This window comes from Paenibacillus xylanexedens, from assembly GCF_007680605.1.
Taxonomy (GTDB): Bacteria; Bacillota; Bacilli; order Paenibacillales; family Paenibacillaceae; genus Paenibacillus; species Paenibacillus xylanexedens_B.
Window position 1 is genome coordinate 1 of the sequence record NZ_VEIO01000015.1, and the last position, 49,985, is coordinate 49,985.

General features: G+C 46.2%; 47 protein-coding genes, 1 tRNA gene, 1 other RNA gene and 1 riboswitch. Of the genes, 13 read left to right on the plus strand and 36 right to left on the minus strand.

Annotated elements, in window-relative coordinates; genetic code table 11:
• Window positions 1-384: 384 nt before the first annotated feature.
• The 14 genes from FS818_RS27565 to rpoE all read right to left on the minus strand — a co-directional run bounded on the left by FS818_RS27565 (window position 385) and on the right by rpoE (window position 13,898).
• The gene (locus tag FS818_RS27565; RefSeq protein WP_145336512.1) at window positions 385-654 is read right to left on the minus strand and encodes a pro-sigmaK processing inhibitor BofA family protein; all 270 of its coding nucleotides are present in this window, start codon (window positions 652-654) and stop codon (window positions 385-387) included.
• A 57-nt stretch (window positions 655-711) separates the two neighbouring features.
• Window positions 712-987, minus strand: a complete 276-nt coding sequence (locus FS818_RS27570; protein WP_145336514.1) for a DUF2508 family protein — start codon at window positions 985-987, stop codon at window positions 712-714.
• A gap of 194 nt (window positions 988-1,181) precedes the next feature.
• Complete coding sequence (gene recR, locus FS818_RS27575) at window positions 1,182-1,781, minus strand: recombination mediator RecR (RefSeq protein ID WP_062329683.1); 600 nt, start codon at window positions 1,779-1,781, stop codon at window positions 1,182-1,184.
• 35 nt (window positions 1,782-1,816) lie between these two features.
• Window positions 1,817-2,128, minus strand: coding sequence for a YbaB/EbfC family nucleoid-associated protein (locus FS818_RS27580; RefSeq protein ID WP_090924857.1), 312 nt, complete (start codon window positions 2,126-2,128; stop codon window positions 1,817-1,819).
• 58 nt (window positions 2,129-2,186) lie between these two features.
• Window positions 2,187-3,932, minus strand: a complete 1,746-nt coding sequence (gene dnaX / locus FS818_RS27585) for a DNA polymerase III subunit gamma/tau (RefSeq protein WP_145336516.1) — start codon at window positions 3,930-3,932, stop codon at window positions 2,187-2,189.
• Window positions 3,933-4,109: 177 nt separating this feature from the next.
• Window positions 4,110-4,377: signal recognition particle sRNA large type (gene ffs, locus FS818_RS27590), an RNA gene on the minus strand.
• A gap of 150 nt (window positions 4,378-4,527) precedes the next feature.
• Window positions 4,528-4,725, minus strand: a complete 198-nt coding sequence (rpmE, locus tag FS818_RS27595) for a 50S ribosomal protein L31 (protein ID WP_145336518.1) — start codon at window positions 4,723-4,725, stop codon at window positions 4,528-4,530.
• A gap of 103 nt (window positions 4,726-4,828) precedes the next feature.
• A complete protein-coding gene (locus tag FS818_RS27600; protein WP_145336524.1) occupies window positions 4,829-6,103 on the minus strand; it encodes a radical SAM family protein in 1,275 nt (424 codons plus the stop codon).
• A 136-nt stretch (window positions 6,104-6,239) separates the two neighbouring features.
• A complete protein-coding gene (gene rho, locus FS818_RS27605) occupies window positions 6,240-7,565 on the minus strand; it encodes a transcription termination factor Rho (RefSeq protein WP_145336526.1) in 1,326 nt (441 codons plus the stop codon).
• A 499-nt stretch (window positions 7,566-8,064) separates the two neighbouring features.
• Window positions 8,065-9,318, minus strand: coding sequence for a UDP-N-acetylglucosamine 1-carboxyvinyltransferase (locus FS818_RS27610; RefSeq protein ID WP_145336528.1), 1,254 nt, complete (start codon window positions 9,316-9,318; stop codon window positions 8,065-8,067).
• A 147-nt stretch (window positions 9,319-9,465) separates the two neighbouring features.
• The gene (gene fba / locus FS818_RS27615; protein WP_145336530.1) at window positions 9,466-10,320 is read right to left on the minus strand and encodes a class II fructose-1,6-bisphosphate aldolase; all 855 of its coding nucleotides are present in this window, start codon (window positions 10,318-10,320) and stop codon (window positions 9,466-9,468) included.
• Between the two features lie 259 nt (window positions 10,321-10,579).
• Window positions 10,580-10,966, minus strand: a complete 387-nt coding sequence (locus FS818_RS27620) for a response regulator (RefSeq protein WP_090924863.1) — start codon at window positions 10,964-10,966, stop codon at window positions 10,580-10,582.
• Between the two features lie 260 nt (window positions 10,967-11,226).
• A complete protein-coding gene (locus tag FS818_RS27625) occupies window positions 11,227-12,831 on the minus strand; it encodes a CTP synthase (protein ID WP_145336531.1) in 1,605 nt (534 codons plus the stop codon).
• Between the two features lie 494 nt (window positions 12,832-13,325).
• On the minus strand, window positions 13,326-13,898 hold the full coding sequence (gene rpoE / locus FS818_RS27630) for a DNA-directed RNA polymerase subunit delta (protein WP_145336534.1): 573 nt from the start codon (window positions 13,896-13,898) through the stop codon (window positions 13,326-13,328).
• 480 nt (window positions 13,899-14,378) lie between these two features.
• On the opposite strand from rpoE, the gene FS818_RS27635 reads away from it, so the two are divergent.
• The gene (locus FS818_RS27635; RefSeq protein WP_145336536.1) at window positions 14,379-15,533 is read left to right on the plus strand and encodes a S8 family peptidase; all 1,155 of its coding nucleotides are present in this window, start codon (window positions 14,379-14,381) and stop codon (window positions 15,531-15,533) included.
• Window positions 15,534-15,901: 368 nt separating this feature from the next.
• Here FS818_RS27635 and argS read toward each other — a convergent pair whose 3' ends face one another.
• The 5 genes from argS to FS818_RS27660 form a co-directional block, all read right to left on the minus strand.
• Entirely contained in the window at window positions 15,902-17,581 is a 1,680-nt protein-coding gene (argS, locus tag FS818_RS27640) for an arginine--tRNA ligase (protein ID WP_145336539.1), read from the minus strand.
• Window positions 17,578-18,003 (minus strand): YwiB family protein, encoded by a 426-nt coding sequence (locus FS818_RS27645; RefSeq protein WP_090924869.1) that lies wholly within the window; start codon window positions 18,001-18,003, stop codon window positions 17,578-17,580. Before FS818_RS27645 ends, argS begins: the two co-directional genes overlap by 4 nt.
• Window positions 18,004-18,331: 328 nt before the next feature.
• The gene (locus FS818_RS27650; RefSeq protein WP_222128683.1) at window positions 18,332-18,637 is read right to left on the minus strand and encodes a DUF6171 family protein; all 306 of its coding nucleotides are present in this window, start codon (window positions 18,635-18,637) and stop codon (window positions 18,332-18,334) included.
• 3 nt (window positions 18,638-18,640) lie between these two features.
• Window positions 18,641-20,122, minus strand: a complete 1,482-nt coding sequence (locus FS818_RS27655) for an alpha-N-arabinofuranosidase (protein WP_145336541.1) — start codon at window positions 20,120-20,122, stop codon at window positions 18,641-18,643.
• A gap of 213 nt (window positions 20,123-20,335) precedes the next feature.
• Window positions 20,336-21,538, minus strand: coding sequence for a WD40/YVTN/BNR-like repeat-containing protein (locus tag FS818_RS27660; protein WP_145336542.1), 1,203 nt, complete (start codon window positions 21,536-21,538; stop codon window positions 20,336-20,338).
• 332 nt (window positions 21,539-21,870) lie between these two features.
• Here FS818_RS27660 and FS818_RS29450 point away from each other — a divergent pair, with 332 nt between their 5' ends.
• Window positions 21,871-22,002, plus strand: coding sequence for a hypothetical protein (locus FS818_RS29450; RefSeq protein ID WP_260989985.1), 132 nt, complete (start codon window positions 21,871-21,873; stop codon window positions 22,000-22,002).
• A 401-nt stretch (window positions 22,003-22,403) separates the two neighbouring features.
• Here the strand turns inward: FS818_RS29450 and speB are convergent, their stop codons facing one another.
• Both speB and speE read right to left on the minus strand, forming a co-directional pair.
• Entirely contained in the window at window positions 22,404-23,273 is an 870-nt protein-coding gene (gene speB / locus FS818_RS27665) for an agmatinase (RefSeq protein WP_145336544.1), read from the minus strand.
• A gap of 14 nt (window positions 23,274-23,287) precedes the next feature.
• Window positions 23,288-24,115 carry a polyamine aminopropyltransferase gene (gene speE / locus FS818_RS27670; RefSeq protein WP_145336546.1) on the minus strand — a complete coding sequence of 276 codons (828 nt, stop codon included), beginning with the start codon at window positions 24,113-24,115 and terminating at the stop codon, window positions 23,288-23,290.
• A 260-nt stretch (window positions 24,116-24,375) separates the two neighbouring features.
• Here speE and FS818_RS27675 point away from each other — a divergent pair, with 260 nt between their 5' ends.
• Complete coding sequence (locus FS818_RS27675; protein ID WP_145336548.1) at window positions 24,376-26,454, plus strand: transglycosylase domain-containing protein; 2,079 nt, start codon at window positions 24,376-24,378, stop codon at window positions 26,452-26,454.
• Between the two features lie 191 nt (window positions 26,455-26,645).
• Here FS818_RS27675 and FS818_RS27680 read toward each other — a convergent pair whose 3' ends face one another.
• Window positions 26,646-27,149 carry a YwhD family protein gene (locus FS818_RS27680; protein ID WP_145336550.1) on the minus strand — a complete coding sequence of 168 codons (504 nt, stop codon included), beginning with the start codon at window positions 27,147-27,149 and terminating at the stop codon, window positions 26,646-26,648.
• 101 nt (window positions 27,150-27,250) lie between these two features.
• Between FS818_RS27680 and FS818_RS27685 the strand changes: the two genes are divergently transcribed.
• The 5 genes from FS818_RS27685 (at window position 27,251) to FS818_RS27705 (ending at window position 32,378) form a co-directional block, all read left to right on the plus strand.
• Window positions 27,251-29,242 (plus strand): M1 family metallopeptidase, encoded by a 1,992-nt coding sequence (locus tag FS818_RS27685; protein WP_145336552.1) that lies wholly within the window; start codon window positions 27,251-27,253, stop codon window positions 29,240-29,242.
• 10 nt (window positions 29,243-29,252) lie between these two features.
• Window positions 29,253-30,107: a hypothetical protein gene (locus FS818_RS27690; protein WP_145336554.1), complete on the plus strand. Its 855-nt coding sequence runs from the start codon at window positions 29,253-29,255 to the stop codon at window positions 30,105-30,107.
• A gap of 291 nt (window positions 30,108-30,398) precedes the next feature.
• Window positions 30,399-30,536, plus strand: a riboswitch (cyclic di-AMP (ydaO/yuaA leader).
• Between the two features lie 3 nt (window positions 30,537-30,539).
• A complete protein-coding gene (locus FS818_RS27695) occupies window positions 30,540-31,010 on the plus strand; it encodes a C40 family peptidase (RefSeq protein ID WP_090924879.1) in 471 nt (156 codons plus the stop codon).
• Between the two features lie 400 nt (window positions 31,011-31,410).
• On the plus strand, window positions 31,411-31,869 hold the full coding sequence (locus FS818_RS27700; protein WP_260989986.1) for a GNAT family N-acetyltransferase: 459 nt from the start codon (window positions 31,411-31,413) through the stop codon (window positions 31,867-31,869).
• Between the two features lie 149 nt (window positions 31,870-32,018).
• Complete coding sequence (locus tag FS818_RS27705; RefSeq protein ID WP_145336558.1) at window positions 32,019-32,378, plus strand: c-type cytochrome; 360 nt, start codon at window positions 32,019-32,021, stop codon at window positions 32,376-32,378.
• A 113-nt stretch (window positions 32,379-32,491) separates the two neighbouring features.
• Here the strand turns inward: FS818_RS27705 and FS818_RS27710 are convergent, their stop codons facing one another.
• Window positions 32,492-32,785: a 4a-hydroxytetrahydrobiopterin dehydratase gene (locus tag FS818_RS27710; protein ID WP_090924882.1), complete on the minus strand. Its 294-nt coding sequence runs from the start codon at window positions 32,783-32,785 to the stop codon at window positions 32,492-32,494.
• Window positions 32,786-32,997: 212 nt separating this feature from the next.
• Window positions 32,998-33,291 (minus strand): hypothetical protein, encoded by a 294-nt coding sequence (locus FS818_RS27715; protein ID WP_090924883.1) that lies wholly within the window; start codon window positions 33,289-33,291, stop codon window positions 32,998-33,000.
• Between the two features lie 235 nt (window positions 33,292-33,526).
• Here FS818_RS27715 and motA point away from each other — a divergent pair, with 235 nt between their 5' ends.
• Together motA and motB are read left to right on the plus strand one after the other, a co-directional pair.
• Window positions 33,527-34,327, plus strand: coding sequence for a flagellar motor stator protein MotA (motA, locus tag FS818_RS27720; RefSeq protein ID WP_110899509.1), 801 nt, complete (start codon window positions 33,527-33,529; stop codon window positions 34,325-34,327).
• The gene (motB, locus tag FS818_RS27725) at window positions 34,314-35,132 is read left to right on the plus strand and encodes a flagellar motor protein MotB (RefSeq protein ID WP_145336560.1); all 819 of its coding nucleotides are present in this window, start codon (window positions 34,314-34,316) and stop codon (window positions 35,130-35,132) included. Before motA ends, motB begins: the two co-directional genes overlap by 14 nt.
• A 197-nt stretch (window positions 35,133-35,329) precedes the next feature.
• On the opposite strand, the gene FS818_RS27730 is transcribed toward motB, so the two are convergent.
• A complete protein-coding gene (locus FS818_RS27730; protein ID WP_145336562.1) occupies window positions 35,330-36,031 on the minus strand; it encodes a pseudouridine synthase in 702 nt (233 codons plus the stop codon).
• 18 nt (window positions 36,032-36,049) lie between these two features.
• Entirely contained in the window at window positions 36,050-38,389 is a 2,340-nt protein-coding gene (locus FS818_RS27735) for an ATP-binding protein (protein WP_145336564.1), read from the minus strand.
• 331 nt (window positions 38,390-38,720) lie between these two features.
• Between FS818_RS27735 and tadA the strand changes: the two genes are divergently transcribed.
• Complete coding sequence (tadA, locus tag FS818_RS27740; protein ID WP_145336566.1) at window positions 38,721-39,221, plus strand: tRNA adenosine(34) deaminase TadA; 501 nt, start codon at window positions 38,721-38,723, stop codon at window positions 39,219-39,221.
• Between the two features lie 52 nt (window positions 39,222-39,273).
• Window positions 39,274-39,846 carry a GNAT family N-acetyltransferase gene (locus FS818_RS27745; RefSeq protein ID WP_145336568.1) on the plus strand — a complete coding sequence of 191 codons (573 nt, stop codon included), beginning with the start codon at window positions 39,274-39,276 and terminating at the stop codon, window positions 39,844-39,846.
• 172 nt (window positions 39,847-40,018) lie between these two features.
• On the opposite strand, the gene FS818_RS27750 is transcribed toward FS818_RS27745, so the two are convergent.
• From FS818_RS27750 to FS818_RS27760, 4 genes are all read right to left on the minus strand, one after another.
• The gene (locus FS818_RS27750; protein ID WP_145336570.1) at window positions 40,019-41,113 is read right to left on the minus strand and encodes a hypothetical protein; all 1,095 of its coding nucleotides are present in this window, start codon (window positions 41,111-41,113) and stop codon (window positions 40,019-40,021) included.
• Window positions 41,114-41,382: 269 nt separating this feature from the next.
• On the minus strand, window positions 41,383-41,535 hold the full coding sequence (locus tag FS818_RS27755) for a small acid-soluble spore protein P (RefSeq protein ID WP_145336572.1): 153 nt from the start codon (window positions 41,533-41,535) through the stop codon (window positions 41,383-41,385).
• Window positions 41,536-41,557: 22 nt separating this feature from the next.
• A complete protein-coding gene (locus FS818_RS29015; RefSeq protein ID WP_186331907.1) occupies window positions 41,558-41,734 on the minus strand; it encodes a hypothetical protein in 177 nt (58 codons plus the stop codon).
• 25 nt (window positions 41,735-41,759) lie between these two features.
• Window positions 41,760-42,101, minus strand: coding sequence for a hypothetical protein (locus FS818_RS27760; protein WP_145336574.1), 342 nt, complete (start codon window positions 42,099-42,101; stop codon window positions 41,760-41,762).
• Between the two features lie 151 nt (window positions 42,102-42,252).
• On the opposite strand from FS818_RS27760, the gene FS818_RS27765 reads away from it, so the two are divergent.
• Window positions 42,253-42,600, plus strand: coding sequence for a hypothetical protein (locus FS818_RS27765; protein WP_145336576.1), 348 nt, complete (start codon window positions 42,253-42,255; stop codon window positions 42,598-42,600).
• Window positions 42,601-42,790: 190 nt separating this feature from the next.
• Here FS818_RS27765 and FS818_RS27770 read toward each other — a convergent pair.
• The 6 genes from FS818_RS27770 to guaB form a co-directional block, all read right to left on the minus strand.
• Window positions 42,791-42,879, minus strand: a tRNA-Ser gene (locus FS818_RS27770).
• Window positions 42,880-43,081: 202 nt separating this feature from the next.
• Complete coding sequence (gene serS, locus FS818_RS27775; RefSeq protein WP_145336578.1) at window positions 43,082-44,365, minus strand: serine--tRNA ligase; 1,284 nt, start codon at window positions 44,363-44,365, stop codon at window positions 43,082-43,084.
• 277 nt (window positions 44,366-44,642) lie between these two features.
• Window positions 44,643-45,233 (minus strand): pyridoxal 5'-phosphate synthase glutaminase subunit PdxT, encoded by a 591-nt coding sequence (pdxT, locus tag FS818_RS27780; protein WP_145336580.1) that lies wholly within the window; start codon window positions 45,231-45,233, stop codon window positions 44,643-44,645.
• Window positions 45,234-45,251: 18 nt separating this feature from the next.
• A complete protein-coding gene (gene pdxS / locus FS818_RS27785) occupies window positions 45,252-46,133 on the minus strand; it encodes a pyridoxal 5'-phosphate synthase lyase subunit PdxS (protein ID WP_062329598.1) in 882 nt (293 codons plus the stop codon).
• Window positions 46,134-46,315: 182 nt separating this feature from the next.
• Window positions 46,316-47,707: a D-alanyl-D-alanine carboxypeptidase family protein gene (locus FS818_RS27790; protein ID WP_145336582.1), complete on the minus strand. Its 1,392-nt coding sequence runs from the start codon at window positions 47,705-47,707 to the stop codon at window positions 46,316-46,318.
• 420 nt (window positions 47,708-48,127) lie between these two features.
• Window positions 48,128-49,585 carry an IMP dehydrogenase gene (gene guaB, locus FS818_RS27795; protein ID WP_145336584.1) on the minus strand — a complete coding sequence of 486 codons (1,458 nt, stop codon included), beginning with the start codon at window positions 49,583-49,585 and terminating at the stop codon, window positions 48,128-48,130.
• Window positions 49,586-49,985: the final 400 nt, after the last annotated feature.

Here is a 49,985-nt window from a genome sequence, read left to right on the forward strand (position 1 = left end):
GTTCGTCCTGAGCCAGGATCAAACTCTCCAATAAAGTATTGAAAAGAGCGATAAGCTCATTTTGAATCTGACGAGATCAAAAATCTCATTTGTGTTCCAGTTTTCATACAGCCATACGGCACGTATCAAAACCTTCACGTCATTCTGCAAGCAGAATGTTTACTCACTCGTTGTTCAGTTTTCAAAGATCAAACTTCTTTTTTCGTCACCATTTTGTCTCAGCGGCGACTTTTATAATATATCATACTTCGTTTGTTTTGGTCAAGCCTTTTTTGAAATTATTTTTGAAGTTCGTAATGAACTTCATTTGTTTCAAGCAAAGCGTGTAACCAAGCAAGCAAAGCAACGAGATATAATGTACCATATATAACGCTCGCTAGTCAACTACCCGAATAAAGAAATTTTCAACCCCAATAACAGACCAACCCCCGGGAGTCCCAGAACCGTAACTGTGCCTATTGTTGCAGGGTTCAACGGGATATAAATCCCTGTTATCCAACCTGAGTAATTTACGATATATATCCCAGCGGCCGCAAGCACCACATGAATTCCGATTGATGTAAAGATTGATAATCCCAAGCGTTTTCTAAACAAAATAATAACCAATGCCAACAGAGAGGCAACCAATATGCTTCCCAGAATAACACTCTTCATACGTTCCACCTCCAGCTATATATAAAATCACCTGTGTACTTAGCTACCTCACAGTAATTACACACTGAGTTCTCGATCGGTAGTAGCCACACCCATCCCAATCAACCGTTTGGCCCGCTTCAAATGAATTTGGTATTTTCTCTCGGCCGCTTCAAGCACATAGATGGCATAATCGATCTCATCCTCTCCCAGAGCATCATCAAACTGTCGCATCGCACGTTCCCACTCTTGCTTGGCCTTCTGCACATCCGCATAAACCAACTCCGCCTCCAGTTTCGCCAGCTCTCTCTTCTTTCCGTCCCTTAAGCTTCGCTTTTTTCGCCATATCAACATAAACACCCTCCCTTATCCATCCGTATAGCACACTCTCATACATATCAAGGAAGGGACAAACTTAGAACTTGGACATCTACTTTTAAAATAAAAAAAGAGAGAGCTCATAGCTCTCTCTTGCAATGTAAATCAATTTATTGGATTGTCTTCTATACGAACGACACCCTTATCAAGCTCACACGCAACTAGATACATTAGCGCATCTCTCTGCGCCCTTCCAGCGCCTTCGAAAGTGTAACTTCATCTGCATACTCCAGATCGCCGCCCACGGGTAATCCGTGAGCAATACGGGTCACACTAATTTCAAAAGGACGCACTAGACGGGAAATGTACATTGCCGTAGCTTCTCCCTCAATATTGGGATTAGTCGCCAAAATCAATTCTTTTACCCGCTCATCACTCAAACGAGTTAACAGCTCTTTCAAGCGTATATCATCCGGGCCAATTCCCTCCATTGGAGAAATTGCCCCCTGCAACACATGGTAGTACCCATCGAATTCCTTAGTCCGCTCCATAGCTACCAGATCTTTCGAATCTTGGACTACACAGATGACGGATACATCTCTCGACTTATCCTGACATATCCGGCAAGGGTCCGTATCTGTAATATTACAGCACACAGAACAGTAATGGAGATTACGCTTCACGCTCACGAGCGCTTTGGCAAAATCAATAACGTCATCTTCCTTCATGTTAAGCACATGAAAAGCTAAACGAGCCGCTGTCTTCGGACCCACCCCAGGAAGACGGGTGAAGGCATCGATCAGCTTGGCTATCGGTTCAGGATAATACAATCGGTTGTGTCTCCTTTTGACAGGATCAGTTTATATTAAAATAACCCCGGAATTTTCATGCCGCCCGTGAATTTACCCATATCCTGATTGGCAATTTCATCCGCTTTGGTCAAAGCATCATTCACAGCAGTCATGACAAGGTCTTGAAGCATTTCAACATCATCCGGATCTACGGCTTCAGGCTTGATCGTGATAGCGAGCAGTTTTTTATGTCCATTAACTTCAGCTGTTACCACTCCGCCGCCAGAAGTACCTTGAACCGTTTTGTCCGCGAGTTCTTCCTGCGCCTTCAACATTTGCTCCTGCATTTTCTTCACTTGTTTCATCATTTGGTTCATGTTATTCATATCCGTCATCTCCTTATAATATAGTTATCTCAAATTATACACACTACATCTCAATGTACTACTCTTTAATGACTACGAGATCTTCGCCAAATAACTGAATAGCTTCATCAATCCAAGGCTGTTTATCACCTGAACCACCGTCTTCATGCTCTGGTTCAAGCTTAAAATCCTCCTTTGGCGTTTCAGAAGCTCCTTCCATCGCACCCGTCCAGTCTCTAAGCATCATCGTCACAAGTCGAGCCGGACGCCCAAGCTGTTCCGAAAGCACCCGCTCAATGACATCACGATTCGCCTGTTTTTCCGTTGTTTCCCGGTGAATGTTGTTCTTAAAAGCAACCAGCACATTGTCTTCGAGTAGTGAAACCGGCTCTCCATCCATAAACCAGGCATGAACCGTAACTTTCTCCTCTTTGACACGTTGCAGAATCTGGCTCCACTTTTTGCTGATCTCCGTGAATTCAGGAGACCCTTTTCGCGCAATATATTGATCCAAATTCGCCGGAAGCTTCACCGGAGCGTTCGCTCTGGACATTGGCGCACGTGTTGCCGGTCGTGCAGGAGCATTTGAAGCCGCATCCCCACCTGACAGACCACTCTTGAGCGCCCGATCTAGCTTTTTCTCCAGCTCAGCAAGCTTCTGTTTAAGTCGGTTAATCTCACCAGCATCAGCTGGCGCAGAAGGAGAAGGCACTCCAACCGACGAAGCGGCTCCGCCCATAGCCGGGATACTACACAGTTTAAGCAAAGCCACTTCAAATAATGTCTGTGGCTGAACTGCATATTTCATCTCACTCTGGTACCGATTCAGCGTATCGATCATCTGAAACAACTGTTCCTTCGTAAACGATTCCGCCATATCTCGAAACGATTCCGGGTTCAACACCCGATCCGTAAGTTTGTCTGCATCCGGCACCATCTTGATCATCAGCAAATCCCGGAAATAGTAGAGCAGATTCTCCATACATTTGTCCGCACTCTTGCCTTCGTGCATAAAGCCTTCGATCATCTGCAAAATATGACCGACATCCCCTTTGAGTAAAGAGGCTGCGAGCTTGGCAAATTGTTCGGAAGGAATACCGCCTGTCATATCCATAACCTGCTGATACGTTACTTTTCCATCGGTAAATGAAGAGATTTGATCCAGCACACTGAGCGCATCCCTCATCCCACCATCAGATAGACGGGCGATGTACTGCAACGCATCATGATCCGCTTCCATCCCTTCCTGCTCACAGATCAAAGCCAATCTGGCTGTCTGTTCTTCCAGAGATACACGGCGAAAATCAAATCGCTGACAACGCGATATAATGGTAGCAGGCAGACGATGCGGTTCTGTCGTTGCCAAAATAAACATTACATGTGGCGGCGGCTCCTCCAATGTTTTAAGCAAAGCATTGAACGCTTCTGTCGTCAACATGTGCACTTCATCAATAATATAAACCTTCTGCCGGACTTCGGTAGGTGCATACTTTACCTTTTCCCGAAGGTCACGGATCTCCTCGACGCCCCGATTAGAGGCAGCATCAATCTCCTGCACATCCATAACAGCGCCGTTCGTAATTCGACGGCAAGCCTCACATTCGTTACAAGGCTCAGTTACAGGTCCGCGTTCACAGTTTACAGCTTTGGCCAATATTTTGGCCGCACTTGTCTTCCCCGTCCCTCGGGGACCGCTAAACAAATAAGCGTGGGAAGTCCGCTGTTCACGAATCGCGTTCTGCAAGGTCTGAATAATATGTTGTTGTCCAACCATATCCTGGAATGACTGAGGACGCCACGCCCGGTATAACGCGATATGCTCCATGATGCGTTACCTTCCTTCCACTTCGCATTCGAGTCCGTTGTCGTCACCCCATTATACTATATTCCAGAGTGAATCCAAACTTTATCTGACTCATTTCATACACAGTTTTTTCAACAATCAAAAGAGACCCTTGCGTTTATACTACTGCAAAGGTCTCTACAAATTTAAAAGGTTAAGCCGTGCACCTGCTATCGATATTTGCGATCCAAGCGGCACCCCTGAACAATAGCTCAGGCTAGGCAACCCTCCGGCACAAGAGTGATCTCACTTATGGCTGCTTCCTTCCGGACCTGACCAGGTTCATGAGTACTCATTGCGGAGGACCCAACCGTCAACACCACGTTCAGGGACCAAACCTCACATCGACAAAACCTCTAACAGGAATTCAACCTCGCTATAGCGGATTGCGAGTTACAGGGCACCGCTACCTCCCCATCTAGCACGGTAAGAAATAGTATAACGTAAGGTAGTCCAAAATGCAACCAGCTGGAAAATGGAAACCCCACTACACTCTGATAAGCAACTAAAAACCCCTGCCAAAACAGCAGGGGTGATTGGGATACAATAATTAGACAATTCACAAGGAATTGTACGATTAGATTCCGTATTTCTTTTTGAAACGATCCACACGGCCGCCAGCATCGATAAACTTCTGTTTACCTGTGAAGAACGGGTGGCACGCGGAGCAAATCTCTACACGAAGTCCGTCTTTAACCGAACCAGCCTCAAAAGTATTACCGCATGCGCAGGATACTTGACCAATCGTGTATTTAGGATGAATTGCTTCTTTCATTACCTTTCACCTCTTTCCGCCCTGAGCCTCAAGCGGACCCAGAGTAAATGGCACAACACAGCAGATTATAACACGGCCTAAACCCGGTTGCAATCTAATTCATTCAAGAGGTAATCAGCTTTTTAGGGCGAGCCATCCCTGCTGGTGGAACATGCGTATAAGACCCGATGACAACATCCGGCAACTCTTCCGCAAAAATCTCCAGCATCTGCTTCATTCCCAAAATATCGCCCTGTGCTGGTGGAATTAACTCCAGATAGCTCTCCGGGTCAATATTCAGGTTACGCATCTGAATCAAACGCAGGTTGGTGCGGCGTGCAAATTCAACCATTGCCTCGATCTCTTCCTCACGATCCGTTACACCCGGGAAGATTAGATAGTTAATGGACGTATATACTCCCTGCTCCGCAGCGTACTTCATGGACTTCTCCACATTAGCCAGTGTATATCCACGAGGTTTGTAATATGCGTTGTAATGATCATCCAGCGCACTGATCGTACTCACACGCATCAGATCCAGTCCTGCGTCCACAATGCCGCGAATATGATCATTCAGGCCAGCATTGGTGTTGATGTTGATATACCCCATATCCGTAATGGAGCGCACTTCGCGAATAGCTTCAATAATCAGCTTGGCCTGTGTGGAAGGTTCACCTTCACATCCCTGTCCAAAGCTAATAATAGATTCAGGTGTTTTCAGATGTTCCAGCATCACTTCAACGATCTCATCCACACGAGGACGGAAATTCATCCGTGTCTGAGGTGATACAAAGCCACTGTCATCCGGCTGTTCAGAGATACAACCGAAACAACCAGCATTACATGAGTACGATACAGGAACGCCGCCTTCCCAGCGATTCAAAAATGTGTTGGAAGACGTGAGACACTCATAACCCAGTGCACAATTGGACAGATGGGTGTACAAACGGTTCTCTGGATACTTCTCCGTAAATCGTTTAACACCGGAGCGCACATCGTCACGATCACAGTTCATCGGATTCCATTTCTCCGGAATATCGGACTGGGAAGCCGTAACGTAGAAACCGCCATCTTTCCAAACGACAGCCGAGTATCCAAACAACGGCAGCTTGTAATCCTTATCCGTTTTCACATACCCCGGCAGGCACAGACGCGTAAAACCTTGCGGCAACAGAGCCCCTACAGCTTGTGTATCACTCGGCAACGGCAACATCTCGCCGGTATCCGGGTCCATGCCAATAGGACGGGTGCTTGGAAGACCAACCAATGTTGCACCGTCCGGCAGAGGAATTAACTCATCCTCCATGATCTCCACAATCATATCTCCGCTACGGGCGAGTCCGTACAGGGAGGGATGATCAAAAACATTACCTTTTTCATCTGCGTATACTAAATACATGATGTTCTCCTCACATCTATTGGGTTAAACCTGACGACGAGTATATTATATTGCAGTCAGTTCATAATAAGTCAGCCACATCTTTATCTTACAACGATCATGGCCACGTTATACGAGTTCAACTGCGGTTCAAATGTTAATTCGATGTTCCTGATGTAGCCGTTTGTCTTGGCGAACGGCGAGTTGTCGTCGTTCCAGCATTGCTGGAGGGCGCATTGCCAGCTGCATCGAATGCAGCCAGGAACTCGGCATTCGTTTTACTGTTGCGAAGTTTCTTCAGGAAACCTTCAACGAAGTCATGGGAATCATTCATATTTTTACGAATAGCCCAGATCGTATCCAGCTCTTCCTTGCTAAGCAATACCTCTTCACGGCGTGTACCCGAACGGCGAATATCGATGGCAGGGAAAATGCGGCGTTCAGCCAATTTGCGATCCAGATGGAGCTCCATATTCCCCGTGCCTTTAAATTCTTCATAAATGATGTCATCCATACGTGATCCCGTATCAATTAACGCTGTTGCCAGAATGGTCAAACTGCCGCCTTCTTCCACATTACGAGCAGAACCAAAGAAACGTTTTGGACGATGGAATGCTGCTGGATCGATACCACCACTTAATGTACGTCCAGATGGCGGAATCACCAGGTTATATGCACGGGCCAGACGTGTAATACTATCCAGCAAAATCACGACATCCTTTTTGGCTTCAACCAAACGCAATGCGCGCTCCAGCACCAGTTCCGCTACTTTAATATGATTCTCGGGCAGCTCATCAAACGTGGAAGCAACAACTTCCCCTTTTACCGAACGAGACATATCCGTTACTTCTTCTGGACGTTCATCAATCAACAGGACAAAAAGTTCAATTTCTGGATTGTTAGTTGAGATGCTGTTGGCAATTTCTTTAAGGAGAAGCGTTTTACCGGCTTTGGGAGGTGCTACGATCAATCCACGTTGTCCCAATCCTACAGGGGCAAGCACATCCATAATACGTGTGGATAAATGGTTCGGGGATGTTTCAAGAACCAGTTTCTTCTGCGGATACAATGGGGTTAATGCCGGGAAGTGAAGTCTCTCCGCAGCCGCCGATGGATTCTCACCATTCACAGCGTTAACTTGCAACAGACCGAAATATCTCTCATTTTCTTTTGGCGTTCGACACTTACCTGATACAAGGTCACCCGTCCGTAGATCAAACTTGCGAATCTGTGAGGCTGAGATATAAATATCTTCCGTGCTTGGCAAATAGTTAATTGGCCTCAAGAAGCCGTAACCTTCAGGTAAAATCTCGAGCACGCCCTGCATAAACATCAAACCACTTTGTTCCGCTTGTGCACGGAGTATAGCAAAGATTAACTCTTTCTTTTTAAGGGTCCCGTAATAAGGAATCTGGTATTTTTTCGCCAGCTTATAGAGGTCCGTTAATTTCATTTCTTCCAAATCGGAAATTTGCAGATCCATATAATAACCACCTATTCAATTAATGAGTCCGTGAAATGGATAGTTTCGTTAGCTAATTCAAGCCATAGAAAGCAGTTCTACCACAATCTCTTCTATCCATTGTACGGAATGTAACCGTTATAATGCAAATACATGTCTTGGTGTGTAAGTTTTCCGGGTGGAATGGCCATTACATGGCATAATCCTTAATGAGTGAACTCCAAACATGGGGCGATCGATCCGGGAAGACCGGCTATGAAGCGCAGGTTCAAACAAATCCGGGGATTGGAGAAAGGGAATGATTTTCAAAAACAATATAAGGAAAGATGTGTTCATAAAGCCTTATGATGATTATTTCAAAAAAAGACCCTCCGGAACAAGAACCTGTTACAGTTCATCATATCCGGAAGAGAATGCAAAATCTATTAGAATAGTATACCCCATTCTACTATAGGTTATGCAGCACCGCTACAAAACACGCATCAAGCGGAAATGTTTGCGATGCCGCCTTAATCAATATCTATTCGGTTTCCCGCCACACGTCTGCACCAAGCAAACGTAGGTTGGTCACCAAATGATCGTAACCACGATCAATAAACTCAACCCCCGTCACCTCAGTAACTCCTTCACTGACGGTAAGCCCTGCTATGACAAGTGCCGCACCAGCACGAAGATCCGACGCTTTGACTTTAGCCGCATTCAGTGCACTGCCTTCAATAATGGCTGATCGGCCTTCTACACGAATTTTGGCACCCATACGAACCAGCTCAGGCACATGTTTGAAGCGATTGCTGTATACAAAGTCGCTCAGTACACTTACGCCGTTCGCTTGTGTTAATACACTGGTCATCGGGGACTGCAGGTCAGTCGGGAACCCTGGATATACCAGTGCCTTTACATCAACATGACTGTACTGCGGACGTCCAATAACCCGAATACTTTCGTCCAGCTCCTCGATACCTACTCCCATCTCCAGCAACTTGGCTGTTAAAGCCTCCAGATGTTTGGGAATAACATTATCAATGAGCACGTCTCCGCGCGTGGCCGCCGCAGCGATCATGTACGTACCCGCTTGAATCCGATCCGGAATAATGGAGTGACGGCAACCCTTAAGCTCCGAGACCCCTTCGATTCGAATCGTTTCTGTACCGGCACCTTTGATGCTGGCACCCATGGAATTCAAAAGTGTTGCTACATCTATAATCTCAGGCTCTTTAGCCGCATTTTCAATAATTGTAGAGCCTTTGGCACGAGTGGCCGCCAGCATAATGTTGATGGTTGCACCAACACTGCTTACATCAAGATATATTTTAGCTCCGCGTAGCTCTTTGGCATACAAATGGATAGAGCCATGTTCGTTCGTTACGGTTGCGCCAAGCGCTTCAAACCCTTTGATATGTTGATCAATTGGACGAGGTTCAAAATTACAACCTCCAGGCAAACCTATTGTTGCTTCTTTAAAACGTCCAAGCAGTGCTCCCATCATATAATACGACGCACGAAGCTTCTTCACAGGACCGTTTGGCATCGGAATGGATTTAATATCAGAAGGGTCGATTTTCATCTGACTGCCTTCCCAAGTCACACGCGCTCCAAGTTCCTCCAAAATTTCTGCATATACGGCCACGTCACTGAGTAATGGCAAGTTATCCAACACGACCTCTGACTCGGCAAGCAATGCTGCAGGAATAAGCGCAATGGCGCTGTTTTTGGCACCGCTTATAGTTACAGTTCCCTGTAACGGACGTCCGCCACTAATCATTAATTTTTCCATAAAGCTTAATGTCCCCCTACGTGTTTTGCAGCCGATGAACGGCAATACGTGCTGATGGCTAACGATGTAGAAATAAGGTGTGAAAATGGAAAGACACCGGCTAGGCGGTGTTCTTCCATTTCACAGTATGGAACTTTTAAAGATCAATTACGCTTTGTTGTTGGAACCAAACTCACGGATTTTACCTTTAACAGTTTCTTTGATTGCATCACGGCCTGGTACGATGAACGTACGTGGATCGTAAGCGTTTGGTTTTGCTGCAAGTACTTCACGAACTGCTTTTGTGAACGAGATTTGGTTCTCTGTGTTCACGTTGATTTTGGAAGTACCCAAAGAGATTGCTTTATCGATATCGTGCTTAGGAATACCTGTACCACCGTGCAATACGAGCGGAACTTGTACCGCGTCACGAACTTCTTCCATTTCTTTGAAGCCGAGGTTTGGCTCGCCTTGGTAAGGACCGTGAACGGAACCCAGAGCTGGTGCCAAAGTATCGATACCTGTTTCTTTAACGATGCGGATACATTCGTTCAGGTCAGCGTATTGAATACCACCGATAACGTCGTCTTCTTGTCCGCCCACAGTACCAACTTCAGCTTCTACAGAAACGCCTTTAGCGTGTGCATATTCAACCACTTTTTTAGTCATTTCGATGTTCTCATCGATTGGGTGATGGGAACCGTCGATCATAACGGATGTAAAGCCAGCATCGATTGCTTCTTTACATTTGTCGAAGCTTGAACCGTGATCCAGGTGGATTGCAACTGGTACGGAAATTTTCATGTCAATCAAGAGTCCTTCTACCATTTTAACTACAGTAGTAAAGCCGCCCATGTGACGTGCTGCACCTTCGGATACGCCCAGAATTACTGGGGATTTCTCTTCTTCAGCGGCAGCAAGAATCGCTTGAGTCCACTCAAGGTTGTTGATGTTGTATTGACCAACTGCGTATTTTCCTTCAAGTGCTTTGTTCAACATGTCTGTCATAGATACTAATGGCATGGTTTCAATCCTCCTAGGGGTTTGGGTTGTGTCTATGGTTTTTAGCCGAAATCACATACGGGCTTATTATACCACATCCCATGTCAAATACTAAACAAGCTTTTGCAAAAATGCTGTGCTTTGCAGCACAGCTTTCACAGACACGGCATGATGACGTTACCATTTCCAATATTCCCTACAATAACAGGTGAAATACCCCATTTTCTCATGATTACATGCTCCTGGTAGTTGACGCAAAAAAATCCTGTATCGACAGGATTTAGCTGCATTTGTTCGCAGCGCCATTGCGAAGTTGCATATTGACGGCCACGCGCATCTCATCGATATCAAACGGTTTCGTAAAATGCATGAGTGCACCAAGATCGGTAGCTTCCTTGATCATGTCAAGTTCTCCATACGCCGTCATCATAATAACCTTGATATCAGGGTCAATCTCCTTGATATGCTTCAGTATTTCAAGCCCGTCCATCCCCGGAATTTTCATATCCAGCAAAACCAGGTCCGGCTTGTCCTTATTGACGATTTCGAGCGCAATCTTGCCGTTCGCCGCCTGAAATGTGTTATACCCTTCGCTGCTGAACACTTCCATCAGTAGAATACGAATACCGTTTTGGTCATCGACAATCAGAACTTTTTTCTCTTCCACGCTGTAACCTCCTAGAATTAGGAAAGCATATACACATTACATCTGGATAACTATCCCATAGTCGTCATGATAAGTATTCTACCTCTTCCAGTAAAATCCTTCTACTATCTCAAACCTCTTCCACATAAATCCTTTAATTATCTCAAATTGACGAAGGGTAATTCAATCTACATCTTTACTAAAAAGAAAAGGATGCTTCCGCGCTATAACAGCAACCGGAAACATCCTTGTAATACTCGGTATTTCAATGATTAAATTTATTATTTCACCGCGTTCTCCAGAGAAGCTTTCACAAACTCACGGAACAATGGCTGCGGACGGTTCGGACGGGAAGTGAATTCCGGGTGGAACTGCACTGCCAGGAACCAAGGGTGTCCAGGAAGCTCCACAATCTCAACCAGGCGTCCATCCGGTGATGTGCCGGAAATAACAAGACCCGCTTTTTCAATCGCTTCACGGTATTCATTGTTGAACTCATACCGGTGACGGTGTCTTTCATATACCAATTCATCATCGTAACAAGACATCGCCAAAGAACCTTCCTGCAGCTTACAAGGGTACAAACCAAGACGCATCGTGCCACCCAGATTTTCGATATCTTTTTGCTCAGGCAACAGATCGATTACCGGGAACTCGGTAGCCGGGTTAATCTCCGAACTGTTGGCACCGCTCAACCCAACGATGGAGCGTGCATATTCAATGACAGAAACCTGCATGCCAAGGCAAATTCCGAAGAACGGAATGTTTTTCTCACGTGCATAACGGATTGCCGATACTTTGCCTTCGATACCGCGATCACCGAAACCGCCAGGAACAAGGATGCCACCGACACCATGCAACATGTCGCCTACATTCTCATCGGTAATATCTTCAGAAGGAACCCAGCGGATCTTCACGTCCGCATTGGATGCAAACCCTGCATGTGACAAGGACTCTACAACACTTAGATAAGCATCATGCAACGCTACATATTTACCGACGATCGCAATCTCGACCGTACGCTCCAGCTTGCTGATCCGGTTCACCAGGCCTTCCCACTCGCTCATATCCGGTGCAGGAGTAGTCAGCTTCAGATGGTTAACCACGATCTCATCCAGACCTTCTTCACGAAGGTTCAGTGGTACTTCATACAACGTGCTCGCATCACGGCATTCAACTACCGCATTCTCGTCAATATCACAGAAAAGCGCGATTTTGGCTTTCATGTCCTTGGACAGCTCATATTCCGTACGGCAAACGATAACGTTTGGTTGGATACCGATGCTGCGCAATTCCTTCACACTGTGTTGTGTCGGTTTTGTTTTGACTTCACCCGCTGCTTTGATATACGGAATCAGTGTAACGTGAATGTACATCACGTTGTCACGACCTACATCACTCTTGATCTGACGAATCGCTTCCAGGAACGGCAAACTCTCGATGTCACCCACGGTTCCACCAATCTCGGTAATAACAACATCCGAACCCGCTTCACGTCCAGCGCGGAATACACGCTCTTTAATCTCGTTGGTGATATGTGGAATAACTTGAACTGTACCGCCCAGATACTCTCCGCGACGCTCTTTGCTGATTACGGAAGAGTACACTTTACCTGTCGTGACATTGCTGTTTTTGGAAAGATTGATGTCGATAAAACGTTCGTAGTGGCCAAGGTCCAGATCCGTCTCTGCGCCATCATCCGTTACGAATACCTCACCATGTTGATAAGGACTCATGGTTCCCGGGTCAATATTGATGTATGGATCGAATTTCTGGATTGTTACTTTGAGTCCTCTGTTCTTCAGCAATCTGCCCAGCGAGGCTGCTGTAATCCCTTTGCCCAGGGAGGACACAACTCCGCCCGTCACGAAAATATACTTTGTCACTGTTATTACCCTCCTAATATAAGTACAGAAATTCAGGCGATATATGGTGTTATCGTAACCCGTTTCCCAGGTAATCATCGTTAAAAAGAGCAATGGAAGAAATTAACTGCATCTACCAACTGCTCTTTCCAGCGAAGACGGCTTTAACTAACACATCATTCCTGGCTAAAATAATGCAAACTTTCCGGGAGCCTTCATCCACGCTTGTCCCCGCTACAAACCTCGTCGGCAGTTCCATTTTCTTTGTTTGAACATACAAAAAACAGGCCGAAAAGGTTTGGCCGGAAGCAGTCGGAAAAGTAATCGTTTGGCATCATTCTGCCTCTAAAAATACAAAAAGAAAGTACTCCCGCAGGACGGGGCACTTTCTCTAAAAAAACATAAATATATTGTCGCTCATTCATAAGCCCATGCAATAGTTTACCCGTTACCCCGTCTGCTGTCAAGGCTGACTATCGGGGAAAAAACGGGCATTTTTTCGTCAGCAAAAAGGATTACCGATTATCGGAATCGTCGTCAAATTCATCCTCGTCTTCGGACTCTTCATCGTCTTCTTCGAGGTCTTCGTCTTCCAAATCGTCATCTTCAACCAGTACTTCTTCTTCACCGTCGTCTTCATCGAAGATGTCATCATCGTCGTCATCATCGTCATCATCTTCGTCTTGATCATCATCTGTGCTGTCGAAGTCTTCGTCACTGTTGTAGCTGTCGTCCTCTTCACCGAAGTCTTCATCTTCCAGATCATCATCTTCATCGTTGATGATACGCGGACGCTTCGCACCCGTCATGGAATCTTCTGTTCCAGCAACCGGATACCAGCGTTTCAATCCCCAAAGACTCGTACCGACGCAAGCAAACCGGCCATCGATATTAATTTCGGTATACAGCTGGGCGATATACTCGTTGATCTCTTCATCTGTCATTCCGCGCTGTTTCGCTACCTCATTCATCAGATCCCGGTAGTAATACGGCGTGTTTGCCGCTTTCAGCACCATAAAGGCCAGATCCACCAAAGGGATCTCTCTTACCTTTTCTTTATCAATTTTCAAATTGAGCGAGGTACTCACTGAAGACACTTCCTCTCACACATAATTCGCTTTATATCCCCTGCAAACTGGATCGTTACGTATAACATATCCATTAACAAACCTAAGTAAAACCTATTTAGCGTTAAAAAGCAAGTTTTTATGTAAGCATGTCCCATATTTACACATCCGTCCTTTGATCCATATCGCAATCTGCTCATCTTGATCGACAGAATGATAAGGAAGCAATGAATAACATGTACGCTATCACTATGAACAAAAGCCCAAATCATATGTAAAAGACGGAGTCCCCTCCGCCTTCTGACTGTATACCCTCGTAGGATTGCTCCTCACCAGGTTCCCCGCAAGAGCCCTCTAGCCCTCCATCCATCATATGTACCTGCGCCCGTTTTGACACGGAGAGAATGTGTTTTTATAAAAAAAGGGCAAGTTCCCCATGCGCCGGGATGAGCGCATTCATAGAATACCTCAGCATGTTCATCCCGAAGGGGGCAGCCCATAATGGACTATACCGGTTTATTGCATCAGTTGATTGACGGAATGAGATGCCCCGAGCCTGAACACGGGGGACGTTATCTGATTCGATTCGCCAAACCGCAGCAGTACGAGGCCTGTCTCGTTGAATTATCCCGAATGCGCAATGAATTCACCGATCTGGGAGGCGTCCGAACCTCAAGGCTTGCCAGAACTCTCATCGCTCCTGTCCAGAGCCCGGATGTGTTATATCGATACGGGGATGACATTACGTTAGAGGAAGACACTCCTGTCTCGCTGCATTCTACTGCACTCCACAACAAACCCAGCACGCCTCAAGGCATACCTTGGGGTGTGAAACAGATTCGAGCCCCTAAAGTATGGTCTGTTTCGACAGGACACCGGATCAAAATTGGTGTTATTGATACAGGAGCAGATTACCACCATCCTGATCTACGATACTCTCTTGCCCGTGGCATTAATCTGTTGAACCGAAGCTTGCTTCCCCATGATGACAACGGTCACGGTACCCATATTGCAGGAACCATTGCCGCAGCCAACAGTACCGAAGGCATGATCGGCGTTGCCCCGCGTTCAATAATCTACCCTGTCAAAGCCTTCGATCACAACGGCTCTGCTTATGTCTCGGACATCGTACTCGGTATCGACTGGTGTGTACGCAACAAGGTGGATATTATCAATATGAGTTTTGGTATGAAAACACGGAGTAAATCTTTGCTTGATGTGGTCAACCGTGCGTATCATGCAGGAATCGTCATTGTGGCTTCGTCAGGAAATGACGGTAAACGCCGCAGTATCGATTATCCCGCTCGATATCCGCAAACCATCTCGGTTGGTGCTACCGACAAAAACAGACGTATTGCTTCGTTCAGCAATCGCGGTGCTTATGTGGATGTCTATGCCCCCGGAGACAAGATTGTGTCTTCCTGGGTGCAGGGCAAGCACCATGAGATGAGTGGAACATCCATGGCAACCTCCCATGTGAGCGGCGCGATCGCGCTGCTGCTCGCCAAACATCCCGGCTTGTCTCCAGCCGAGATCAAGACGCTTGTGAAGCGCGCGACGGTTCCCCTGCGCGCCCGCAAAAGCACCACCGCGAAGAGTAAAATCCGCGGTGGCGAGCTAGACGCCCTCAAGCTGATGCAAGAGGGCGGGGGGTGACCTGGCGGCGCATGCTGTAAGCCGCCAGCACCTGTGCTGCGCAGCAACGGATGCCGGCCACTGCCGGGCACGCCTTGCGCGGCAGGCAAGAGCGAGAGCAGGCACAACCGAGCCTGCTCTTGAAGCAGTGCCCTGCGGCTGTGCCGATAGCAGGGCACTGCCGGGTGCCCGCGGCAGGCGGCAAGCCTGCGCCCTTGCGGGTACTGGCGAGCATCGCCAGTACCCGCAAGGGCCAGGTGCTGGCCACCGCCAGCCACGGGCACAAAAAAGTCTCCATGCCCGCGCGCATAAGCAACTGCTCGCGCGAGGCATGGAGACTTCGCCTTCGGCTAAGCGGCAGGATGCTGCCCGCCACTTGGCCGAAGGGATTACATTTTGTCTGGTGCGGATACGCCCACCAGACGGAGCGCTGTCGCGATGACGGTGCGAACGGCACCGATCAGCGCCAGGCGCGCCTGGGTCTGCTGCGCGTCTTCGGTAATGACGCGGTCAGCCCGGTAGTAACTATGGAACAGGGATGCCAGTTCGTAGACATAACGAATGATGCGATGCGGCGCATAACCTGTAGCCGCTGCAGCGATCTCTTCAGGCAATTCCCCCATTTTACGAAGAAGGTCATACTCGTGCTCGGTAGTCAGCTTGGACAGATCGATCTGTGCCAGTGGCAACAACTCGATACCTTGCTCTTCGGCTTGACGATACACACTGCACACACGCGCATGTGCATATTGTACGTAGAATACCGGATTTTCATTGGATGTCGAAATCGCCAAATCCATGTCAAAGTCCAGATGGGAATCCATGCTACGCATCGTGAAGAAATAACGAATGGCATCAATGCCAACCTCATCCATCAGATCTTCCATCGTTACAGCTTTACCTGTACGTTTGGACATTTTCACCTTTTCACCATTCTGGAACAGGCTGACCATCTGTGCAATCAAGACAACCAGTTTGTCCGGATCGTTGCCCAGCGCTTGCATTGCTGCTTTCATACGCGGAATATATCCGTGGTGATCCGCTCCCCATATATTGATCATCGTGTCATAACCACGGGAGTATTTATCGCGGTGATATGCAATATCCGGCGTCAGGTAGGTATACGTCCCGTCGTTTTTGATCAGAACGCGCTCTTTGTCATCACCATATTGCATCGTTTTCAGCCAAGTTGCGCCGTCTTTTTCATAAATTTCGTTACGGTCACGCAGCTCGTCCAGCACGCGAAGTACTTCACCGTTATCATACAGCGATGTTTCACTGAACCAGATATCGAAATTCACACGGAAGCGGTTCAGGTCACGTTTGATCTTGTCGAGTTCTTTCTCCAGACCATAATCACGGAAGTATGCCGCGCGATCTCCCGGATGCATAGACAGCAAGCTGTCTCCTTTTTCAGCAACCAGTTCCTTCGCGAAACCTTTAATGTCTTCACCATGGTAGCCATCTTCCGGCATTTCGGCTTCTTGACCGAGTTCTTGCAAATAACGTGCCTCAATAGAACGGGCCAGATTAAACACTTGGTTACCCGCATCATTAATGTAATATTCACGAGTTACATCGTAACCTGCGTAATCAAGAATATTGCACAGCGCGTCGCCTACAGCCGCTCCGCGGGCATGACCCAGATGCAGACTGCCTGTCGGGTTGGCGCTGACAAATTCCATCTCCACCTTTTTCCCCGCTCCAACATCGATTCTTCCGTAGTTCTCGCCTTGCTCATGCACCAAGTTAAGCACGGGATAGAGATAACTCTTGTTCAATTTGAAGTTAATGAATCCTGGTCCTGCAATCTCCGCCTTTTCAATTCCGGCTTCTTCAAGATTTAGGTTGGCGATGATTTCCTCGGCAATCTGACGAGGGTTCCGTTTAGCAATCTTGGTCAACTGCATTGCTGCATTGGTAGCCAGATCACCGTGGGACTTCTCGCGCGGCACTTCAAGCGTAATGGCTGGAAGCTCTTCCTGTGTTACGATGCCGGCAGCAACAATCGCATTGCCGATGGCTGTACTTACCCGTTCGTTAATCGTATCTAGTGGATTACGTGTCATGAATTTGGTTCCTCCTGTATATGCAAACTAATCGCAAAATGTCCGGCTTCTTCATCAAAGCGGTAAAAGTCGTAGCTCCACGCTGCGCGTGCGCTCAATCCCTGAATGGAAAGCTCCAGCTTCTGTGTATGCGTGGACAGGGCAAACGACATATATGGTGAACGGTAGAAGCCCGGAAGCTTACGGTTCAATTCGAACGTCTGCTCCGACTCCACCTCACCATGACGTATAATCTTGATGGATTGTCCGCCCAGCTTCAATGTTGTACGGGTTATGCCTCCCTCGGGCCCAGCCTGCGGTTCTTCGTAACGAACATACAAGTATGCTCCCTTGACCACAGCTTCTCCCTGCATTTCCTGCAGTACATCTTCCCCTTCATAACGGCTGTGCAGCCGGATCTGAACCGGTCGCATCTTCGACATGAATGTTAACCTCCATTATATTCGAGGCGACGCAAAATCAGGACAGCTGGCGAGAACAGCCCTTCCTGAATGGTTGTGTCGCTATACACGCTCATATTCCGAATAAACTTGCTCTCCTACACTCTACTGTATAACTATATCCAGTTCACCCGCTCAATTCAAATCCAAATTCAGAGTTTTTTTTCAACCATCAAAAAGAAGGGCTGCACCTATACCGCGCAGCCCTCCCCCACTTCACATCAATTTCATTGTCTCACTTCATTCACTTCACTATCATACTCCATACATTTTGCCATCTTGCTTCATTATATAAAATGATGAACCCTATTCATAACCACTGCGATGCATACGGATAGGGACAGGTGGAATCGGCCAGTTTCGCACGCACTTGTACAAGGCAACCGCAGTGCCGGCATGTCGTTCCATATTGCAGATCAGGACAGCCCGAGCAGATCGCAAGTCGTCGCTCATACTCCTCATCCTCCACCGTAGTGCGTGAGCGCGAGGCGATCTCCACCAGACGGGCCATTTTGGCATCACTGATATGAATATCATACTGGCTGTCACACCCTTTACAGGGCTCGTTTCTTCCCTCACGGGATTGCTGTTGGTATTGGTAATTGCTCGGCTTCATACCTCACCCCTGAACAGCGACCAGACCAACGGAAGCCGGAGGCAATACAAAACGCAATGTATTATTCTCCAAAACAAGCCCTTCCCAAGCTACAAGTTTCACCTGGTCCGGCTGTTCAAACGTATTAAATGCCCCAAAGTCAGTGTTATGGAGCAACTGCCCCGATACGCTTGCCGCTTGACCTGCCTCCAGTTGCACAACTACTTCAAGCTCATCCGTATGACTGAGATTACATCCTGTCACATGAATAACGCCGTCTTTGTTCCGTGATGCAGACAGGCTAAGTTGCGGAATCGTCTCCTCACCAAATGTATACCCCGGGCTCTCATAACTGAGATCCAGACGCTTTGCATCCATATGGACCTGATACATATCGAACACATGGTACGTCGGCGTCAGGAGCATTTTATCCCCTTCAGTAAATACAAGCGATTGAAGCACATTAACGATCTGAGCCAGATTCGCCATATGCACCCGTTTGTTATGTTGATTGAAGATGTTGAGGTTCACCGCTGCAAGCACTGCATCCCGCATCGTATTCTGCTGGTAGAGAAAACCCGGATTCGTTCCTGGTTCAACGTTGTACCATGTTCCCCACTCATCTACGATAATACCTACCCGGCCTTCCGGATCATATTTGTCCATGATCTCGGAGTGCTTCACAAGCAATTCATCCATGAACAGCGTTTTCTTCAATGTAGTGAACCATTCAGCCTCTCCAAAACCGGTAGCATTCCCTTTGTCTTCCCATACGCCTGTCGGAATCGTGTAATAATGAAGGCTGATGCCATCCATGAAACGGGCCGCTTCCCGCATCAACACTTCCATCCACTCATAGTTGCTGTCGTTCGGTCCACAAGCAATTTTATAGATCTGATTTTCGGAATAATTACGTACATATGTAGCGTAACGGCGATATTCATCCGCATAATACTCTGGACGCATGTTGCCGCCGCAACCCCAGTTCTCATTGCCCACACCAAAATATTTCAGCTTCCACGGCTCGTCACGACCATTTTGCTTCCGCCAGTTCGCCATAGGAGACTCACCGTCAAACGTAATGTACTCTACCCATTCCTGCATTTCCTGTACCGTTCCGCTACCCAGGTTACCGCTGATATACGGTTCTGCACCAAGCAACTCACACAGCCTCATGAATTCATGTGTACCAAAATGGTTATTCTCCTCCACGCCGCCCCAGTGGGTATTAATCATGCGTGCACGCTCGCTTTTGGGCCCTACACCATCCTTCCAGTGGTATTCGTCAGCAAAACAACCACCCGGCCAGCGAAGCACGGGAATATTCAACTTCTGAAGTGCCGTAAGTACATCGTTCCGAATACCTTCCGTATTTGGAATAGGTGAATCTTCTCCTACCCATAATCCTTCGTAAATACAACGTCCCAAATGCTCGGAAAAGTGACCATATATATTGCGATTTATTAATCCTTTATCTGAATCAGCCTTTAAAATAACATTAACCATTATTCCAACCTCCTTGAAGTATGTTGTCACCGCTTACAATAACCTGTTTCGAGACAGGTTTCAACCCTTTTATTTCCTATAAAAAAAGCCCTTTTCCATGTTCATTTTCAGGAAAAGGGCATATTTGATATCATATCTCTCCAATCCAATCAAAATTTCATATAGACACCTTTGATTTGAATTAGCTAATACATAAATTCATTTTAAAACTTGTTAATTCTGTTCTGAGTGAAATAAAATTTTTGCCGACCAGGTTATTCCACCGTCCGTTGTCTCATAGACGGCAGGCCTGCTCTTACTTGTGACAACGAGCCAGCCGATCTTGGTTGTAGGGAACGAGATACGGGCACGATAACCTGCCATTTTCAGATCAATGTTTTTCCACGTGGAACCTCCATCAAAGGAACGCCCAATTCCAACCTTGTCTGTCGCTGGCGATCCAGCAGAGAGATATGCAGTCTGGTTACCGATCAGTGCCATGTTGCCTGGATGTCCACCGGGATTAGCCGGGCCGCTTCCTTTCCCTTCTTGACTGGCACCGGGTGCCGGCCCTGCGCCTGCTGTCGATTGAGCGAAAACCTGCCTCCAGCTCTCTCCTTGATCACCACTTGCGTACAAAGAGTAAGATTGCTGGGACATGCCCGCATCTCCATATAGGATAGCCCATACCTGTGATCCATTTGCATATAGGTCTGCTCCGTTCCATGTACCGGATTTCACCTGAAGAGCTGTATTCCAGCTCTTTCCTCCATTACTTGTCTTCTCGATCTTATAGCCTGTCCCGGGTACAACTACAACAGCATACCCCAGCTTATCTGTATTAAATGTAGCGGCTCTGGTGTTGGCTGGCGTATTCATTTTACTCCACGTTACACCGCCATTGGTCGTTCGATATGCACCGTTATAGCTGTATCCGTAGCCGTTATTTTTATCGCTGAAATCAATCCGCTTGAACGGCGGAACACCTGGAGTACTCAGTCTCTTCCAGTGTGAACCCCCATCGTCCGTACGAATGAGATACGTTAGTGAGGAGCCCTTCACGCCCGCCAGTGCATATCCTGTAACGTTATTTGGGAAGTTTAATTGTTCGAACTGCCACTGTCCTGTGTATATGGATTGCCAAGTACAGCCTGCATTCGAAGTTCCAATCAAGAACCCTTTACCTGCCGCCCGTCCTGTAGTTTGATTCAGAAAATCGATATCCGTGAATTGTAGCTGCTGTCCTTCCACGCCACTGCCCTTTTTCAAATCTGATGTCAGTCCATGATCTCCTGTGCCGCATGTTGCGGTTAAAGGTGCTGCGCTGGCATCAGGTGATGTATGCGCCTGCCCCATTCCCCATAATAGTGTAAGCACTAGAGTGATCACACTTGCTCGTTTCCATGTCTTGGTGTTCTTGGTTGTCTTGATTCTCATCGGTAACACCTCCTTCTATCGTTTTACCCCAAATCACGCTTCATATCGTAACAATTCGGGTGAACGAAGATGACAATTTTGCAAGAAAAAAAAATACCTTTACCCATGATGGAGTTCATCTGGTTAAAAGTGGTGTGCAATACGTTATGTAACCCGGTTTATTCATTAACCCGAGTTTTTTTTATTTTTGGATAAACGATCCCAACATACACATACGTCTATTATACGATAGAGTAACAGGAACGTATGTGCTATAATTAGAAGTATGGGCTCATGATTGAGTGTGGATGTTTTCTGATCACGGCGTTGCTGTCCGAGAGGGGGTGACGTCGATGGTCAAACTTGTGGCGTTGCTTGATATAATCCGGTGGATTGCTGCGATCCTCAGCATTGTGCTGAGTGGACGAAAGCTGTATCGTTGGTTACGCAAAAAGCTTCAGAGAAAGCGAAAACCCACCTCATAAGGTTGAACGCCTGACGGTGGGTTTTGCTTGAATAGCATTATTTAATTCTTGCACGCCGTGGCAATCCACAGCCTTTCAGGTCCTAAGAGTCATTATCGCCCCAACGATAATGACTCTTTATTTAGTATATGGTCGAACCCGCACACCCTATACTTCACGACTGTAATACATTGATTAATATATTACTAAACTCTTATGTGTCCAGTATAACATAGCCCGAAACATAAGTTAAGTTAACTTAACTTAACTTAACTTAACTTTCAACCTAGCATAATTCATTTTTATCGGCCACTATCCTGCTATAAAAACAAAAACTCGCCTGCACAGATGTTCACATCTGCACAGACGAGGATTTCATACTCGCTTTATACGTTTAGGTGTATTCAGCATTGCAAAAATATTTACTTCACGAATCCAAGCAGCATTTCACGAATCAACTTGGCCGCTACGATCTGTGTCTGTTGTGTCGGATCATAGATCGGCGCTACTTCCACCAAGTCACAGCCCACGACATTCACATCCGATCCAGCGATCATGTGAACCGCTTCAAGCAGTTCTTTGGATGTGATTCCACCAGCTTCTGCTGTTCCAGTTCCTGGTGCAGCAGACGGATCAAGCACGTCGATGTCGATCGTTACATAGACTGGACGGTTGCCCATTTTCGGAAGAGCTTCCTTCATTGGAGCCGCTACTTCAAACGGATAGAAGTTAATGTTGTCACGGCCATACTGGAACTCTTCACGGGAGCCCGAACGGATACCGAACTGATAAATATTTTGACCGCCCATCAGTTCAGCAGCTTTACGCACAGGTGTGGAGTGAGACAGGGGCTCGCCTTCATAGTTTTCGCGAAGGTCTGCATGTGCATCAATGTGGATCAGGATCAGATCTGGATATTTCTTGTACATCTGTTGAATCACGGGCCAAGTCACGAGGTGCTCGCCGCCCAAGCCAATCGGGAATTTGTCATCTGCCAGCAGACTACCGATGTACTCATGGATAACCTCAAGACTGCGTCCTGCGTTACCGAAAGGGAGCAACAAATCTCCCGCATCGAAATAGGTCATATCCACGATACTTTTATCCAGATACGGGCTGTACTCTTCAAGTCCAACCGATGCCTGACGGATATGAGCCGGGCCGAAACGCGAACCCGGGCGGAAGCTGACCGTGTAGTCCATCGGCATACCGTAGATGACCGCTTTGGAGTTTTCATAATCTTCAGAGCTGCAAATAAATACGTTTCCTGAATAAGCTTGATCCAGTTTCATTTTTCATTTCCCCTTTATTTCGTTAAATCTTCCACGAATTTTGGAAGTACAAATGCCGCTTTGTGCAGACGCGGAGAATAATACTTCGTATCCATCTCCGGAATTCGAGTCTCGTCCACCTTAAGTGGATCATGCCTTTTGCTGCCCATGGTAAATGTCCATAGACCACTCGGGTAGGTTGGAATATTACAGCCGTACACATGTACGATCGGGAAGATTTCTTTGACGTCTTTGTTCACCTTCTGGATTAGATCCGCCTTAAACCAAGGGTTGTCCGTCTGGGCGACGAAGATTCCGTCTTCTTTGAGTGCTTCATAGATCCCCTGATAGAAACCGCGCTCGAAGAGCGGAGCAGCTGGGCCTACAGGTTCTGTTGAGTCTACGATAATAACATCGTACTCATCTTTATGTTCAATAATATGCATGTAACCATCGTTAACGAGCACTTCAACGTTCGGCTCATCGAGCTTGCCGGCGATTTCAGGTAAATACATTTTGGAATATTCGATCACTTTACCGTCAATTTCGACGAGAACTGCTTTTTCTACAGCCGCATGTTTGATGACTTCACGGATTACACCGCCGTCACCACCGCCAACCACCAACACTTTTTTCGGATCAGGATGAGTGTTCAAGGCCGGATGTGCAGCCATTTCATGATATACAAACTCGTCCTTAACCGTCGTCATCACCATGCCGTCCAATACTAGCATATTGCCGAATTCTTCGGTTTCAACCATTGCGAGGTCCTGAAAATCCGTTTGCTCCGTGACGTAGGTCTGCTTAATCTTTGCGGTAATGCCGAACACAGGGGTCTGCTTTTCTGTAAACCACAATTCCATGATCGCTACCTTCTTTCCGTAAAAGTAATGAGTGATCATTTTAAAATGCATAATCACTGGTCTGTTCGTCTACACACGCTTTAGTATGTTGTGCCGAACCCTACCTTTTCATTACCCTTTTGCATTATACGCGATAGACGATTCAACTGTAAAACGGTTTTCAAGCCGAAATTGACTTATAATTTATCCACTTCACAGACGAATTGAATATCCCGGTTATTCCCTTCCCATACTGGAAAGAAAAGAGAGGAGCCCGTTCCATGAACAAGCCAAGCGTCAAGACCCGCAAACGCGGGTTCCGTGTACTCCAATTTATCAAATATCTATCCATACTTATGGCGCTCGGCCTTATTGCCACGGCTGCCATTTTGGTATATCTATACGCAACCAGCCTGCCCCTCGCCGACTCCGATCGCAATTCCAGACTGCTCGACAGTCAGGGTGAAGTCATTGCCACCTTCTCCGCTGGCGGCAAGGATTCGATTCCCGTTCAACTGCAGGATATTACCCCTGATTTGGTGAACGCTACGTTAGCCGTAGAGGATCGCAAATTCAGGCAGCATTTCGGATTCGACATTCAGGGCATGGGCCGAGCAGTCCTTGTCAACATCCAGCACATGCGAATGTCTCAGGGAGCCAGTACGCTAACACAGCAGCTTGCGCGTAACCTCTACCTATCCCATGAGAAAACCTGGACACGCAAAGCCAAGGAAGCAATGTATACCGCTCAGCTTGAGATGAAATACAGCAAAGATGAAATTTTACAGATGTACTTAAATGAAATCTATTATGGTCACGGTGCCTACGGCATTGAGGCAGCTGCGCAGATGTATTTTGGCAAATCCGCAAAGAAACTTGATCTGGCCGAGAGCGCCATGCTTGCAGGTATTCCGAAGGGACCGACTTATTACTCACCCTACAACCATATGAAAAACGCCAAGGATCGGCAGAAAATCGTACTAAAAGCCATGATCGAAACGGGTAAAATTACGCAAAAACAAGCAGACTCCGCCTATGAAGAGATGCTGAACTTCAAACCCGAGGGCGAGCGCAAGACGGTGGAGAACGCACCGTATTTCCGCGACTACATTCGAAGTCTTGCAGTGAAGGAGCTTGGCATCAGCGAAGCGATGCTGGATCACGGCGGGTTGAACATCTACACGACACTGGATTTACGAGTGCAGAAGGCTGCGGAAATGGCAGTTGCCAAAGGTATGGATGCGAAAAGCGAGCTGGAAACCGCACTCGTGTCGATTGACCCGCGCACCGGTTACATTAAAGCGATGGTTGGTGGCAAAAATTATCGTACCAATCAGATCAACCATGTGCTGACAACAACACGCCAGCCGGGATCAGCCTTTAAGCCGATTATGTATCTCGCTGCTCTCGAATCGAAGCAGCTTACCAGTGCATCTATTTTCAACAGCCAGCCTACCTTGTTCCATTACGATAATGACCGCAAAACGTACAAACCCGGCAACTTCGGCGATAAATATTTAGGTGAGATTGATCTTCGCCAAGCCATCGCTGCATCTGATAACATCTATGCGGTCAACACGATTATGAAGATCAGTCCGGAACAAGTCGTAACCATGGCTCAAAAGCTCGGTATCACAAGCAAGCTGAGTCCTGTCCCTTCTCTTGCATTAGGCACTTCACCTGTCAGTCCACTGGAGATGGCCTCCGCCTTCTCCGTTATTGCTGCAGGAGGACAACGGACGCCCCCCATCGCTATTTTACAAGTGACGGATGCGGCAGGGCGTGTGTTGTACGAATCTCCGCAGACCAAGGCAGACACCGTGGTGGAACCGGCAGCAGCCTACGTACTGACACGTCTGATGGAGAGTGTTTTTGAGAACGGAGGCACAGGCAATCGGGTATCTGCCACCATCAAACGTCCGGTGGCTGGCAAAACAGGAACAACCAATACGGATGCCTGGTTAGTTGGGTTTACCCCAGAGCTGTCTACCGCTGTATGGGTGGGCTATGATCAGGGCAAAGCGATCTCGACGTCTGATGGCCGCCGCGCAGCCCCGATCTTTGCTCAGTTTACAGAACAAGCCCTTGCAAGTGTACCACCCAAAATCTTCTCTGTACCTGATCAGGTCGTGAGCGTCTACATTAACCCGGAGACCGGAAAACTTGCAGGTAACGGCTGTGAAGAGAAGCGGCTGGAAGTATTCATCCAAGGAACCGAACCCACTGAAGTCTGCCGTGGTGAGGCAGAGAAACCGGATGGTGCGCAGGATGAAAAGGAACGTTCGGCAGAGAATCAAAAGGGTATTCAGGAGCAGAAACATTCCTGGTGGAGTGATTTCAAACGCTGGTGGGTAGAGTGACGCATATCCGTAATGACTTGATTGCGTCATGAAGATCTCTGATTTAACAGCCTCCATTAATTACATGGAGGATTCATAAATATACAGATGACTGTATGAAGCCTGCGCTACATCTTCATCACAGAAATAAAGCAAGCCCCGAAACCGGATATTCCGGTTCGGGGCTTCTTGCTTTTGTTCTATTTTTATCCTCAGGCAAGTGCCTCTTTCAATTCATCCGGTGAAGCATTCCACCATTCTTCATTATGAGAGATCAGAAGTGTCTTCAGCGCCGCTTTGTCTTCCGGTCCCAGCTCATCCAGCATAAATCGGCGTTTCATCGCATAATCCATCCGGTTGACGTGATCCGCGAGCAGCTTCCACCCCCGTTTGGCTTCCGTGTCAATCCACATCTCACATGCCGTTGCCCCGCCATACAACTGTCCTTGCTCTGTTCGATCCACAGCAACCCATACCAGCCATACCTGACGTCCATTCGGAACGTCTTCACGATTCGTTGAAAATTTAATGCCTCGTTCCACTTTACTCTTCGCGTGCATGGCACCGATGTCGATCTTCGCTTCGCCCTGGTCAATGATGACGGGAGAAAGATTGTTCAGATCAATGGAACCTGCACCAAAGCCTTTATGTTTGCTCTTTGCACTCACGATATTCAAGGCAATCTGTTTCTTGCCGTTTTGCTCATTTTGGTCCATGTTCATAGCCTCCAAGAGTTGATACAAATATTTTAACTAATAATTGGCCCAATGCAAACATATACATGCTGTAGATGCTTGTCAACGGGAGGTATTTAACGATGATTCCACGACGCGCCAAGAGCTGGCTCATCATATCCCTGGCCTTATGCCTGTTTGCCGGAGGGGTATGGATCACACTCGGTTACAATCGCTCCATTTCATCTGAGTTACCCGTACTCGCTCCAGAATCGGGCAAGCCTCCAGCCAAAACCGGAGCGCCCGCTCCCCCGGAAAGTGTACAGTCTCCTACAGCCGAGGTATACAGCAAACGTGTGGTTGAATACCACATGGATGTGAAGCTGAACGAGGGGAACAAACTGCAAGGCACACAGACCATAACCTGGACTCATCCGGGCAAAAAAACGGTGAACGAACTTTATTTTCATATGTACCCTAATGCATTCTCCTCTGCGGATACTACATTTATGAAAGAATCGGGCGGTAAGCTTCGCGGCGATGTCATGCCCACAGATGGTTATGGCTCGATGAAATTTACTGACATGCAGACGGAGGATGGGCTCTCTCTGTTACACCGGATGCAGTATGTACAGCCGGATGACGGGAACATCAAAGACAAAACGCTGATCAAGGTTCGTCTGCCCAAACCCGTCAAGGGCGGTGAAAGCATCACAATTCGCACAACGTTCGAAGTGAGTTTACCTAAAATTTTCGCAAGGATGGGCAAAACGGATGATTTTGTCATGGCAGGCCAGTGGTTCCCTAAACTCAGTGCTTACGAGCCTGTTGGGAGACGGGGCCGTACCTTGGAAGGCTGGAACCTGCATCAGTATCACGGAAACTCCGAGTTCTATGCCGACTTCGGTATCTACAGTGTGCGTATCCGAGTACCCGAAACATACAAGGTGGCAGCAACCGGATTCCCAACGCAGCAAGCGGCCTTGAAGAATGGTGAGAAAGTGTATCAATTTTATGCCGATGATGTACATGATTTCGCTTGGGCAGCCTCACCTGATTTTGTGTATGCGGAGGAACCCTTCTCTGCTCCCAACGTGCCCGGTGTACGCATTAAACTCTACCTTGATCCGGCACATCAGGATCTGAAGGAGCGGTATCTCTTTGCTGCCAAAGCCGCATTAACGAATTACAGCAAGTGGTTTGGTCCCTATCCTTATGCCACCTTATCTATCGTGGTCCCGCCAAAAGCCGCAAACGGGGCCGGAGGCATGGAATACCCAACTCTAATTACAGCCTTTGGGGCCGATGACACAACGCCGGGTTACGATCTGGAACGCACCGTTGTACATGAAATTGGACATCAATACTTCTACGGCATGGTTGCGAGCAATGAGTTTGAGGAGGCCTGGCTCGATGAAGGGTTCACCTCCTATGCAGAAGATAAACTGATGGAACAGGAATACGGATTGATTCCGAATCTACCGGTACAATCGGGTCTTATCACATCTCCGGCTCCTCTAACACAGCCCTCGTGGAAGTTTGACTCACAGAATCAATATGCTTCCAACGTGTACACAAGGGGCAAACTGGTGCTACTCGGCATTGAACAGCAAGTCGGAGCGAAGACCATGGAACGAATCCTTTCGACGTATGTAAAAAAATATCGTTTTAAACATCCCGCAACGGGTGATTTTCAAAAGGTGGTTGAGCAAGTCACCCGCACCTCCTGGGCGGATTACTTTGACCAATATGTCTACCGGAACGGCATGGCCGATTTTGCTGTAGAGAAGATCAACGTTTCTTCTATAGAGAAGGACGGCAAAAAAATGTACGAGTCCTCTGTCACCATCGTCAAAAAAGGCAGTGACTTTCCCAAGGTTCCTGTTCGGATAACGTTTGAGGACGGACATACCGTAACCAAACACTGGGATGGCCGCGAGGAGCGGGTCACCTATAAACTGACATATACATCTCCTGTCACCTGGGCCATGACAGACCCTTTGTATGACATCGTGCTCGAAAATCGCCATATGAACAATTTCCTGAGAACCGGACTGGACGAGCAAGTCAAATCCCGCTGGAACATGAGTGCTACGAAACTAATTGAAGCCATATTCGGAGGTCTGTCATGGTGAGGTGGAGACAGTGAAAGCAAAAATTCGTGAAGGCTGGTTTCTCGTCCGTCAGCATATGTTTATTGCCGCGCTCTTGTTTATCTATCAATTAATTTGGGGTTACTTCATCTATCGGTTGGTGCAATCGGCTGTCGTTCCTCTATTACTACGTTATCCAACGGATGATGTCGGCGAGCTAAGCACGCTTTTATTCAAAATGGAAAGCCAGCTCGGCTTGTCTGGTCCGGAGGTCCAGCGCTATCTGTGGATTCTGGGCGGCATGTTATTGCTTCGCTTGCTGATCAGTCCACTTATTCAGGCTGGGTTGCTCTACTCCCTGCAACATTATCAATCTACAGAAGAACGCATTCCTTTTATTCGTGGCATCAAAACGTTATGGAAATCCATGCTATTGCTACACACTATGCGTACCTTTCTCATGTTCTTGCCTGCGTACTGGCTTCTGCCCAAATTGTATTCTACAATAATGGACGGTTTTCATTCTCTTCATTTATTACTTCCCGGCGTTCCATATATAGCAGGCTGGATTATTTATGGCTGGATCGTACATCATGCAGTGCTCTACATGCAGTTTGGTATTTCTGACCCGGAAGCAGAAGGGCGAATCCACGGGACGCTCAAGGGACTGTGGATTGCTGTGTGCCGCATCTTCGCTGTTATCGGTGTTGCGCTGGTGTTGGGAGTTGTCCATTTGTTGGTCTTCGGTGCATTCACTTCCGCCTCCTGGTTCTTGACAGGACTATCCGGATTAATCCTGCAACAAACCTATCCGCTTGCCCGAAGCCTACTCAGTATGTGGAAAGTATGTAGTCATTTCCGTTTATGGCAGTCCACATCCACCAGACATGAAAATCATATACGTTGAACTAAAATGTTACACACAAGCTGAGATCGCTTTCAAAAATAAAAAAATGTTACCATCTCATGTTAAACATTTCATTCGTTATTACGTATAAATACGCAAACCTCGACCTTTCCCCGTCAAAGGTCGAGGTTTTTTTTGTTAATTTTACTGCTAAACGTTGCCAAAGTACTACGCCTCTGGTACAATAAGCGCAGTGAGTTTTTAGTAACAACTTTGTAATCTTTAAATCCTTATTTGTAACAACTTTAAATTAAATCCTTAAAATTAAATTTTTTTCATTTTTCAGGTGCATAACTAGCATAGCCAAATTCCTGGCACCTGGGAAGCGGGGGAACCAGTTATGGGTGAATTGATCTTGAAACAGAGGGATCATAGGGGACCTTCAACCGAATCCTTAAGCTAACCTCGCAGGCGTTGGAAGGGGTATATCACTTGTTTAAGAAGAAACTGACCGCAGCAGTACTTAGCCTTACATTTGCATTATCACTTGGAGCAGGCAGCGCATTTGCAGATTCTAAGATGGATAAAGTAATTGATTCAGCAATGGGAACTACATACAAAAGCGGAGGAACAACGCTTGACGGTTTTGACTGCTCCGGATTCACACGGTATGTATTCGACAAATTAGGTATTGATTTGGCTCGTCAATCCAGCTCCCAATACGACATGGGTGATTCCGTATCCCGCATGGAAATGAGACCTGGAGATCTGGTGTTCTTCAACACAACAGGTAAAGGCATATCACACGTAGGCATTTTTGTAGGAAGTGGCAAGTTTGCACATTCTTCTTCTTCCAAAGGTGTAACGATCAGCTCTTTGAGCGAGAACTACTGGGCTAACCGCTACGTTGGCGCTAAACGGATCATGAGCACGGACGATTATGAGTCACTGGCCCTTGACTAGGTACAAGCTGTAATCAACATGATGTTGGAACCATGTAACTATACTGTAACGAAATACGAAGTATAAACAGAACCGCCCGGTGCATTCTCCGCAGGAATGTATCCGGCGGTTTTTTTATGCTTTCTGACTCTGTGTGGTTTATGATGTTACAGTCATGGTGTGTATCTGAACCAACACGTTCGCCTTCTTTCGTTTGTCCGTGCCCTTATCATGTTCTTACCCAGCCTGTTATAATATAAACGGAATGATTAAGACTTTTGTTTCAATTTTTATCTGATCGTTTAAAGACTTGCCTGATGCACGGCTCTTTTAGTAGAGTGAACAAGATACGGATATTGGAGAAAGGAGCATGCATTGTTATATGAAGAATGAAGCCTCTTTGATACTTCATGTTGTACCGATGCAAGAAAAACATGCTGAACTTATATGTGGCTGGAAATACGCCCCACCTTACAATATCTATAGCTGGCTACCTTGGGAACAGATGAAAGCACTGGAAGTCGAGTTCGGTGATGCACAGCTCAGACAAGAACAATACGCCATTATCCTGGATCAACATGATCAGGTTTATGGATTCGCACAATATTTCCCGCTCCAGCATGTCACACGTATTGGTCTCGGTATGCGCCCCGATCTGTGTGGGCAAGGTCTCGGCAAAGCATTTGTTACTGCGATCGTACAAGAGGCCATCCGCCGGAATCCATCCAATGAAATTGATCTTGAAGTACTGACTTGGAATAACCGCGCTATCCAGGTATATCTAAAAAGCGGATTCGTCATTCAAGATACATATGAACGCCAAACTCCCAGTGGTTTAAAGCCCTTCCATTGCATGGTCTATGAAGGCCCAAGAGAATAAACTCGCAAGTAAATGGTTTCAATTTGTCTCTCTTTTGTGATTAGTTCAAAAAATTACCACAAAATGCTATGATGTAACGACAGCTTCCGTTATAATGATAGGGATTAGTTTGAGTTAGATGATCTTTCATTCTGGAGGGGACATAAGGGATGCACAAATGGATCATGAGCGGGGTATTTTTTGCAGCATGTGCTTTAGCTATTGTTTTAATGTTTACGCTTCCAGGTAAAGAGGAAGTGGAGCAGGAAGCCAAACCAAACATGCCTGAAGTGGCTATGGATGCTGGACAGGCTGAGACGTTAGTGAAAGCCAACTGTATTTCCTGTCACGGCGATCAGCTTCAAGGTGGCGTAGGCCCGGCTCTTGCAAACATCGGTAGTAAGGATGATGTGGAGAAAATCTATTCCACCATTGTCAAAGGTAAAGGCGGCGGTATGCCTTCGTTCAAAGGCAAACTGCAAGACGAAGAAATCGCCCACATTGCAATGTGGCTAGCAGAGAAGAAATAATGCATTCTGCGCGTAAGGCATCAAAGAGGCTCTCACCCTCCCGTTAGGGAGACAAGAGCCTCTTTTGGCATGCATTACAAACATCATCCTGCAGACAACGTTGGTGCAGATTATTATGTTCTCATTTTCTCAAAAGCTTCGTTGTACTGCTCTGCTTCTTTGATGTCTACCGATGTAATGCCACCTGCATCCCAAGACGTAAGACGCAGTGTAACCGTTGTATAATCAATAGTAATAAAAGGGTGATGATTGAATGCTTCCGAAATCGCAGCGACTTCATCCACAAACGCAATCCCTTTCATATAGTTAGAAAACACAAATTTGCGGACAATCCACCGTCCCTCTTCCAGTTCCCAGCCTTCCAGCCTTCCCAGATGAGCTTCGACTTCCTCTTGCGTAAAAACCATGCGTTATCTTCCTCCCCATATGATGAGACATCGCGGACTTACATCCACATGACCATCGGCACCTTTGCATGCTGCCCATACAGCCTTAAAGGCAGGCCACCGCCCAGCGGCGCCTTTTTCATGAGTATCATCTTACCACGTCAAAGCACCAAAATCCATAGAACAGACGGCTCAGTGCCTTGAGGCGCAAGGTTTTATCGTTAATACATCCTTTAGATTAAAGGTACAAAGGTCAGCTCTTCTTCTCCGATCAAAATATGAATCCGGTGTTGGTCTTTGTCATGGATCACCACACCGCTTCCAACCGGAATGACGGATTCCTCTCCAAGCGCGTAGAACAAATCCTCCGCCAGCGCTTCGTCCACCTCAAGCTGTTCTGGTTCCCCTAGTCTCCCCCACTCTTCCGCATCCATTTCAAAGAAAACATAGCGATCCGGTATGCGTCCTATGGCCACCGTTAAATCTGTCAATATTCCTTCATAATCACGTCCATGCTTTACGCCCATTGACTTCTCACTCCCACTCACCTTGTAAAAGGCGGATTTGATCTTATTATACCTGAAAATAACCCTTAAAAAAAAAGCCCCTCTGGTCGATAAATACTATACATGACCGTTTCATTCGTTTTCGGCAGCTTTGGAGGTTGCCAGACATGTAACGGACTGCAGCAGAACCTTCGTCTGGAAGCCCGAATTCTGCCGCCTGAAAGGATTCAATTTTATCTCATGGATGAGGTGTATGATGGAAATTTCAACGATTATCGGACTAGTTTTGGGGTTAGTCTCCCTTGTACTTGGTATGTTTTTGAAGGGTGCTCCGCTGATCAATCTCGTTAATAACCCGGCAGCATACGTTATTATCTTCGTTGGTACGGCAGGAACCATCTTTATGGCGTTTCCAATGTCTGAAGTTAAGAAGATTCCGAAGTTATTCGGTATCCTTTTCAAAAAGCAACAACTGATTGACCGTGTTTCTCTGATTGGCACATTTATGGACTGGGCTTCCACTACCCGTCGTGAAGGTTTGCTCGCTCTGGAATCAAAAGTAGAAGAGATCGATGATCAGTTCCTTCGCAGCGGCATGCGGATGATTATTGACGGTAACGACCAGGAATTCGTCAGTGATGTACTGATGGAAGATATTCATGCAACCGAAGAACGACATCGCGGCGGCGCACTGATCTTCGCTCAAGCGGGGATGTATGCACCGACACTCGGGGTTCTCGGGGCCGTCGTAGGTCTGATTGCGGCACTCGCCGACCTCAGTGACATGGAGAAGCTCTCTCATGCGATTGCAGCGGCATTTATCGCAACCCTTCTGGGTATCTTCAGTGGTTACGTGTTATGGCACCCGATGTCCAACAAGCTGAAGCGGATGTCCAAAAAAGAGATGGAAATCAAGTTGATGATGGTTGAAGGACTCTTGTCTATTCAATCTGGCGTATCTACTATTGCCATCAACCAAAAGTTATCCGTATTCCTGACACCTTCCGAACGTAAACAACTGGAAGAGAAGGAGGGATCATCAGGTGAAAAAGGGTAAAAAACACGAACCGCATGAAGAGCATATTGATGAAAGTTGGTTGCTTCCCTATTCCGACTTAATGACTTTGTTGCTCGCCTTGTTCATCACCCTGTTCTCCATGAGTTCACTGGATGCTGCCAAATTCGAGCAAATGGCCTCGGCACTAAGCAGCGCGCTCAACGGAGGTTCCGGCGTTCTGGATCACACGTCAATGAATCCAACGGACTCCAGTACAGATCTAGGCAAAAACAAGGAAGTACCGGAGGTAATCACAAAGAAAACTCCTGCGCAGATTACGGATGCCCAGATGGCCCAAAAAGAACAGGAAGATCTAGAGAAGCTCAAGAAGCGACTCGACAAGTATATTGCTCAGAACGGACTATCAGACCAACTGAATACCAAACTCAACCAGTCTGAACTCAAGATTACCATCAGTGACAAAGCCTTGTTCTCCTCTGGGCGAGCAGATGTGAAGCCTGAATCACGTTCACTGGCCAAGGCGATCTCCAGCATGTTGCAAGAGTTCCCTGAGTACGAAGTTGTCGTATCCGGTCATACCGATAATATTCCCATTTCCAATAACCAATATAAGGATAACTGGGATTTGAGTGCAGATCGTGCTCTGAACTTTCTGAAAATTCTGTTGCTGAATCCGCAGCTTGATCCTTCCAAGTTCACACCTAGTGGATACGGAGAATATCATCCAATCGCCAGCAATGATACAAACATCGGAAGAGCACAGAATCGGCGTGTAGAAGTGTCGATTATCCGGAAGTATCAAAGTAACAATGCGAATGTAAAATCCGTAAGTGGTGGCAACTAGCCGTCCTCAGCACGTTATGCGTTCAAGACCGTTCTCCATGTAATGAAGGAGAGCGGTTTTTCTCTTTTTAAGGCGTTAAGCAATGGGCATCTTCTGTATTTAAACTGAAAAGCATTGCCTCCTCCTTAAAGGAAACAATGCTTTTTCTTTCACGCTAAAGCAAGCTGAGTCTTGACCCGGCTCATTTTCGGCATCCTTTATTCCAGCGAATAGTCCAGTAAGCTACCAAGTTCTGCTTTTTCAGCAGATGTAAGCTCCCGCCATGTTCCTGTTGCCTGCTCTCCAAGATGAATATTCATAATACGAACTCGTTTCAGCTTGCGAACCTCATAGCCGAATGCACTACACATCCGCCGGATCTGACGGTTCTTGCCTTCCGTCAAAATAATACGAAACACACGGTCTGTCATTCTAGTTACGGTGCAAGGCAACGTCATTTCTCCCAGAATTTTAACACCGGTACTCATTCCCCTGAGGAAGCTCGGTGTAATCGTCCGATCAACCGTGACAATATACTCCTTTTCGTGACGACCCTCGGATCTCAAAATCCGATTCACGATATCCCCGTCATTCGTCATCAGAATTAAACCTTCCGAATCCTTGTCTAGACGTCCGATCGGGAAGATCCGTTCATGATGTCCAACAAAATCAACGATATTCCCCTGAATGTGTTGCTCGGTTGTGCTTGTGATTCCCACAGGTTTGTTCAGCGCGATGTACACATGCTTTTTCTTCTCACTAATCGGCTTCCCGTTGATTCGAACATCATCGCCTTCTTCTGCTTGACTGCCGAGCTCCGCCTTGATGCCGTTAATGGTCACCTGACCACTTTCAATTAATTTGTCGGCTGCTCGGCGGGAGCAGTAACCTGTCTCACTAATAAATTTATTAATACGCAAAAGGTCATCTCACCTCATCTAGTTCTCTTCATCTGGTTGTTGTTTTTCCGCTGATGGATCTGCCTCGTGTAACTGTGTCTGCACTTCAGAAGCCGGCAGTTCAATAATGACAGTGGTCCCTCTATTCATAACGCTCTTAATATCCATCATGCCCTTATGGGATTGAATAATGCGCTGACTTACCATGAGGCCGAGTCCTGTACCGGATTCTTTATTCGTGAAGAACGGCTCCCCAAGCTTTGGCATCATTTCTTCCGGGATGCCAATCCCTTCATCCTTAATTTCAATTCTAACCCGGTTGGCCAGCTCGTTAACCTTCAGCTTGATATGGATGCTTCCTCCATTCGGCATAGCTTCCATACCATTCTTCAGAACATTGATGAAAACTTGCTTTAACTGATTCTCTTCACAGTGTACCATAGCTGAATCCGATGATGCATGCAACACAAACTCAACCCCGTGCAGATGCGCCTGACTATCCAGCAATGAGATAACATCCCCAAGAATGAAACGAATGTCCCGCTCTTGAAAATGAACTGCCTGCGGCTTCGCCAGAATCAAAAACTCGCCCACGATCAGGTTGATTCGATCAAGCTCGGATAACATCAGATCCAGATGACGATGATTTAGCTTGTTGCTTTCCTGTTGAAGCTGTAGGAAGCCGCGTAACGTTGTAAGTGGATTACGAATCTCATGGGCTACACCAGCGGCGAGCTGTCCAACCGTCGTTAGCTTCTCCGACCGTCTAAGCAGCTCTTCCATCCGATTACGGCTTGTAATATCTCTTGAGACACTGATGAGTGCCGTAATCTCACCCGCCTCGTCGCGTACAGGCGCTGTACTTACACTGACTTCAACCCGGGTTCCGTCTTTTTTCATCCAGATCGTTTCGTTAGACGTAATCGACATGCCTTCAATAAGCTGAGCATGCTGTTGCTTCATTTCTTCTTCCGCCTCAGGAGGAATAATCTTCAGCAAACGTCCTTCCACCTCACGGCTACGAAAACCATATAATTGTTCAAATGCACGGTTAACCCGTAGCACTTTTCCTTCAAGGTCTGTTATATGAATTGCATCAGCTGTTTGATTAATGATAGACTCCAGGTGCTCCTTCACTGCCCGGTTCTCTTCATACATCTGCTTCAGACGGCTTGTATAGTGACCCAGATTTCGAATCATCGCATTAATCCGGTTGGCGAGCTGTCCCAGCTCGTCCTTGCGTTTAATCTTCAGACGAAAATCAAAATGTCCATCCGCCACATCATTCACCTTGTCCAAGATCGATTGGATGGGACGTGTAATGTAACCAGCAAGCAAGTAACTGCCAAAGATCACAATCTCCAGCAAAACCAGAGATATTGAAGCATGGCTAACCAACTGTTCCGAGACCATCGATGATATTTGTTTGTAATCCATGACAATACTGATTACATAGGAAGACTCATTCGGAGTGAAAATCGGAATAAAACTCTTCAATACCTTCTGATCATGCGTCTCACTCACAAAAGACACATTCTGCCCCGTGCGAACAGCTCGCACCACAGCACGGTGGTCTTCATCTACCGAGCCATACTGATATGTACCAAAACGGATCGGTCTGTTATTCAGTTTGCTGAAATTGATATCTCTTCCATCATCGCTCATATCGGGGCTCGCAAACGTCAAAGGATTGATGCCTGTAATCTCCAAAATGGAAGGATTGACTTCACGAATTTTAGTTAAGATTTCATCCGGACTAGAGATCTTCACATAGTCATCTACTTCAGTATTATTATAGAAGGGGTTGATTATGTAATTTCTCTTTCCATCATGGTAATAACCCCAGATATCGATATCTGTAGGACTGGACGTCGAATACTCGAAACCATTTGACCAGAAATGATCCAGCTTCTGCCCCTCGGGGATCGTTACCTGATGCTTCTCGAATAACTGTTTAAACGCCTGATACCAGTACGTCATTGATTTCGTGGAGAGGCCTATCTCCCTTGGATCAGAGGAACGGTTAACTACGATATCATCATCCGTCTGTTCCAGGAGTGAGATATGGGATACACCTACTTTTTTACTCAAACGAACCAGATCTTCATTGGTAATGTTCTTGATGTCTGGATCTAATTCCTCTGCTGCCATAATTGAAGCAAGCCACAGATTGTTTCCGATCTGCCTTTTTACATAATCTGCACTGTACTGATTTTGTTCGACAGAAATTGCGATCTGTTTCGCTGTGAGTACCATCTTGTTCTCACTATCCTGCCTCAAATTCTCTTCTGTAGTATAATAACTCAGTGCGATATTTAATACCAAAATAACGAGCACCGAGCACGACATAATCATGGATAATTTCGTTTTAATAGACAAATTCGTTCTTCACCTCTCGGCTTATGCCCTCTGGCGATATATGGCAAAACCTATATCCATCATAACGCTTGTATGACTATTTGAAAAGGATAATCGCCCATTGCCCGAAAGTTACCGCTCTGGCTGAATAGATCGAATATTGTTGTTTGTTCACTTTTCATGAAATGCAATGAGATGTATCACTGGATTTGTTCACAAATCCACAGGGTTGTGGATAGTATGTTCATAACTATGTGATTAACTAATAGTTATCCACAATTCTGTGCACAACATGTTAACAAACCGAATGTTTGTTCGCTGAATAAATGCTAACGAAGGGAGTTTTACACCTATGAAGGATGATTTTCCTCAGCCTGATCTCACAGTGCTGAGCGAGGAAGAGCTACATGAATATTGGATGCGGCAGGCTATTGCAGAGGCCCACAAAGCAGAGGCGCTTGGTGAGGTACCCATCGGAGCCGTAGTTGTGCGTAACAACGAGATTATCGGTCGTGGGTATAATCTGCGGGAAACCACGCTCGATCCTACTGCCCATGCAGAAATGGTAGCCATACGAGAGGCAAGCGAAGTCATTGGAGCTTGGCGCTTACTGGACTGTTCACTGTACGTTACTCTCGAGCCTTGTCCAATGTGTGCCGGTGCGATTGTGCAATCCAGGGTTCCACGCGTTATCTTCGGTACTGCGGATCCCAAAGCAGGATGCGCAGGGACATTAATGAATTTACTTCAAGAACCGCGCTTCAATCATAGAACCGAGGTTATCCCTGATGTTCTGCAACCGGAGTGTTCTTCCATGCTAACGCAATTTTTTAGACGTTTACGTAAAAAGTAATTACGATACAGATGAATCGAAAATAAATACACATGAAAGGATGTCTGTTACAATGGCACTAACACTATACGATACAGCTCATGGCATAAGTCTTCGTTTACTCAACACCCAGGATGCACAAACCTATCTTGAATTGATTGAGCTTACCCGCATCCCGTATCAAGCAGTTGAACCGATTCGCGAAAATGATTTCTACACACTTGAAGCTCAGACCCGGCGGATTGAGGATCGCGTGCGAGCCGCAGATGAGGGAACCGGTTATCAGTTCGGCATCTTCACGATTAAGGATGACCTTCTCATCGGGCAGGTTAGTCTGAACAATGTTGTTCTCGGCGTTGCTAACTATGCAGATATGGGGTACTTCATCCATCCGGACTATCAAGGCGGGGGACGAATGACTGCCGCGGTCAAGCTGGCTGTAGCCTATGGGTTTCGTGCTCTGAAGTTAAACCGGGTGCAGGCCGCTGTACTGCCATCAAACCAGGGTTCTAAGCGGGTACTGGAGAAAAACGGATTTCAGCCTGAAGGAATCGCTCGTAAATATTTGAAAATTAACGGAGTCTACCAGGATCATCAGATCTACGCTGTGCTTGCCGAAGATTTGCACGATGAATCGTATCACTAAGCCCTTTTGCCTTGCCTCCGTTATTGTTTTACATAATAAACACCACACCATTTCTTATAAAAGGCAGTAGTGCGGTATTTATATAAACAAAACCCGCCTAGATACTAGCAGGAAAAGAGCATTCTCTGCTTGAGTATCCAGGCGGGTTTTATTCATAGATCAGGTTTAGATCTTAATATCCGTAAGAGGAGTTCATCAGTTGCTCAAACTCTTCCATTGTAATTACATCGTCACCTGTCGGGATGTTGATTTTGAATTCAGGCTTTTCGTTAATTTTAGTGTATGTGTTCGAACCAGTGAAGGCCAATTTCATTTCGTCTTTGGTATCTTCTGGTTTGATCAGCATATCAGCGACCATTTTTTGATAAACTGGGAAGTCGTTTTTATCCAACGCAAAATCGATGTTGAACGTGTTGATTGTCAGAACGTCTTTCAATTTATCCAGATCTTTAGTCATTTCAGCTTGATCTGCTTCTGAGATTTTCAAATCTTCTTTGGCTTTGTCGATATCTGCTTGGCTCAGTTGCAACATATCTCTGTATTCTTCTTTGGAGACAATATCCATCACTTTAGGAAGCGCTTTGGTTACCAGTACAGTAACAGCTTCTTTCACATTGTCATTGTTTACAGAGAATTGTACGACCTGCTTCGCGTCTACACCTTCAGGCAACTTTGCATCTTTGGTATCGAGGTTTTTGAAGAACTTGGCTTCATCATACTCACCCAGTACCGCATCCATGATTTCGTTGCTCAGCTTTTGTGTTTTGGCAGCGTCCAGTGCATCAGGGTTAAATTCGGTACCCTCTTGCTCCGCCAATTTTTTCAAGTCGAATTCAATAAATTTGTTCACCATATTCTCCGGAATCGGGAAGAATGGGATGTTTGGTACTTTTACATACAATTTCTCTTTGGTTATTACCATAGGAATGTTAAAAGTCATCCCCATATCGCCTTTAAGCTCGATGCCAACGGTCATCTCTGTCTGCATTGGCTCGCTTTGGTATACACCTGTGACATTCAGTTGTGCGTCCTTCAGCATGCTCATAAACTGCGTCATGCTTTGATCCGTCTGAGATGCATCACCAGGTTTATAGCTCAACTCATTGATTGTAAAGTTGGAACTCATTTCGTACGAAGTTAATTTAGAAGCATTTGCCGCAGCCGTCTTCAATGCCTCTTTTGGTTCTTGCTTGCTACTACATGCTGTTAAAGCCAAAGATACGGTTAACAACAACGTAAGAAGAAGCGCCCCCATGCGTTTAGTCATTCGTTTCTCTCCTCTCGTGATAACCCCAAAAAAATAATTCAATACCAATGATATACCATCTCGGCCGATACTGAAACCTAATTTGGGAAAATTGTGATTTTTCCTCTTTAAAATGGCTAGAAAGACCTATGTCAGGTACGGGATGATCTGACTGCTAGTCTTTCCATATGTATGAATACGCAAAAGCCCCCTGTTAGGTAACAAGGGACTTTTGAAATGAAGTGATTTTTATGTTTGGTACTTATCTTTTGCACAAAAACATTATAGGGTTACCCCTCCGGATTTAGATGATCCACATGGTTCTGATTCTTCACTTTTTTAGAGCCAGACAATGGTTCTTGCATGGAAGAGCGCTTGGATGAATGACGTTGCTGATGGTTTTCCTGAGCTTCGGGTACAGGAATTGCTTTTGGTTTACTCATATGAGTGCCTCCTCATCATAGGTTAGGAATGAGATGGGTCTCTATCTTCCGTTTTATCATGATTTAATGCATCCTGATGGCGGCGATCATTGGAATCTTGTTGTATTTGCTGTGCATGATGGCTGTTAACACCCGTTTGTTCGAGATCTCCAACAACATTTTGCAGGTTTTTATCCACGCTCGATTTGGTTTTAGTCATTCCATTCGACCCCTTTTGGTTCGTATTAAGAATTTGTTATCGATTGCAATGACTGAGCACACTCGTGAATATGCCGAGTGTAATCATGCGCCAGTTCCTGAATCGGTTCTGTGCGTTCATCCGTTGTTCTCCCATCCCGTTCCACGTCAACTAGCTCTACACTGACCTCACGGGAATCAACATATTGGCATTTAAAATCAAAAGAATACATTTCGTGACCTGCTGTTGCAATGTGTATCCGAATCGCCTGATGATTTGCTTCGTCTGCCATAACCTGTGCCTGATCACCCACATTCAAGACTTCAGGCAAACGCTCCTGCCAAGCGCCTACAAGTTCGTTCTGATCAATGTTTAGTTCGCGGTTCATCTTTACCACCTCCACTTCTATAACGTGCGGAGAAGATGTTGTTTTTATGCATGATTGAATCTGGCAATACCATAAACTTCATTAAAATGATTACAATTTCAATTGTGCATGATACAATCATTTCATTATGTAGAGTTAGGAGGGAATCATATTGAGAGTTGCCACTGGCATCATCTTCGCATTTTGGCTTGTATTCATGTTCTTTAAGTTTCTGACAACACAACCTGTAGATTATGATGGAGAAACTACACGCATATTAAGCGGAGGACTAATCTTCGTTCAATTCATTGCATGGGCTTTTATTTTCACGTTACCATTTACAACCTTTTCAATTTTAGTCGTAGCAGAAGTGATCGCTTTGTTATTAGCAATAACGTATCAACCAGGCTATTCGGTCTTTGCAGTCGTTAACCTAATCTTCCTTATTATGAGTTTTGCTGCACATAAAGAATTGCAGAAGAAAATAGCAGTGTCTAAAAAGCAAGCCAAAACTACATAGCTTTCGTTTAAGGGCATACCTGTCTAGGTATGCCTTTTATTATCTTCATAAAAATGCCTTTACAAGTCCTCCCTTTAGATTATCTCTAACGGTCACAAATAAAAAAACACACTAGACCGCTGTTCAACAGTCTAGTGTGTTTCAAACATAATCACCGCAAATCCATATGCGGTGTGCAATTTTAAAGTTATGGCGGAGAGGGTGGGATTCGAACCCACGTGGGCTTGCACCCTAACGGTTTTCAAGACCGCCCCGTTATGACCGCTTCGGTACCTCTCCAGAAAAATATTTTATAAACTTGCCACGAAAAGTATCATACCATAGATTAATGATGGAATGCAAGTTTTTTTATTTAAACTTCGTGCTAAAATCGGATTGTAACAGGTGACCCGCACTGCAACTTATCATCCATCCCACCCGCCATCCTCAAATGGCGAGTGGAGTAAGATGATTCGTTAATTATGCTATCTCGAACTTCATACTATTTACGGCGAGCAATGACTTCAATCCCACCCATATATGGACGCAATGCTTCCGGAATAATCACCGTTCCGTCTTCTTGCTGATAGTTCTCCAGAATGGCTGCTACCGTGCGCCCCACTGCCAATCCTGAACCGTTCAGTGTGTGTACAAATTCAGGCTTCGCCTTAGGCTCTCTGCGGAAACGGATATTGGCACGACGTGCCTGGAAGTCTTCGCAGTTGGAGCATGATGAAATCTCACGGTAGGTATTGCTCTCAGGCAACCACACTTCAATGTCATATGTTTTAGCCGAAGTGAACCCCATATCTGCCGTACAGAGCGTCAACACGCGGTAAGGCAAGCCGAGAAGTTGTAGTACACGCTCTGCGTTTTGTGTCATCTTCTCCAGCTCATCATACGATGTCTCTGGTGAAGATAGCTTGAGCAACTCCACCTTGTTGAACTGATGCTGACGGATCAAGCCACGAGTATCCCGTCCAGCCGAACCAGCCTCTGAGCGGAAACAGGAACTATACGCGACAAAATGCTTCGGCAGATCATCGGCATTCAAAATTTCTTCACGGTGGTAGTTCGTTACAGGTACTTCTGCTGTTGGAATCAGATAATACTCGGTATCTCTAAGCTTGAACAGATCTTCCTCGAACTTCGGCAACTGGCCTGTTCCAAACAAGCTATCCCGATTCACGATATATGGAGGCAAAATTTCTTCGTATCCGTGCTGATCGCTGTGCAGATCCATCATAAAGTTAATCAGCGCACGCTCCAGACGCGCTCCAAGTCCTTTATAGAAGGTAAAACGGGAACCCGTCACTTTGGCCGCTGCTTCAAAATCAAGGATGTCCAGCTCCTGTGCAATCTCCCAGTGCGCTTTTGGCGCGAAAGAGAATGACTTGGGCTCTTCCCAACGGCGAATTTCAACATTATCCTCTTCGGATGTACCCACAGGCACACTTTCATTTGGAATGTTAGGAATCGCCATCGTGAGATCATTAATTTTAACCTCAAGCTCACGTACTTCCTCGTCCATTGCTTTAATCCGATCGGAGACCTCACGCATCTCGACAATTAATTCATCGGCGTTCTCACGGTTTTTCTTCAGTCTAGCTACTTCTGCAGATACGGTGTTACGACGACTCTTCAGATTCTCACTCTCCTGAAGCAATTCCCGTCGCTTTGCATCGAGCTCCGTAAACCCAGCAATCAGGTCGAGCGATTTTCCACGATTATTTAACGCTTCTTCTACACGTGCATATTCATTCCGCAATATTTTCACATCAAGCACTACGTACCCCTCCTAATAAACCTACATTATGGAGCCTCATATCAGGCCCGTTCTCGATACTTTCATTTAAAAACACAATAATATCTATTATAACCTACAATGTGCCAATAACCGAAAAAACAACCTATGTCCCCGGTTGCACCTCCGCTGCGATTCCGCTATGCAGCAGTTACAAGCAACATGAGGCATCCGTCCAGATGCAACAGCCGCAGCAGCCTAGAACAGACAACTGAGGAGTGCTCCGATGACCGGGAGATCATAGGTTGTACATCATACTTTATTTTGCTTCTACCGATTGTTTATATGCCCTTGCCATGTCTACAAAGTAAGCATGTAGACGGTAGTCATCCGTCAACTCCGGATGGTAGGAGCAAGCCAGTAAATGTCCCTGGCGCGCTGTCACAATCTCATCTTTATACGTGGAAAGAACCTCAACCTGTTCACCAACACTCTCAATTAGCGGAGCGCGTATAAATACAGCCCGTACCGTCTCTTCGATACCTTTTACAGGCAGATCTGTCTCAAAGCTTTCTCTCTGCCTCCCGAAAGCATTGCGGGAAACGGTCATATCCATAAGCTCCAAATGTGCTTCTTCTTGACCCTGAATACGCTTGGCCATGACGATCAAACCCGCACAGGTACCAAATACCGGCTTTCCAGCTGCAGCAAAGGCACGAATGGCTTCCATGAACCCATACTTGCGCATGAGCTTTCCGATGGTTGTGCTCTCTCCACCCGGCAGAATCAAGCCATCCAGCTCCTCTAACTGCTGAACCTGCTTAATGGCTACACCTTCAGCTCCAGCACGTTCAATACTGCGTATATGTTCTGTAACAGCACCCTGAAGTGCCAAGACGCCGATCTTCATGTCTGAGTTCCCCTTCTCTTACCAGCCGCGATCCTGCATGCGCTCGGAAGGTGCAAGTTTGGAAATTTCAATACCTTTCATTGGTGCTCCTAAGTTTTTAGAAACCTCAGCAATCAATTTATAATCGGTATAATGTGTTGTTGCTTCAACGATCGCACGTGCGAACTTCTCCGGGCTATCCGATTTGAAAATACCGGAACCTACAAATACGCCGTCAGCTCCAAGGTGCATCATAAGGGCTGCATCTGCTGGAGTCGCTACGCCGCCTGCTGCAAAGTTAACCACTGGCAATTTCCCGTTCTCATGCACATCGAGCAAAAGCTCATAGGCAACGCCCAGGTTCTTCGCTTCAGCATACAGCTCGTCTTTTGACATATTAGTTACTTTACGAATTTGGCTGTTGATAAAACGCATATGGCGAACTGCTTCAACGATGTTGCCTGTTCCCGGCTCACCTTTTGTACGAATCATAGATGCTCCTTCACCGATCCGGCGAAGTGCTTCACCCAAGTCTTTCGCTCCACATACAAACGGTACAGTAAACTCATGTTTATCGATATGGAATACTTCATCCGCAGGAGTCAGTACTTCACTCTCATCCAGGTAATCCACACCCAGTGACTCAAGTACTTTAGCTTCTACATAGTGACCAATACGTGCTTTGGCCATGACAGGGATCGTCACAACCTTCATTACTTCTTCCACAATCGTTGGATCAGCCATACGCGCCACTCCGCCTGCTGCGCGAATATCGGAAGGAACACGCTCAAGTGCCATTACTGCTGTTGCACCTGCTGCTTCCGCAATTTTAGCTTGCTCGGCGTTCATGACGTCCATGATTACGCCGCCTTTTTGCATTTCAGCCATACCTCTTTTAACGCGTGATGTTCCCGTTTCCATATTCCAAGCCCCCCGTAGTGTATGTGTTGTCTCCCATTTTTCAATAAGCAAAATGACGCTTCTATTCAGATGAAAGAGCCTTAGACTTTTATACTGTAATACGTAGAATTCTAACTTGATATTTTACCGGAAAAAGTGAAAATATACAATCCACTCATTCAGTATTAGTTTGTATTTTTCAGTTAAAACAAGTTTTTGATTCCATCGAACAGATCAACGAAGAAGTCTTTGATCGCACGGAAGAATAGACGGAACCAGCCGCCTTTTTCAGCCTCTTCGGCTGTAATCAGATTTACCGTCTTCTCCTGAGGTTCCATTCCCTCTGCTTTGTATGTGTAAGTGACCGTACCAACCTTGGTACCTGCTTTGATTGGTGCAACCAGTTTATCCGCTTCCGTTACACTTGCTTTGAATGTAACATTCAGATTTTGAGTGCCTTTAGGCACAACAAAGCTTACCGCATTATCGGTTACGACAGGAACTGTCGTCTCTTTCCCTTTTTTCAGAGGTACCGTTTCCCAGCCTTTCACTTTGGTTTTACCTGAAACAGCCTGTTTCACTTCAAAATTATCAAAGCCGTAATCCAGCACCTTTTTCGTTTCTCTAAAACGTGCGGATTCGGAATCGGTTCCCATCACTACGCTGATCAAACGCATACCATTACGCTCAGCCGTACCCGTAAAGTTATTACCTGCATTGCTCGTATGGCCTGTTTTCATGCCATCCAGACCTTCGTAAGCGTAGCTTTTGAAGTTGGTTATATTTTTATTCGCTTCCAGCATCCAGTTATAGTTGATGATAGGTGCTTTGTCGTTCGGTCGGAATTTGTAAGATTGAATCGTTGTAAAATCTTTGTAGTCGGGATGATCTCTAACGATATATCGGCACAAAATAGCAGCGTCTAGTGCGGACATTACTGTTTCCTTGTCTTCTGCTGGACGGAATTCAGCTGGCATATCCGCACGATCCAGACCAGTAGAGTTAATGAAATGGGTATCCTTCATGCCCATCCGTTTCGCTTCTTCATTCATCATTTTTACGAATTCGGCTTCCGAACCCGCAACATACTCCGCCAAGGCCACTGTCGCATCATTGGCCGATCCAACAGCCATTGCGATATACAGGTCTTTTACCGTATGCTGGTCACCTTCAGCCAGGAAAATGCGTGATCCGATACTTTTAGCCGCATTTTTTTTAACAGTAACTACATCATCCCAGCCAAACTTCCCTTGTTTAACCTGTTCAGCAACGATATACTCTGTCATCATCTTGGTCATACTCGCTGGCGGCATTGCTTTATCCGCGTCAACTGACAGTAAAATCTGACCTGTAGAAGCCTCCATCAGGACTGCCGATCTTACATCAAGTCCGAGCGAGTCTACGGAAGGGATACTGACGGCCTTTGCTGGCGTTTTCGTTGTTGTAGCTGCCGCAGTCAGAACCTGACCAGAGTCATTTGCTGCAGCCATAACAGGCATCACTGCGGACATGCATAGCATGTTAACGAGCATAACGGAGGCTACGCTCTTTTTGAGGATCTGACGTTTTTTCTTATTCATGTGTTTGGCTTTCAATGATGAATACTCCCTTCGATCTGAAGCTTCTGAATGATGCCTCAGTGCAGCTCAAGCTGCTATTTTCATAGTCCCTGTCATTGTGTCAATGGATATGTGATTCTCTGCTGAATGCGCTGTATCGAAATGAGCAAGTTCGTTGCTCTAATATTCAGATCAATAGTCACTTCGCTCGCATCTTGCTGAATGCTTATCTTATGTAAAACGTAATAAACATTCTTTCTAATATGATAAGTCATAACCGGCTTACCTTGAGTCTTATAAAAAAATCATGGATCACGTCAAAAAATCGCCGCAACGCCCCGTTCCATCCTAGGACGGTCACCGCTTGTTCTATTCTATCACAGGGGTATGCGCAAAAAAAGACAAGCCCGGCGAAAATCGCCGAGCCTGCCTTGGAAATCATTAACTCTCTTCGCATTACAACGAGTAGTTAGGTGCTTCTTTCGTAATCTGTACATCATGCGGATGGCTCTCCCGAAGACCAGCGCCTGTAATACGGATAAAACTTGTGTCATTACGTAATTGATCCAGATTGCTCGTTCCGCAGTATCCCATACCCGAACGCAATCCACCGATCAACTGATGAATGGTATCAGACAAAGGACCTTTGTATGCTACACGACCCTCAATGCCTTCAGGAACCAGTTTTTTGTCATCATCCTGGAAGTAACGGTCTTTACTGCCTTGTTTCATTGCAGCCATCGAACCCATACCACGATATACTTTATAACTGCGTCCTTGGAAGATTTCCGTTTCTCCCGGACTCTCTGCTGTTCCCGCAAACAGGCTTCCCAGCATTACGGCATGAGCACCTGCAGCAAGAGCTTTGGTGATCTCTCCAGAGTATTTAATACCACCGTCAGCAATAACAGGTACGCCGTATTCACGCGCAACGCTTGCACAATCATATACTGCTGTAACTTGAGGTACACCAATACCTGCAATAACACGAGTTGTACAGATGGAACCTGGTCCAATACCTACTTTGACAACGGAAGCCCCTGCTTCAATCAGATCACGTGTGGCTTCACCCGTAGCAACGTTGCCTGCAATGATAGTGAGCTCAGGGAAACGTTCGCGCAACTTGCGAACCGCTTCAATAATGTTAATATGATGCCCATGAGCTGAATCTACTGTAATCAGATCCACACCCGCTTTGACCAGAGCATCTGCACGTTCAAACGTATCTTTCGAGATACCAATTGCTGCACCAACCAAAAGGCGACCTTGCGCATCCTTCGCAGCTTGCGGGAACTGAATTGCCTTCTCGATATCTTTAATTGTGATAAGGCCCTTCAATGTGTTGGACTCATCCACCAATGGAAGTTTTTCAATTTTATGCTTCTGCAAGATACCTTCTGCCTCCTGCAGTGTTGTACCCACAGGAGCTGTAACCAAATTCTCACGAGTCATGACTTCACTAATCTTGATGTTGAAATCATGGATAAATCGCAAGTCACGGTTTGTCAGAATCCCTACGAGCTTCTGATCTCCTTCAACGATAGGCACACCGGAAATCCGGTATTTTGCCATAACTGCCTCAGCATCAGATACCAGATGTTCAGCTGTGAGTGAAAAAGGATTGGTGATAACACCGCTCTCCGAACGTTTAACCCGATCCACTTCTTCAGCTTGCTGTTCAACGGACATATTCTTATGAATAATACCAATACCGCCTTCACGCGCAATGGCAATTGCCAATGTCGCTTCAGTAACAGTATCCATCCCTGCACTAATCAAAGGAATGTTCAATTTGACGTTATCGCTCAAACGAACGGACACGTCTACTTCTTTAGGCAGTGTCTCGGATTTCCGTGGCACTAGCAATACATCATCAAAGGTGAAGCCTTCCTTACCAAATTTATCTTCCCACACGCAAGTGTTCCTCCTTATGTTTGCTCAGCTTTACCGACCAAAACCCGAAGATTCCAGGCTGTATTGTATGCCGAAAATTCGTTTTCTGAAAATATATTATTGTCCATCTTAGCAAAGCGATATTTAGAATGTCAAGGGAAACTCCTTGGAACAATCAGGTGTGCTTCCCCTTGCACACAACTGTGTTCCTTACGTGGACAAGCCTCGATAATATAACAAAAAAGCGCCCTTTCATTTAGATCGGTACGCCTGCTTTTATTGTTAGTGTAGTTTAAGTATTCCTTGATTGAAGATTTTTATGATCTTCATTAATTAATAAAAATATAAAAACCACCACCGAACATCATCGGCAGTGGTTCTTTGCTTGGCGGCGTCCTACTCTCCCAGGACCCTGCGGTCC

What these genes read in the sequence shown, in the direction of transcription:
- FS818_RS27700 (WP_260989986.1), top strand. Translation starts at nt 31,411, where the DNA reads ATGCAAGAAAAACATGCTGAACTTATATGTGGCTGGAAATACGCCCCA.
- FS818_RS27570 (WP_145336514.1), bottom strand. Translation starts at nt 987, where the DNA reads ATGTTGATATGGCGAAAAAAGCGAAGCTTAAGGGACGGAAAGAAGAGA.
- pdxS (WP_062329598.1), bottom strand. Translation starts at nt 46,133, where the DNA reads ATGGAAACGGGAACATCACGCGTTAAAAGAGGTATGGCTGAAATGCAA.
- tadA (WP_145336566.1), top strand. Translation starts at nt 38,721, where the DNA reads ATGAAGGATGATTTTCCTCAGCCTGATCTCACAGTGCTGAGCGAGGAA.
- FS818_RS29450 (WP_260989985.1), top strand. Translation starts at nt 21,871, where the DNA reads ATGGTCAAACTTGTGGCGTTGCTTGATATAATCCGGTGGATTGCTGCG.
- FS818_RS27685 (WP_145336552.1), top strand. Translation starts at nt 27,251, where the DNA reads ATGATTCCACGACGCGCCAAGAGCTGGCTCATCATATCCCTGGCCTTA.
- FS818_RS27650 (WP_222128683.1), bottom strand. Translation starts at nt 18,637, where the DNA reads ATGAAGCCGAGCAATTACCAATACCAACAGCAATCCCGTGAGGGAAGA.
- FS818_RS27715 (WP_090924883.1), bottom strand. Translation starts at nt 33,291, where the DNA reads ATGGGCGTAAAGCATGGACGTGATTATGAAGGAATATTGACAGATTTA.
- FS818_RS27655 (WP_145336541.1), bottom strand. Translation starts at nt 20,122, where the DNA reads ATGGTTAATGTTATTTTAAAGGCTGATTCAGATAAAGGATTAATAAAT.
- FS818_RS27565 (WP_145336512.1), bottom strand. Translation starts at nt 654, where the DNA reads ATGAAGAGTGTTATTCTGGGAAGCATATTGGTTGCCTCTCTGTTGGCA.
- FS818_RS27600 (WP_145336524.1), bottom strand. Translation starts at nt 6,103, where the DNA reads ATGTATTTAGTATACGCAGATGAAAAAGGTAATGTTTTTGATCATCCC.
- motA (WP_110899509.1), top strand. Translation starts at nt 33,527, where the DNA reads ATGGAAATTTCAACGATTATCGGACTAGTTTTGGGGTTAGTCTCCCTT.
- FS818_RS27660 (WP_145336542.1), bottom strand. Translation starts at nt 21,538, where the DNA reads ATGAGAATCAAGACAACCAAGAACACCAAGACATGGAAACGAGCAAGT.
- argS (WP_145336539.1), bottom strand. Translation starts at nt 17,581, where the DNA reads ATGACACGTAATCCACTAGATACGATTAACGAACGGGTAAGTACAGCC.
- dnaX (WP_145336516.1), bottom strand. Translation starts at nt 3,932, where the DNA reads ATGGAGCATATCGCGTTATACCGGGCGTGGCGTCCTCAGTCATTCCAG.
- rho (WP_145336526.1), bottom strand. Translation starts at nt 7,565, where the DNA reads ATGGATCTGCAAATTTCCGATTTGGAAGAAATGAAATTAACGGACCTC.
- speB (WP_145336544.1), bottom strand. Translation starts at nt 23,273, where the DNA reads ATGAAACTGGATCAAGCTTATTCAGGAAACGTATTTATTTGCAGCTCT.
- FS818_RS27760 (WP_145336574.1), bottom strand. Translation starts at nt 42,101, where the DNA reads ATGAACCGCGAACTAAACATTGATCAGAACGAACTTGTAGGCGCTTGG.
- FS818_RS27635 (WP_145336536.1), top strand. Translation starts at nt 14,379, where the DNA reads ATGGACTATACCGGTTTATTGCATCAGTTGATTGACGGAATGAGATGC.
- FS818_RS27680 (WP_145336550.1), bottom strand. Translation starts at nt 27,149, where the DNA reads ATGGACCAAAATGAGCAAAACGGCAAGAAACAGATTGCCTTGAATATC.
- FS818_RS27710 (WP_090924882.1), bottom strand. Translation starts at nt 32,785, where the DNA reads ATGGTTTTTACGCAAGAGGAAGTCGAAGCTCATCTGGGAAGGCTGGAA.
- FS818_RS29015 (WP_186331907.1), bottom strand. Translation starts at nt 41,734, where the DNA reads ATGACTAAAACCAAATCGAGCGTGGATAAAAACCTGCAAAATGTTGTT.
- speE (WP_145336546.1), bottom strand. Translation starts at nt 24,115, where the DNA reads ATGGAATTGTGGTTTACAGAAAAGCAGACCCCTGTGTTCGGCATTACC.
- FS818_RS27675 (WP_145336548.1), top strand. Translation starts at nt 24,376, where the DNA reads ATGAACAAGCCAAGCGTCAAGACCCGCAAACGCGGGTTCCGTGTACTC.
- FS818_RS27645 (WP_090924869.1), bottom strand. Translation starts at nt 18,003, where the DNA reads ATGTCGAAGATGCGACCGGTTCAGATCCGGCTGCACAGCCGTTATGAA.
- pdxT (WP_145336580.1), bottom strand. Translation starts at nt 45,233, where the DNA reads ATGAAGATCGGCGTCTTGGCACTTCAGGGTGCTGTTACAGAACATATA.
- fba (WP_145336530.1), bottom strand. Translation starts at nt 10,320, where the DNA reads ATGCCATTAGTATCTATGACAGACATGTTGAACAAAGCACTTGAAGGA.
- FS818_RS27745 (WP_145336568.1), top strand. Translation starts at nt 39,274, where the DNA reads ATGGCACTAACACTATACGATACAGCTCATGGCATAAGTCTTCGTTTA.
- FS818_RS27610 (WP_145336528.1), bottom strand. Translation starts at nt 9,318, where the DNA reads ATGGAAAAATTAATGATTAGTGGCGGACGTCCGTTACAGGGAACTGTA.
- FS818_RS27705 (WP_145336558.1), top strand. Translation starts at nt 32,019, where the DNA reads ATGCACAAATGGATCATGAGCGGGGTATTTTTTGCAGCATGTGCTTTA.
- FS818_RS27750 (WP_145336570.1), bottom strand. Translation starts at nt 41,113, where the DNA reads ATGACTAAACGCATGGGGGCGCTTCTTCTTACGTTGTTGTTAACCGTA.
- FS818_RS27755 (WP_145336572.1), bottom strand. Translation starts at nt 41,535, where the DNA reads ATGAGTAAACCAAAAGCAATTCCTGTACCCGAAGCTCAGGAAAACCAT.
- FS818_RS27580 (WP_090924857.1), bottom strand. Translation starts at nt 2,128, where the DNA reads ATGAATAACATGAACCAAATGATGAAACAAGTGAAGAAAATGCAGGAG.
- rpmE (WP_145336518.1), bottom strand. Translation starts at nt 4,725, where the DNA reads ATGAAAGAAGCAATTCATCCTAAATACACGATTGGTCAAGTATCCTGC.